The organism is Nocardia sp. NPDC003963 (assembly GCF_053605105.1).
Map to the genome: position 1 here is coordinate 1 of NZ_JBSGIP010000038.1, position 50,328 is coordinate 50,328.

At 66.1% G+C, this 50,328-nt stretch carries 84 protein-coding genes (1 of these 84 only partly in view); 82 read left to right on the forward strand and 2 right to left on the reverse strand.

Features of this window, described 5'->3' with window-relative positions:
• Window positions 1–185: 185 nt before the first annotated feature.
• Window positions 186–1,388: a tyrosine-type recombinase/integrase gene (locus ACWEWT_RS31345; protein ID WP_452564413.1), complete on the forward strand. Its 1,203-nt coding sequence runs from the start codon at window positions 186–188 to the stop codon at window positions 1,386–1,388.
• Between the two features lie 524 nt (window positions 1,389–1,912).
• On the opposite strand, the gene ACWEWT_RS31350 is transcribed toward ACWEWT_RS31345, so the two are convergent.
• Complete coding sequence (locus ACWEWT_RS31350) at window positions 1,913–2,479, reverse strand: helix-turn-helix domain-containing protein (protein ID WP_452564415.1); 567 nt, start codon at window positions 2,477–2,479, stop codon at window positions 1,913–1,915.
• Window positions 2,480–2,943: 464 nt separating this feature from the next.
• On the opposite strand from ACWEWT_RS31350, the gene ACWEWT_RS31355 reads away from it, so the two are divergent.
• The 51 genes from ACWEWT_RS31355 to ACWEWT_RS31605 all read left to right on the forward strand — a co-directional run bounded on the left by ACWEWT_RS31355 (window position 2,944) and on the right by ACWEWT_RS31605 (window position 26,351).
• Window positions 2,944–3,141, forward strand: coding sequence for a helix-turn-helix domain-containing protein (locus ACWEWT_RS31355; protein WP_452564417.1), 198 nt, complete (start codon window positions 2,944–2,946; stop codon window positions 3,139–3,141).
• Window positions 3,138–3,905 (forward strand): phage antirepressor, encoded by a 768-nt coding sequence (locus ACWEWT_RS31360; protein WP_452564418.1) that lies wholly within the window; start codon window positions 3,138–3,140, stop codon window positions 3,903–3,905. Before ACWEWT_RS31355 ends, ACWEWT_RS31360 begins: the two co-directional genes overlap by 4 nt.
• Window positions 3,902–4,366, forward strand: a complete 465-nt coding sequence (locus ACWEWT_RS31365; RefSeq protein WP_452564420.1) for a DUF7448 domain-containing protein — start codon at window positions 3,902–3,904, stop codon at window positions 4,364–4,366. Before ACWEWT_RS31360 ends, ACWEWT_RS31365 begins: the two co-directional genes overlap by 4 nt.
• 77 nt (window positions 4,367–4,443) lie before the next feature.
• The gene (locus ACWEWT_RS31370; protein ID WP_452564421.1) at window positions 4,444–4,641 is read left to right on the forward strand and encodes a hypothetical protein; all 198 of its coding nucleotides are present in this window, start codon (window positions 4,444–4,446) and stop codon (window positions 4,639–4,641) included.
• Window positions 4,642–4,876: 235 nt separating this feature from the next.
• Window positions 4,877–5,413: a hypothetical protein gene (locus ACWEWT_RS31375; protein WP_452564423.1), complete on the forward strand. Its 537-nt coding sequence runs from the start codon at window positions 4,877–4,879 to the stop codon at window positions 5,411–5,413.
• The gene (locus tag ACWEWT_RS31380; protein WP_452564425.1) at window positions 5,410–6,018 is read left to right on the forward strand and encodes a hypothetical protein; all 609 of its coding nucleotides are present in this window, start codon (window positions 5,410–5,412) and stop codon (window positions 6,016–6,018) included. Before ACWEWT_RS31375 ends, ACWEWT_RS31380 begins: the two co-directional genes overlap by 4 nt.
• Complete coding sequence (locus tag ACWEWT_RS31385; protein WP_452564427.1) at window positions 6,015–6,200, forward strand: hypothetical protein; 186 nt, start codon at window positions 6,015–6,017, stop codon at window positions 6,198–6,200. The genes ACWEWT_RS31380 and ACWEWT_RS31385 overlap by 4 nt, the downstream gene beginning before the upstream one ends.
• Window positions 6,193–6,549, forward strand: a complete 357-nt coding sequence (locus ACWEWT_RS31390) for a hypothetical protein (RefSeq protein WP_452564428.1) — start codon at window positions 6,193–6,195, stop codon at window positions 6,547–6,549. Before ACWEWT_RS31385 ends, ACWEWT_RS31390 begins: the two co-directional genes overlap by 8 nt.
• Complete coding sequence (locus ACWEWT_RS31395) at window positions 6,546–6,962, forward strand: hypothetical protein (protein WP_452564429.1); 417 nt, start codon at window positions 6,546–6,548, stop codon at window positions 6,960–6,962. Before ACWEWT_RS31390 ends, ACWEWT_RS31395 begins: the two co-directional genes overlap by 4 nt.
• The gene (locus ACWEWT_RS31400; protein WP_452564430.1) at window positions 6,959–7,201 is read left to right on the forward strand and encodes a hypothetical protein; all 243 of its coding nucleotides are present in this window, start codon (window positions 6,959–6,961) and stop codon (window positions 7,199–7,201) included. The genes ACWEWT_RS31395 and ACWEWT_RS31400 overlap by 4 nt, the downstream gene beginning before the upstream one ends.
• On the forward strand, window positions 7,198–7,398 hold the full coding sequence (locus tag ACWEWT_RS31405; protein WP_452564431.1) for a hypothetical protein: 201 nt from the start codon (window positions 7,198–7,200) through the stop codon (window positions 7,396–7,398). The genes ACWEWT_RS31400 and ACWEWT_RS31405 overlap by 4 nt, the downstream gene beginning before the upstream one ends.
• Window positions 7,395–7,694 (forward strand): hypothetical protein, encoded by a 300-nt coding sequence (locus ACWEWT_RS31410; protein ID WP_452564432.1) that lies wholly within the window; start codon window positions 7,395–7,397, stop codon window positions 7,692–7,694. The genes ACWEWT_RS31405 and ACWEWT_RS31410 overlap by 4 nt, the downstream gene beginning before the upstream one ends.
• Window positions 7,681–8,046 carry a DUF4326 domain-containing protein gene (locus ACWEWT_RS31415; protein WP_452564433.1) on the forward strand — a complete coding sequence of 122 codons (366 nt, stop codon included), beginning with the start codon at window positions 7,681–7,683 and terminating at the stop codon, window positions 8,044–8,046. Before ACWEWT_RS31410 ends, ACWEWT_RS31415 begins: the two co-directional genes overlap by 14 nt.
• Window positions 8,043–8,210, forward strand: a complete 168-nt coding sequence (locus ACWEWT_RS31420; protein WP_452564435.1) for a hypothetical protein — start codon at window positions 8,043–8,045, stop codon at window positions 8,208–8,210. The genes ACWEWT_RS31415 and ACWEWT_RS31420 overlap by 4 nt, the downstream gene beginning before the upstream one ends.
• On the forward strand, window positions 8,207–8,770 hold the full coding sequence (locus tag ACWEWT_RS31425; protein WP_452564436.1) for a hypothetical protein: 564 nt from the start codon (window positions 8,207–8,209) through the stop codon (window positions 8,768–8,770). Before ACWEWT_RS31420 ends, ACWEWT_RS31425 begins: the two co-directional genes overlap by 4 nt.
• Entirely contained in the window at window positions 8,767–8,976 is a 210-nt protein-coding gene (locus tag ACWEWT_RS31430) for a hypothetical protein (RefSeq protein WP_452564437.1), read from the forward strand. The genes ACWEWT_RS31425 and ACWEWT_RS31430 overlap by 4 nt, the downstream gene beginning before the upstream one ends.
• On the forward strand, window positions 8,973–9,878 hold the full coding sequence (locus tag ACWEWT_RS31435) for a PD-(D/E)XK nuclease-like domain-containing protein (protein ID WP_452564438.1): 906 nt from the start codon (window positions 8,973–8,975) through the stop codon (window positions 9,876–9,878). The genes ACWEWT_RS31430 and ACWEWT_RS31435 overlap by 4 nt, the downstream gene beginning before the upstream one ends.
• Before the next feature lie 2 nt (window positions 9,879–9,880).
• Window positions 9,881–10,465, forward strand: coding sequence for a hypothetical protein (locus ACWEWT_RS31440; RefSeq protein ID WP_452564440.1), 585 nt, complete (start codon window positions 9,881–9,883; stop codon window positions 10,463–10,465).
• Window positions 10,462–10,956, forward strand: coding sequence for a hypothetical protein (locus ACWEWT_RS31445; protein ID WP_452564441.1), 495 nt, complete (start codon window positions 10,462–10,464; stop codon window positions 10,954–10,956). The genes ACWEWT_RS31440 and ACWEWT_RS31445 overlap by 4 nt, the downstream gene beginning before the upstream one ends.
• The gene (locus ACWEWT_RS31450) at window positions 10,953–11,309 is read left to right on the forward strand and encodes a hypothetical protein (protein WP_452564442.1); all 357 of its coding nucleotides are present in this window, start codon (window positions 10,953–10,955) and stop codon (window positions 11,307–11,309) included. Before ACWEWT_RS31445 ends, ACWEWT_RS31450 begins: the two co-directional genes overlap by 4 nt.
• Window positions 11,310–11,706: 397 nt before the next feature.
• Window positions 11,707–12,132: a hypothetical protein gene (locus ACWEWT_RS31455; RefSeq protein WP_452564444.1), complete on the forward strand. Its 426-nt coding sequence runs from the start codon at window positions 11,707–11,709 to the stop codon at window positions 12,130–12,132.
• Between the two features lie 160 nt (window positions 12,133–12,292).
• Window positions 12,293–13,048: a PE-PPE domain-containing protein gene (locus ACWEWT_RS31460; protein ID WP_452564446.1), complete on the forward strand. Its 756-nt coding sequence runs from the start codon at window positions 12,293–12,295 to the stop codon at window positions 13,046–13,048.
• An 85-nt stretch (window positions 13,049–13,133) separates the two neighbouring features.
• Entirely contained in the window at window positions 13,134–13,781 is a 648-nt protein-coding gene (locus ACWEWT_RS31465) for a hypothetical protein (RefSeq protein WP_452564448.1), read from the forward strand.
• Window positions 13,782–14,666 carry a hypothetical protein gene (locus tag ACWEWT_RS31470; protein ID WP_452564450.1) on the forward strand — a complete coding sequence of 295 codons (885 nt, stop codon included), beginning with the start codon at window positions 13,782–13,784 and terminating at the stop codon, window positions 14,664–14,666. It abuts the gene before it with no gap.
• Entirely contained in the window at window positions 14,666–15,010 is a 345-nt protein-coding gene (locus tag ACWEWT_RS31475) for a hypothetical protein (protein WP_452564451.1), read from the forward strand. Before ACWEWT_RS31470 ends, ACWEWT_RS31475 begins: the two co-directional genes overlap by 1 nt.
• 147 nt (window positions 15,011–15,157) lie before the next feature.
• Entirely contained in the window at window positions 15,158–16,111 is a 954-nt protein-coding gene (locus ACWEWT_RS31480; protein WP_452564452.1) for a DnaB-like helicase N-terminal domain-containing protein, read from the forward strand.
• Window positions 16,112–16,460: 349 nt separating this feature from the next.
• Window positions 16,461–16,853, forward strand: coding sequence for a hypothetical protein (locus ACWEWT_RS31485; RefSeq protein WP_452564453.1), 393 nt, complete (start codon window positions 16,461–16,463; stop codon window positions 16,851–16,853).
• A gap of 137 nt (window positions 16,854–16,990) precedes the next feature.
• Window positions 16,991–17,323: a hypothetical protein gene (locus tag ACWEWT_RS31490; protein ID WP_452564454.1), complete on the forward strand. Its 333-nt coding sequence runs from the start codon at window positions 16,991–16,993 to the stop codon at window positions 17,321–17,323.
• Window positions 17,323–17,700, forward strand: coding sequence for a hypothetical protein (locus tag ACWEWT_RS31495; RefSeq protein ID WP_452564455.1), 378 nt, complete (start codon window positions 17,323–17,325; stop codon window positions 17,698–17,700). The genes ACWEWT_RS31490 and ACWEWT_RS31495 overlap by 1 nt, the downstream gene beginning before the upstream one ends.
• Window positions 17,697–17,882: a hypothetical protein gene (locus tag ACWEWT_RS31500; RefSeq protein ID WP_452564456.1), complete on the forward strand. Its 186-nt coding sequence runs from the start codon at window positions 17,697–17,699 to the stop codon at window positions 17,880–17,882. Before ACWEWT_RS31495 ends, ACWEWT_RS31500 begins: the two co-directional genes overlap by 4 nt.
• Window positions 17,879–18,088, forward strand: coding sequence for a hypothetical protein (locus ACWEWT_RS31505; RefSeq protein ID WP_452564458.1), 210 nt, complete (start codon window positions 17,879–17,881; stop codon window positions 18,086–18,088). Before ACWEWT_RS31500 ends, ACWEWT_RS31505 begins: the two co-directional genes overlap by 4 nt.
• Window positions 18,085–18,432: a hypothetical protein gene (locus ACWEWT_RS31510; protein WP_452564459.1), complete on the forward strand. Its 348-nt coding sequence runs from the start codon at window positions 18,085–18,087 to the stop codon at window positions 18,430–18,432. The genes ACWEWT_RS31505 and ACWEWT_RS31510 overlap by 4 nt, the downstream gene beginning before the upstream one ends.
• A complete protein-coding gene (locus tag ACWEWT_RS31515; RefSeq protein ID WP_452564460.1) occupies window positions 18,429–18,644 on the forward strand; it encodes a zinc finger domain-containing protein in 216 nt (71 codons plus the stop codon). Before ACWEWT_RS31510 ends, ACWEWT_RS31515 begins: the two co-directional genes overlap by 4 nt.
• Complete coding sequence (locus tag ACWEWT_RS31520) at window positions 18,637–18,831, forward strand: hypothetical protein (protein WP_452564461.1); 195 nt, start codon at window positions 18,637–18,639, stop codon at window positions 18,829–18,831. The genes ACWEWT_RS31515 and ACWEWT_RS31520 overlap by 8 nt, the downstream gene beginning before the upstream one ends.
• Window positions 18,818–19,087, forward strand: a complete 270-nt coding sequence (locus ACWEWT_RS31525; RefSeq protein WP_452564462.1) for a hypothetical protein — start codon at window positions 18,818–18,820, stop codon at window positions 19,085–19,087. Before ACWEWT_RS31520 ends, ACWEWT_RS31525 begins: the two co-directional genes overlap by 14 nt.
• Window positions 19,084–19,638 (forward strand): hypothetical protein, encoded by a 555-nt coding sequence (locus ACWEWT_RS31530; RefSeq protein ID WP_452564464.1) that lies wholly within the window; start codon window positions 19,084–19,086, stop codon window positions 19,636–19,638. The genes ACWEWT_RS31525 and ACWEWT_RS31530 overlap by 4 nt, the downstream gene beginning before the upstream one ends.
• The gene (locus ACWEWT_RS31535; protein WP_452564466.1) at window positions 19,635–20,096 is read left to right on the forward strand and encodes a hypothetical protein; all 462 of its coding nucleotides are present in this window, start codon (window positions 19,635–19,637) and stop codon (window positions 20,094–20,096) included. The genes ACWEWT_RS31530 and ACWEWT_RS31535 overlap by 4 nt, the downstream gene beginning before the upstream one ends.
• Before the next feature lie 84 nt (window positions 20,097–20,180).
• Window positions 20,181–20,393, forward strand: a complete 213-nt coding sequence (locus ACWEWT_RS31540; protein ID WP_452564467.1) for a hypothetical protein — start codon at window positions 20,181–20,183, stop codon at window positions 20,391–20,393.
• Window positions 20,390–20,938: a hypothetical protein gene (locus tag ACWEWT_RS31545; protein ID WP_452564469.1), complete on the forward strand. Its 549-nt coding sequence runs from the start codon at window positions 20,390–20,392 to the stop codon at window positions 20,936–20,938. The genes ACWEWT_RS31540 and ACWEWT_RS31545 overlap by 4 nt, the downstream gene beginning before the upstream one ends.
• Entirely contained in the window at window positions 20,935–21,381 is a 447-nt protein-coding gene (locus ACWEWT_RS31550) for a DUF6221 family protein (RefSeq protein ID WP_452564471.1), read from the forward strand. The genes ACWEWT_RS31545 and ACWEWT_RS31550 overlap by 4 nt, the downstream gene beginning before the upstream one ends.
• Window positions 21,378–21,668, forward strand: a complete 291-nt coding sequence (locus ACWEWT_RS31555; protein WP_452564472.1) for a hypothetical protein — start codon at window positions 21,378–21,380, stop codon at window positions 21,666–21,668. The genes ACWEWT_RS31550 and ACWEWT_RS31555 overlap by 4 nt, the downstream gene beginning before the upstream one ends.
• Window positions 21,665–21,868, forward strand: coding sequence for a hypothetical protein (locus ACWEWT_RS31560; protein ID WP_452564473.1), 204 nt, complete (start codon window positions 21,665–21,667; stop codon window positions 21,866–21,868). The genes ACWEWT_RS31555 and ACWEWT_RS31560 overlap by 4 nt, the downstream gene beginning before the upstream one ends.
• Window positions 21,865–22,047 (forward strand): hypothetical protein, encoded by a 183-nt coding sequence (locus ACWEWT_RS31565; RefSeq protein WP_452564474.1) that lies wholly within the window; start codon window positions 21,865–21,867, stop codon window positions 22,045–22,047. Before ACWEWT_RS31560 ends, ACWEWT_RS31565 begins: the two co-directional genes overlap by 4 nt.
• Before the next feature lie 193 nt (window positions 22,048–22,240).
• The gene (locus ACWEWT_RS31570; protein WP_452564476.1) at window positions 22,241–22,531 is read left to right on the forward strand and encodes a hypothetical protein; all 291 of its coding nucleotides are present in this window, start codon (window positions 22,241–22,243) and stop codon (window positions 22,529–22,531) included.
• Window positions 22,532–22,702: 171 nt separating this feature from the next.
• The gene (locus ACWEWT_RS31575) at window positions 22,703–23,407 is read left to right on the forward strand and encodes a hypothetical protein (RefSeq protein WP_452564478.1); all 705 of its coding nucleotides are present in this window, start codon (window positions 22,703–22,705) and stop codon (window positions 23,405–23,407) included.
• Between the two features lie 161 nt (window positions 23,408–23,568).
• Window positions 23,569–24,090, forward strand: coding sequence for a GIY-YIG nuclease family protein (locus tag ACWEWT_RS31580; RefSeq protein ID WP_452564480.1), 522 nt, complete (start codon window positions 23,569–23,571; stop codon window positions 24,088–24,090).
• A gap of 512 nt (window positions 24,091–24,602) precedes the next feature.
• On the forward strand, window positions 24,603–24,824 hold the full coding sequence (locus ACWEWT_RS31585) for a hypothetical protein (RefSeq protein ID WP_452564481.1): 222 nt from the start codon (window positions 24,603–24,605) through the stop codon (window positions 24,822–24,824).
• Window positions 24,824–25,069 carry a hypothetical protein gene (locus ACWEWT_RS31590; RefSeq protein ID WP_452564483.1) on the forward strand — a complete coding sequence of 82 codons (246 nt, stop codon included), beginning with the start codon at window positions 24,824–24,826 and terminating at the stop codon, window positions 25,067–25,069. The genes ACWEWT_RS31585 and ACWEWT_RS31590 overlap by 1 nt, the downstream gene beginning before the upstream one ends.
• A 101-nt stretch (window positions 25,070–25,170) precedes the next feature.
• Window positions 25,171–25,443, forward strand: coding sequence for a hypothetical protein (locus ACWEWT_RS31595; RefSeq protein WP_452564485.1), 273 nt, complete (start codon window positions 25,171–25,173; stop codon window positions 25,441–25,443).
• 84 nt (window positions 25,444–25,527) lie between these two features.
• Window positions 25,528–25,713 (forward strand): hypothetical protein, encoded by a 186-nt coding sequence (locus ACWEWT_RS31600; protein WP_452564486.1) that lies wholly within the window; start codon window positions 25,528–25,530, stop codon window positions 25,711–25,713.
• 317 nt (window positions 25,714–26,030) lie between these two features.
• The gene (locus tag ACWEWT_RS31605) at window positions 26,031–26,351 is read left to right on the forward strand and encodes a hypothetical protein (protein WP_452564488.1); all 321 of its coding nucleotides are present in this window, start codon (window positions 26,031–26,033) and stop codon (window positions 26,349–26,351) included.
• A gap of 721 nt (window positions 26,352–27,072) precedes the next feature.
• On the opposite strand, the gene ACWEWT_RS31610 is transcribed toward ACWEWT_RS31605, so the two are convergent.
• The gene (locus ACWEWT_RS31610; protein WP_452564489.1) at window positions 27,073–27,345 is read right to left on the reverse strand and encodes a hypothetical protein; all 273 of its coding nucleotides are present in this window, start codon (window positions 27,343–27,345) and stop codon (window positions 27,073–27,075) included.
• 219 nt (window positions 27,346–27,564) lie between these two features.
• Here ACWEWT_RS31610 and ACWEWT_RS31615 point away from each other — a divergent pair, with 219 nt between their 5' ends.
• From ACWEWT_RS31615 to ACWEWT_RS31760, 30 genes are all read left to right on the forward strand, one after another.
• Window positions 27,565–27,990 (forward strand): hypothetical protein, encoded by a 426-nt coding sequence (locus tag ACWEWT_RS31615; protein WP_452564491.1) that lies wholly within the window; start codon window positions 27,565–27,567, stop codon window positions 27,988–27,990.
• A complete protein-coding gene (locus tag ACWEWT_RS31620) occupies window positions 27,977–29,041 on the forward strand; it encodes a terminase (protein ID WP_452564493.1) in 1,065 nt (354 codons plus the stop codon). Before ACWEWT_RS31615 ends, ACWEWT_RS31620 begins: the two co-directional genes overlap by 14 nt.
• Entirely contained in the window at window positions 29,019–29,621 is a 603-nt protein-coding gene (locus ACWEWT_RS31625; protein WP_452564495.1) for a terminase, read from the forward strand. The genes ACWEWT_RS31620 and ACWEWT_RS31625 overlap by 23 nt, the downstream gene beginning before the upstream one ends.
• A 10-nt stretch (window positions 29,622–29,631) precedes the next feature.
• Window positions 29,632–31,074, forward strand: a complete 1,443-nt coding sequence (locus ACWEWT_RS31630; RefSeq protein WP_452564496.1) for a phage portal protein — start codon at window positions 29,632–29,634, stop codon at window positions 31,072–31,074.
• A complete protein-coding gene (locus ACWEWT_RS31635) occupies window positions 31,074–32,063 on the forward strand; it encodes a VG15 protein (RefSeq protein WP_452564497.1) in 990 nt (329 codons plus the stop codon). Before ACWEWT_RS31630 ends, ACWEWT_RS31635 begins: the two co-directional genes overlap by 1 nt.
• 64 nt (window positions 32,064–32,127) lie before the next feature.
• On the forward strand, window positions 32,128–32,673 hold the full coding sequence (locus ACWEWT_RS31640; protein ID WP_452564499.1) for a hypothetical protein: 546 nt from the start codon (window positions 32,128–32,130) through the stop codon (window positions 32,671–32,673).
• A 26-nt stretch (window positions 32,674–32,699) separates the two neighbouring features.
• Window positions 32,700–33,077: a potassium transporter gene (locus ACWEWT_RS31645; RefSeq protein ID WP_452564500.1), complete on the forward strand. Its 378-nt coding sequence runs from the start codon at window positions 32,700–32,702 to the stop codon at window positions 33,075–33,077.
• A gap of 15 nt (window positions 33,078–33,092) precedes the next feature.
• Window positions 33,093–34,121 carry a major capsid protein gene (locus tag ACWEWT_RS31650; protein WP_452564502.1) on the forward strand — a complete coding sequence of 343 codons (1,029 nt, stop codon included), beginning with the start codon at window positions 33,093–33,095 and terminating at the stop codon, window positions 34,119–34,121.
• Window positions 34,121–34,414 (forward strand): hypothetical protein, encoded by a 294-nt coding sequence (locus ACWEWT_RS31655; RefSeq protein ID WP_452564504.1) that lies wholly within the window; start codon window positions 34,121–34,123, stop codon window positions 34,412–34,414. The genes ACWEWT_RS31650 and ACWEWT_RS31655 overlap by 1 nt, the downstream gene beginning before the upstream one ends.
• Window positions 34,401–34,793, forward strand: a complete 393-nt coding sequence (locus ACWEWT_RS31660) for a hypothetical protein (RefSeq protein WP_452564506.1) — start codon at window positions 34,401–34,403, stop codon at window positions 34,791–34,793. Before ACWEWT_RS31655 ends, ACWEWT_RS31660 begins: the two co-directional genes overlap by 14 nt.
• Entirely contained in the window at window positions 34,790–35,185 is a 396-nt protein-coding gene (locus ACWEWT_RS31665; protein WP_452564508.1) for a hypothetical protein, read from the forward strand. The genes ACWEWT_RS31660 and ACWEWT_RS31665 overlap by 4 nt, the downstream gene beginning before the upstream one ends.
• Window positions 35,182–35,328 carry a hypothetical protein gene (locus ACWEWT_RS31670; protein WP_452564510.1) on the forward strand — a complete coding sequence of 49 codons (147 nt, stop codon included), beginning with the start codon at window positions 35,182–35,184 and terminating at the stop codon, window positions 35,326–35,328. The genes ACWEWT_RS31665 and ACWEWT_RS31670 overlap by 4 nt, the downstream gene beginning before the upstream one ends.
• A 6-nt stretch (window positions 35,329–35,334) precedes the next feature.
• Window positions 35,335–35,682: an HK97 gp10 family phage protein gene (locus tag ACWEWT_RS31675; RefSeq protein WP_452564512.1), complete on the forward strand. Its 348-nt coding sequence runs from the start codon at window positions 35,335–35,337 to the stop codon at window positions 35,680–35,682.
• Window positions 35,683–35,720: 38 nt separating this feature from the next.
• Entirely contained in the window at window positions 35,721–36,122 is a 402-nt protein-coding gene (locus ACWEWT_RS31680) for a hypothetical protein (protein ID WP_452564513.1), read from the forward strand.
• Window positions 36,123–36,165: 43 nt separating this feature from the next.
• Window positions 36,166–36,981, forward strand: coding sequence for a hypothetical protein (locus ACWEWT_RS31685; RefSeq protein ID WP_452564515.1), 816 nt, complete (start codon window positions 36,166–36,168; stop codon window positions 36,979–36,981).
• Window positions 36,981–37,421 (forward strand): hypothetical protein, encoded by a 441-nt coding sequence (locus ACWEWT_RS31690; protein ID WP_452564517.1) that lies wholly within the window; start codon window positions 36,981–36,983, stop codon window positions 37,419–37,421. Before ACWEWT_RS31685 ends, ACWEWT_RS31690 begins: the two co-directional genes overlap by 1 nt.
• A gap of 23 nt (window positions 37,422–37,444) precedes the next feature.
• Complete coding sequence (locus ACWEWT_RS31695; RefSeq protein WP_452564519.1) at window positions 37,445–37,816, forward strand: hypothetical protein; 372 nt, start codon at window positions 37,445–37,447, stop codon at window positions 37,814–37,816.
• Between the two features lie 3 nt (window positions 37,817–37,819).
• A complete protein-coding gene (locus tag ACWEWT_RS31700) occupies window positions 37,820–42,298 on the forward strand; it encodes a phage tail tape measure protein (RefSeq protein ID WP_452564521.1) in 4,479 nt (1,492 codons plus the stop codon).
• On the forward strand, window positions 42,295–43,233 hold the full coding sequence (locus ACWEWT_RS31705; RefSeq protein ID WP_452564523.1) for a hypothetical protein: 939 nt from the start codon (window positions 42,295–42,297) through the stop codon (window positions 43,231–43,233). Before ACWEWT_RS31700 ends, ACWEWT_RS31705 begins: the two co-directional genes overlap by 4 nt.
• A gap of 3 nt (window positions 43,234–43,236) precedes the next feature.
• Window positions 43,237–44,892: a Gp37-like protein gene (locus ACWEWT_RS31710; RefSeq protein WP_452564524.1), complete on the forward strand. Its 1,656-nt coding sequence runs from the start codon at window positions 43,237–43,239 to the stop codon at window positions 44,890–44,892.
• Window positions 44,893–44,900: 8 nt separating this feature from the next.
• On the forward strand, window positions 44,901–45,485 hold the full coding sequence (locus ACWEWT_RS31715; protein ID WP_452564525.1) for a phage gene 29 protein family protein: 585 nt from the start codon (window positions 44,901–44,903) through the stop codon (window positions 45,483–45,485).
• On the forward strand, window positions 45,485–45,835 hold the full coding sequence (locus tag ACWEWT_RS31720; protein ID WP_452564526.1) for a hypothetical protein: 351 nt from the start codon (window positions 45,485–45,487) through the stop codon (window positions 45,833–45,835). The genes ACWEWT_RS31715 and ACWEWT_RS31720 overlap by 1 nt, the downstream gene beginning before the upstream one ends.
• The gene (locus tag ACWEWT_RS31725) at window positions 45,832–46,365 is read left to right on the forward strand and encodes a M15 family metallopeptidase (RefSeq protein ID WP_452564527.1); all 534 of its coding nucleotides are present in this window, start codon (window positions 45,832–45,834) and stop codon (window positions 46,363–46,365) included. The genes ACWEWT_RS31720 and ACWEWT_RS31725 overlap by 4 nt, the downstream gene beginning before the upstream one ends.
• Window positions 46,356–47,309, forward strand: a complete 954-nt coding sequence (locus ACWEWT_RS31730) for a hypothetical protein (RefSeq protein ID WP_452564528.1) — start codon at window positions 46,356–46,358, stop codon at window positions 47,307–47,309. The genes ACWEWT_RS31725 and ACWEWT_RS31730 overlap by 10 nt, the downstream gene beginning before the upstream one ends.
• Complete coding sequence (locus ACWEWT_RS31735) at window positions 47,306–47,524, forward strand: hypothetical protein (protein ID WP_452564529.1); 219 nt, start codon at window positions 47,306–47,308, stop codon at window positions 47,522–47,524. Before ACWEWT_RS31730 ends, ACWEWT_RS31735 begins: the two co-directional genes overlap by 4 nt.
• 62 nt (window positions 47,525–47,586) lie before the next feature.
• Window positions 47,587–47,814 carry a hypothetical protein gene (locus ACWEWT_RS31740; RefSeq protein ID WP_452564530.1) on the forward strand — a complete coding sequence of 76 codons (228 nt, stop codon included), beginning with the start codon at window positions 47,587–47,589 and terminating at the stop codon, window positions 47,812–47,814.
• On the forward strand, window positions 47,807–48,262 hold the full coding sequence (locus ACWEWT_RS31745) for a hypothetical protein (RefSeq protein ID WP_452564531.1): 456 nt from the start codon (window positions 47,807–47,809) through the stop codon (window positions 48,260–48,262). Before ACWEWT_RS31740 ends, ACWEWT_RS31745 begins: the two co-directional genes overlap by 8 nt.
• An 88-nt stretch (window positions 48,263–48,350) precedes the next feature.
• Complete coding sequence (locus ACWEWT_RS31750; RefSeq protein ID WP_452564532.1) at window positions 48,351–48,929, forward strand: hypothetical protein; 579 nt, start codon at window positions 48,351–48,353, stop codon at window positions 48,927–48,929.
• An 8-nt stretch (window positions 48,930–48,937) separates the two neighbouring features.
• Complete coding sequence (locus tag ACWEWT_RS31755; RefSeq protein ID WP_452564533.1) at window positions 48,938–49,294, forward strand: hypothetical protein; 357 nt, start codon at window positions 48,938–48,940, stop codon at window positions 49,292–49,294.
• Window positions 49,291–50,328 carry the 5' portion of a hypothetical protein gene (locus ACWEWT_RS31760; RefSeq protein WP_452564534.1) on the forward strand. Its footprint extends 195 nt past the window's final position, so 1,038 of the gene's 1,233 nt are visible here — the first part of the coding sequence; the start codon lies at window positions 49,291–49,293; its stop codon lies beyond the right edge, outside the window. Before ACWEWT_RS31755 ends, ACWEWT_RS31760 begins: the two co-directional genes overlap by 4 nt.

Below are 50,328 nucleotides of genomic sequence, written 5' to 3' on the forward strand. Positions count from 1 at the left end.
GTGCGCCCGAAGGGATTCGAACCCCTAACCTTCTGATCCGTAGTCAGATGCGCTGGGCGTTTTGACCTGCCACTTGCTCCGAAAAGTGCTGGTAGGTGTGGTTTCTGTCTAGCCATGGCTAGCCGTGACTAGCCTCACGTATGCTACAGATAAGCTACAGTGACGGCAAGGGCGGAGGATGCCGAATGCCAACCAAGAAACGCCGGCGGCCGCGCGGGACCGGTGCGCTCTACCAACGCAAGTCCGATGGCATGTGGATCGGAGCCATTCCCTACGAAGATGAGTACGGCGAGAAGAAGCGAGCGACCGTCTCCTCGTCGGACAAGGTGCTCGCGGGCCAGAAGATGCGGGACCTGCGGACCAAGATCGACAACGGGAGCTACCGGCCGCGCTCGAAAATGACCGTCGAGCAATGGCTGACCTACTGGCTCGACAACATCATCAAGAAGACCAAGGACCCGAAAACCTATGTCTCATACAGGGGGACATCGAACAACCAGATCATCCCCCTCATCGGGGATCGACGGTTGCCGATCACGCCGGCCACGGTACGCGGACTGCTGAAGAAGGTGGGCGAGACCGACGGCTGGGGAGAGCGCACGGTTCAGCTGACATACGTGGTGCTGAACATCGCGATGAACGCCGCGGTCGCCGAGACGATCATCAGCAAGAATCCCTGTGACGTGGTGGCGAAGCCGAAGGTGACACCCAAGTCCGGCGACAAGTCTCACACCTCCGCGCAGGCACGCAAAGTCCTACTGGCCGCGATGCAGGCGGAGGACCCCTACGTCACCCGGTGGGCTGCGGCATATCTCCTCGGCGCCCGCCAGGGTGAGCTGCTTGGTCTTGAGCGCGACCGCGTGGACGTCGAGAACATGACGGTCGAGCTGTCCTGGAAGCTGGAGTCTCTGGAGACCTACGATGGCGCATCGCTGACCGACCCGGACCGCTTCGTCATCCCGGATGGTTTCGAGGTGCGCCCGCTCTACCGGAAGTTCGCGCTCACCCGACCGAAGTCCGAGCGCTCGAAGCGGCTCACGCCGCTGCCGGTTCCGCTCGCGGCGATCTTCAAGGCGTACCTCGAGACGGCGGAAAGCAATGAGTACAACCTTATGTGGGTGACACAGCGTGGCCGGCCGATCCCGGGGAAGTACGACAACACGGACTGGCATACGGCCTTGAAGCGGGCGAAGGTACCAGACCTCCCGCTGCATGCGGCCCGGCACACGACAGCGACCCTCCTCCAGGAGATGGGTGTCGAGGAGTCTGTACGGATGCAAATCATGGGGCACTCGTCGGCGGCGGCGCAGCGGCTTTATGCACACGTGGATCTGTCACTGGCGCGCAAGGCTCTGGGTAATCTGGATGGCCTGCTTGAGATTTCATGATCTGGAATATGGACGCTTAAGATATGCGCTCCGATGAATAGCTAGAAATCTGCCTGTAACAGACTGGTCGTCAGTTGATAACGAATTGGATAAGGAGGAAATAACTCCGAGAATCGCTCGATCATCTGTTCGGATGCCGATAGGATCGGTTACTTAAGTTGCGTGGTGGCAATGCATTTGACCGTCGGGGAGTGATAACGAGGAGTTTTCCAAGTGCGCACCGATGCTGCCGACGCTGGCGATTCGTCGGCCCCAACGTATACCGAACGTCTCATGCATGACACCTTCGGTATACGAATCGCTGAGCCATACGGAGCGATCCGGCCTCGAAATGGTTGGGCGGTAATCGGTTCACTGATTGTCTCGACTGCTGGAATTGAAATTGTGCCGCGGTACAGAACGACTGCCACGCAACGTCGCTGCTTGGTCACCATGGCTGGCCGAGTCTGGATGCGCGGCCTGGGCGACGGGCCGGCGTGGAAGTATCACCCCGATCTCGGATGGGTCGCCGGCGTCGCCGCGTCCTACCCCTTCTTCGACCGGCCCTTCCTGGCGGCCATTCCCTCGATGTGTTCATCCTCTTCCGGCTCGACGCGAGGCGCGCTGGTGCGATCAGCGGCGGAGCCGTAGCCAGGTCCGCTGCGCCGGGCGGGCATGCCCGCCCCGGTCAGCTCATTGAGCGATGCGTTCGCTGCGAATCCGGCGAGCTCGTCCACCTGTGCCGCGATCTCGTGGAGCGCGGGGTCCTTCCGTGCCAGCGCGTTGATATCCGCCGATAGTTGCGTGATCCGCGCTGTCAGGAACGCGAGGTTGTCGATGCGTCCCCCAGCTGTTTGATATTCGGTCGGCTCATCGAGGGCGGCCGGGGCTCCCCCATCCATTACGGTTTTGGCGCTTCCTGGCTGCCAGCGCAGAGCCATGTCCAACTTGCGGAGGGTGGCGGCGCTGACGCCGGTCGCGGTGCCTAGTTCGATTCCGGTCTGAGTGGTGTCCGATGGTCCGCCGGCGCGGGCTACGTCCTGCTGTGTGTAGCCCATCTGGAGGCGCCGGTCTTTCACGGCGGCACCCAAGCGGGTGATCCTGTCGTCCATACAGACAAGTCTTACCTAAAAGTTGGGCAAACCATAGCCCCTGGTGGGAAGAAGTTTCCCGAGGTCAGACTGCGGGAAGTTAGCGGACCCTGCGTCTGACCTGATCACAAAGTTTGCCCAGGGTTGCTTGCGCTAGGGCAAACTTTGGCCTACATTCAAGTTGTGACCGAAGAATCTGCCCAGACTTTGGGCAAAACTCGCCCCCGGCGGGGGAAGGTTCCGCCGCACGTCTCCCTCAGGTACCTCCGTAGCGTCACTGGGCTGACCATCGACGCTCTGATCGGACGCATCGAGCAGGAGACGGGTCATCGATACACCCGCGGCGCGCTCTCGGCGGTAGAGAACGGTCACCGCGGAGCCAGCGCCGAAATGCTTCAGTCTCTGGAGGTTGTCTACGGGCTGCCGACCGGTGCGATCGACACCGATTACACGCCTCGTCACGAGGCCGGTCGTCGGAGTGAGCCATGACCGTCTCCTCGATTCCGCGGATTCGCTACACGAAAGCTGAAGCGGCCCGGGCCCTCTCGATTTCGCCAAGGTCCCTGGATCGGTTGCGTGAGCTGGGCAAGATCACCGCCCGTGTCGACGGCGGCCGGGTCTATTTCGACCACTCCGAGCTGGAGTCCTACGCCAAGTCCTGCCCAGCAGAGGGGGAAGCGTGAGCGCCCTGTTGATGCCATTCACGTATGCCGACACGACAGTCCGCACTGTGGTGATCGACGGCGAGCCGTGGTTCGTGCTGGCCGATCTCTGCCAGGTCCTCGGGCTGACGACTCCGGCACGCGTCGCCGAGCGGATCGACCCGGCTGCTGTGAGCCAGACTCACATCAGCTCCGGCGGCCAGCAGCGAGCGGTGTCCATCGTCTCCGAGCCCGGCATGTACGAGGTCGTCATCCGGTCCGACAAGCCGGAGGCTGTGGCGTTCCGCCGCTGGATCACCTCCGAGGTTCTGCCCACCATCCGCAAGACCGGAGGTGCCTACATCGCGCCCGGTTCCCAGGCGGAGCTGGATCTCACGAACCCGGACACCGCACTGGACAAGCTCATCGAGGTGGCCCAGGTCGCGAAGGCTGAGCGAGCGAAGCGGATGGAGCTGGAGGCGAAGGTCGAGGCCGACGCTCCCAAGGTCGAAGCCTACGAGCAGTTCATGGAAGCCGACGGAACCTACCTGGTCGGCACTGTCGCCCGGATGCTGGGCACCTCACAGAACAAGCTGTTCGCCGAGCTGCGCAACCGGGGCGTGTTCATCCCGAAGGGGTCGATGAAGAACACCCCGTATCAGCGGTTCATGCAGCACTTCACGGTGAAGGCCACGCACTTCGAGCGGTCGGACGGCAGCGAGGGTGTCTCGTACACGACGCGGGTGAAGCCGTCGGGTGTGGATTTCATCCGCCGTCGCCTGAACATGCAGGTGGTGGCGTCATGACCAGCCAGAATCCGTACCCGCCGGACACTCTCGGCGAATGGGATGAGGACGACGGCACGATGCCGGGCAACGTCGCCACCCTCGGCGAGCACGTGATCGGGCACCGTATCGTCGCCGCCGAGAAGCGGGACTTCAACGGCAGGGCGACGTACTGGGGAACCGACCACGGGTTGGTACTGACCCTGGACAACGGGACCCGCGTCTGCCTGGCCGACACCAGCGACTGCTGCGCCTACACCGATCTCAAGGAGTTCCTGCTCCATCCCGAGCGGGTCGACCACGTCATAACCGGCGTCGCGACCACCGAGGGCTTCACGAAGTGGCACATATTCGCGGACCTCGGGGATGTGCTGGAGCTGACCGTGGGATGGAGCTGCGGCAACCCCTTCTACTACGGCTACGGCTTCGACATTTTCGTCGAGCCGGATTCCGCTGGCGGCACATCGTGCCCGCCTCACTGACCTTCCCCAATATGCGAGCCCGCCGAGGGCCAACTCGGCGGGACTCAGAACAGCCCATCACACAAAGGAGAAATGGGATGTCCGATTCACAGAGTAACGGCACGGCGAGATACCGGGGCCCGCGGTACGCAAACGGTGACCCGGTCCCGGTGGACGAGCTGGACATGCTCGCGGTCGCGTTCGGGTTCTCCAGCGCTCAGAAGATGGATGCCGTTTGCGCCGAAGCGGATCGCCGGCGTGCGGCCCGCAAGAACTTCGGGCGGCTGGCGTCATGACCACCCCGGCCGAGCGTGACTTCCGCATGTACCTGCTGGCTGTCGCCGTGGGTGTGACCGCGGTCCTGATCTGGCTGACCCACGTGTCCCCATCACCGGTGTCGAGCCCTGGTGATGGGGGTGTCCCGGCGGCGCCCGTCACCGCCGGGACCTCCAGCCCCTGACATGACGCGGGCGCCGGAACCAACCACAGCCCGGCGCCCGCGAAAGAACACACGAGAAAGAACGATACCAAATGAACCGCATCATCCATTCCCCAGCGTGCGACAACCTGATGCGCGAGTGGAACCACGAGCCCCACGATTCCGTCGAGTACCGGCTGGCCGGCTACGTGTACGACCACACCGACATCGAGATCCGGGACGAGCTGCTCACGATCTTCGACGAGGACCCGCCGGAGTGCGCGGCGGTGGCGGCAGCCCGGAAATTGTGGCCACTGCTCGTGTTCGGCGATCCCATCCATGAGCCTGTGGATCTGCTCGACGAGCTGGACGAGTTGATCCGGGACTTCGGGCGTTTGCACCTGCGCGCGGCGGCGTTGGCGGCGAAGTACCGGGCGCTGGAGCCGTGGTCGAACCGGTGGAATCGGTTCCCGCATCCCGATCCGACGTTCGGTCACCTGAATATCGACTGGTCGGCCCGTGAACTAGAGGGCTTCGCGACGGGTGCGTCCGATTCGTATCTGCGAGATCGGCTGACGGACGCCCGCGGGCACGCCGTGCAGATCCGCGACTACAGCGCGGAGCTGCTCACCCCGGAGGTGAAGCAGTGACCGACAACCTCCACACAGGTTCACACCGAGACTTCCTCGGCTACGCGAAGCATCTCGACGGCGTGACCGTCCTGCACGAGGACGGCCTGTACCGGCACATCCAGTTCGGTGCCCGTGGCGCGGTCGGCTGGTTCGAGCTGGCCACCTGGCCGAGTCGCCTTGCTATCACCGGCGATATCGGCGGGTGGGTGTTCGGTAAGTCCGCCGAGGACATGTTCGAACTCTTCTCCAGGCGGGACGGCGATATCAGCCCCGACTACTGGCAGGAGAAGGTCGTCGCCGGCGCCCCGGTCAAGGAGTTCTGCGAGGACGGATTCACCCGGCAGGTGGTCGATGACTTCTGGCAGCGGCGCCACGAATTTGCCGGGGAACGGCGCGCACTGTTCCGGGAGATCCGCGAGGACGTCCTGGAGTTCGTAGAGCACGAACATGAAGCGCGCTCGAACCTGGAGTCGTTCCGCTACACCCCGAAGAACGGGGGCCGCGCCTTCATCTACCGCGACGCCTGGGAGTGGAACCTCACCGACTGGTCTCCTCACTATCTGCGCGCTTGTCACGCGATCGTCTGGGGCATCAACCGCTACCGGCAGGCGGTGAAGTCGTGACCCGCCTGCATCTCCCTCACCCGCATATCGCGGACCAGTTCGTCGAGGTGTTCTCTCACGCCCTTCATCGCGGGCTGACCACCGATGACCTGACCACCCCCGCTGCCCAGGAGTCGTGGGCTCAGTGGGATCCCGACCGATGGATGGCCGAGCACGGCCGCAAGGAGAAGACCGATGCCTGAACGAATCAAGGTCCCCGAGCCCGCCGTCACCGTCACCCGGTACGAGGTGTCGTGCATGCCGCTCGACAGCATCAACGCCCTGGGCCTGACGGTCACAGTCGAGCACCGAGGTAACGATCGCTGGGCGGTCAAACGCCTGTCGTCCTGCTATGACATCGACGGGAATCCGTCCTACGAGTCGATCCCGAGCGAGCGGGAAGAGGAGTGGCTCGAGCGGTATCGGCACGACCTCGACACCGCGCTCGAACTGGCGAAGCGGATCGCGCCGACCTTGAAGGTCAACGGCCACTCCATCGCCGACGTGCTGCTGTGGGAGTCCCGCAACGCCGCCGAGGGCGGTGCGCGATGAGCCTGGAGTCACGACGTGAGCGGGCCGAGCAGGCGATCCTCGACGCCGCGAAAGTTATCCCGCTGCCCATGCACAAGCTGATCATGCGGCACAACGCTGGCGTCGCCGCTGTCCGTGCCCTGTGGATCTCGCGGCGTAAGTGGCGGACGGTTGCCGAGCAGCAGGCCGCCCGGATCGCCGAACTGGAGTTGCGCAGTGAGAAGCGGCGCATCCGCCTGGCTCTCGCCGAACAGAACCTCCTCGACGTCCGGGGCGTGCTGTCCCCGCAGGGATACCCGCGCCGCGTGCCTGCCTCGGTGGACCTCTCCCGGAGTGTGGTGCCTGCGGTGGAGTGGCTGGTTTCCCGGGTCGCCGAACTGGAGGAGGACTACGCCCACCTCCGCAACGCCCAGCTGAACGGCGGTGCCCAGTGAGCGGCCCGACCACACCCGAATCCATCCGCGACGCTGCCGCCCTGATCGTGGCCGTAGTCCGCATGGATAAGCCAGGACAGCAGGCCATCGTCAGCAACTGCGACAAACCCGAGACGCTGCTGTGCCTGGCAGGCATGTTCGCGATGGTCTTGCAGGAGTCGACGGGCGTCGACGACGCGGGGCTGATCGACGTGGTGCAGGGCTTCGCCACGAACATCAGCAAGGGGGTGCAGGGATGACCCTCTACGGCTACCGCTACAAGCCCGGCGGCGCGGTGCTTCCACTGGCCGACCTGGACTACGAGGCGGCCGTCAACACGGTCTTCGACCGCCGCCGCCTGCAAGGCGAGAACGGCAACACCCCTACCGCTGAGCTCGTCGAGCGTGACGGTGACGACTGGCGGGGCGTGCCACTGCCGGGCGGGGGTGTCCAGTGACCAAGTCCGCGTACAAAACCGACCTGATCCCGACGACCGAGTTCGGCGCATTCGCCCACGAAGGCGCGGTCGTGTTCGAACTGAGCCCTCCGCACATCCATGACGAGGGCGTGACCTCGTTCGTGATCGCCGCGGTGAATCACCGGGCCAAGCTCGTGGACCTGTTCCCGGCCTACGACAACGGCCTACTGGCGGAGTGGTGTCCGTTGAACCCGGACTGCTGGGGCCATACCGATCCGGCGCTGGCGTTGCGGGAGCTGGGCTACGAGGTGGTGAGCGTCGATGGCCGCGCCTAAGCGAATCCAGCGCCGCCGCACCAGGGGCTGGCGGATGCCCGAGGGCGCCGTCTACGTCGGGCGTCCGTCGAAGTGGGGCAACCCATTCCGTCCCGTCCAGCGGCCATCCGGTCTCTGGATCCCGACCGATGACAACGACGTGACCTACGAGGGCCCCTTCCATAGCTACGCGGCGGCGCTCGGGGCCTGTGTCCGCCTGTTTGTCGAGGTCGAAGTGGATCTGGGTCTACTCGCCGACCGCGCCGACGTCACCGAGTTGCGCGGCAAGGACCTCTGCTGCTGGTGCCCGCTCGATTCCCCCTGTCACGCAGACGTGCTGTTGGCCATCGCCAACGGAAAGGAGCAGCTGTGAATCTCATCCACCTCGCCAGCGTTGCTGTGGTGTACGTGTACGTCGGCGCTGTTGTCCTGGTCGGCCCGGTGTCCGTGGCCCTCGCGGCCCGGGATGTCCGGCAGCACCCTTACCTCCCTGTTCCCCAGGAAGTGGAATCGCTCGAGCTGGAGCGTGCGGTATGAGCGGACCGCACTACCTGACCACCGAGATCGAGAACACCGAGAACACCCCCGAGCAGCGCGCCGCGGCCGCCCGCACGGTAGCCCGCCACACCTCCGATGCGGGGGACTGCCGGGAACTGCTGGAGATGTTGGGGCTCCTGTCCGCGCCCGCCCCGGCGCGGGGCCCCGAACCGGCGCCGCCGGTCCAGGAGTTCAAGTCGAATACGGGCCGGTGCGGATCCTGCCGCTGTGCCACCTACTCGGACAAGGAGTGGGCGGCGTTCGGCAAGGACAAACCCGCGGGCGCCCGGGCGTACGGCGGCCGCGGGCTGTGCAACTCGTGCCATCGGGCAGCCCTGCGGGAGGAGCAGCCGCGGACCGACCTGATCGACGCCGCGGAGACGATCGAGCACATCCTGGCCTTGCGTGCGGCGAAGGTTCCGTGGAAGCAGATCGACGCCGCGGCGGAGGTGCTGGAGGGGACGGCGCATCGGCTGGCCTACCGGCGGCAGGTTCGGGTCAAGGCCGGGATCGCGGCCGCCATCATGGCTGTCCCTGTGCCACAGGTGGTGGCCGCGTGACCGAATGTCTGACCCTCCCGGACGGCTACGGCCGCACCAAGTTCATCCCCATCCTCGACGGCTTCACCGGTCGTGAACGTCTGGCGATCCTCGGGCTGGGCGTGACCGACAAGGTGCTCCATCAGTCCACGCATGACCTCGATGACGCTCGGCGTGCCCGGGACTTCATCGATGCGTGGATCTCCCGGATGGAGGAGCAGCAGTGACCGAATGGAATGACATCTGCCCGGTCTCGGATCTGGACCGGGAGATCTGCGACCACTGCCGCAGCAAGTCCGACGTGATGACCACAGCCCCCACCACTCCGGGCCTCTACCCGAACGTTCCGGAGTCCGTCTACCACGGCGACCCGAACAGCCTGTCCTCCACTGGAGTGCGTCTCCTGGTGCAGCCCGGCGGTCCGGCGAAGTTCCAAGGCGAGGTCCGGGAGGACAACGACGACTTCGACCTGGGGTCCGCGGCCCACACGCTGCTGCTCGGTGCCGGGGCTGGCCTCGAAGTGGTGGACGCCAAGACGTGGCAGTCCAACGCCGCCAAGGAAGCGAAGGCGAAAGCCCGCAGGGAGGGCAAGGTCCCGCTGCTGACCAAGCAATACGAGACCGTGCGGGCGATGGTCGATGCTGCCCTGTCTCGGCCGGAGGTGGCCGCCCTGTTCCCCCGCGGGGAGAACTGCGCGGCGGAGATGTCGGCGTACGCGATGGACGTGTCGACGTGGGTGATGATGCGAGCCCGCTTCGACTACATCATCTTCCTTCCCGACCGCCGAGTCCTGGTCCGGGATTACAAGACGTCGAAAGACGCTGCCCCGAAACCATTCGAGAAGGGCGCGATCAACCTCGGCTATCACGTCCAGGTCGCGCACTACATCCGCGTCCTGGAAGCGCTCGGCTACACGGTCGAGGAGTTCAAGCTCCTCGCCCAGGAGAAGACCGAGCCGTATCTGACGAGCATCCACGAGTTCGACGCCGAGGCAATCGCCGCCGGGGACCGCATCGTCACCGCCGGAGCCCAGATGTTCGACCAGTGCCGCGAGACCGGCGAATGGCCCGGCTATGGCGACAAGACCAATTCGATCAGCCTGCCCTACTGGGCGAGCAGGGAGTGGTGAGCATGACCGAGAACAGCGAGAAGAAGACTGAGAAGAAAGTCGACCTCGGGGGGTACGTCGAGGTCGCGCACCGTATCGCCGAAGTGCGGGAGAAGCTGTTCCCGAATGGCTCGTTCCAGCCGGCCGATCCCGCCCGCCCGTATTCGATCGAGGTGATCGACGGACAGACCTACCTGATCGTGGTGGCCGCGTTCTACCGGACGGCCGAGGACACGATGCCCGGCATCGGGATGGCGTGGGAACCGGTGCCCGGGAAGACGCCCTACACCAAGGGCAGCGAGTTGCAGAACGCCGAGACCTCCGCGTGGGGACGCGCTCTCGTCGCGGCGCTGGCCGCCGACACGAAGCGGGGTGTCGCCTCGGCGGACGAGATCCGCAACCGGGCGATCTTCGCCGCGAAGGAACTGGACCCCGCGGACCTGGCACGTGCCGAGCTCTTGGGCATGTTCAACCGCGCCGGCAAGGACGTGGTCGAGGCCGCTACCTGGCTGGCCCAGCATTACCCGGCGGCCGGGAACATCCGCACGACGATGGACGTCACCGCATTGCGGAAGGCCATCGAGCACTTCTCCGGTGATGCCGCATGAGCATCGAAACCTACGAGGCCGAGCTGGATCACCCGTGGGCTACCCGCTGGCGGATCCCTCGCGTCCATTCCCCATACCCGCGGTGGAAGTTCGAGGTCGCCCTCTGCGTCCCGGAACCCGAGGTGCCCAACGATCGCCAGTTGTGGGGCGCGACCGAACCGAGCGAGGAAGAGGCCCGGATCGTCGCGTGGTTCATCAACTGGCGGCGCACGTACTACCGGGAGCACTGGCAGAAGAAGATGCTGGAGCGCCCGTTCGATATCGACTCGGGCACCAACACGGTGATCCTGGTCCGCACCGAGGGTGGCTGGCAGTACCGGCGGGCAACGTTCGAGTCGGGGCCGTGGCCGTACTGGAACGACGAGCGGCGCAGTGACTTCCCGGCCACGCCTGAGGGGCTGATGGCTCTGCTCGACCACATCGACTGGTCGCACACCTGGAAGAAGTGGCGGGCGGAGAACCCGCAGCCGGCCGAGGGGGTGGGGGCGTGAGCACCGACTACAACCCCGTCACCATCGAGGCGGCTATCCGGGAGTGCGCCAACCAAATCGCACGAAGTGTGACCGTCTGCAATGACGCTTACATCGCGTACCGGAAGGCCGACCACGAGTACGACGTGGCCTATGCCCGCGCCTACGTGAGCATCGAGGGCCCGGCTCATAAGCGGGAGCAGCTCGCGGAGCTGGCCACGATCGACGAGCGCCGCGCCCGAGACGTCGCCGACGCCGCGTACAAGCACGCCGACCGCCGGGCGAAGGCGCTCGACGCAGAGCTCCGTGCCTGGCAGTCCGTGGGCGCCAGCGTGCGGTCCATGTACGGCGTGGCCGGTCGGGGTGAGTCATGAGCATCCAGGAACGCCGGGTGCACCCGAAGACCCAGCCCCGCCGGCCGAAGCCGAACCGCGGTGGGTTCTCTGCCGCGGTGAAGGAGACCGTGCTCCGCCGCTCGGGCGGGGTATGTGAGCTCGATGCTTGCGGCCCTCTGGAGCACTATCACCACCGGGCGCCCAGGGGCCGCGGGGGAACCAGCCTGGACTGGATCAATAGGGCAGCAAACTGCTTGGCGCTCAGTGCACGGTGTCATGACCGTGTCGAGCGCAACCGGACCTCGGCGTACGAGAACGGCTGGCTGATCCCGCGGAACCAGCGGAACGTGGCTGTGGAGATCCCGGTCCTGTACCGGGGTCGGTGGGTGCATCTGACCGATCACGGGTTGGCCATCCCGACCGGGGACGGTGCGGCATGAGCGCGCCTGAAGAGTATCTCGGCACAGCAGTGCCCGCCCGGATCCGACTGACGTGGCGGACATGGGCAGGCGTGGAGTGGCGCATCGCCCGCCACGCCGACCACGGCAACCTCCAGCCACCCGACCAACGGTTCGGGGTCGACATCCCGGACGGCATGTGTTCGGTGCATCGACGGCAGTGGCGACGCTGGCGGGACAAACGGTTCCGGGGTCTCGTCTGGCCCGGCCCGTTCCCGAATGGCGGTTTCCGCAGCGCTGACGGCTTCCGTGCCGGCCGGCACTCACTCGATGTGGAGTGGGAGCAGCACCGGTGCTGGTGGGACGAGCAGTCCATCACGCAGATGCGGCTGACCGAGGCCGTTTGCCTGTCGGGGTCTCGTCAGTGCGATGGCGTCCGCTACGTCCGGGCGGTGGCGGCATGACGACTCAGCCCATCTGCGAGCTCTGCTACCGCCGCGCTGGTGGCCCTGCCTGGCTCTCCGCTACCCATCCCCGCTGCTGCTGCCGCTGCGGCGCTGCGACTTCCGCGGGGATCTGCATCCGTATCGATCCGGCCTCTGTGCCGTACCCCTCGGAGGACTGATGACCAAGTACACGGCCCTGATACTTCCGGGCACCGGATTCCCTGAGGGCGGAGACGGGATCTGCGAGCGCTTCCTCTCCCACCTGGATGAGCGGTTCTTCCCGCAGATCGTCCACTACCCGGCCGCCGGATTCGGTACAGGCGGGATGAGTTGGGCGCAGTCCCGCGCGGCGGGCAAGGTCGCGTTGAAAGATGCCGCCCGCTCCAGCAGCCGCCCTGTGGTTCTCGCGGGCTACAGCCAGGGCAGCGGCCCGGCCGGCGACCTGGCCGCGGACATCGCTGCCGGGAAGTACCCGGACCTTGCGGGGAAGGTGGTCGGCTGCGCGTTGATCGCCGACCCGAAACGCCCTGTCGGTGCCGGGCTCCCGGGTGAGCGCCCGGCGTCGGGGTACGGGATCGCCGGCAACCGGCCGATCTCGAAGATCCCCACCTGGTGGGCGGCCGTCGAGGGTGATCCGATCACCAGTCTTCCGGCCGGCTCCCCGCTTCGGACCATCGCTGACACTGCGGACTACTTCTCCCTGTCCTCTCCGCAGGACGCCCTGCGCTGGGGTCTGGACCTGTGCACGAAGGCGGCGAACCGGAACTTCCAGCCGTGGTGGTCGATCGAGTACTGGCGTGGTTGGGGTGGGGCGACGCAGGCGGCACGGAACTATCTGCCGCGGCCGATCGGTGGGGGCTTGCACACCACCGCGCTGGTGGAGCAGGGGCTGCTGGTTCGTCTGGCCGAGGCCGTGAATCGGGGTGTGCGGTGACGGATGTGGAGGAGGCGCGGGCCGACCCGGAGACCGTGCCGACGGAGTGCGGAGACCAGTACGTGATCGAGATGGAGGAAGCGCGGTGAGTACGGACCTGAAGGCGATCATGGACCGCGACAAGCGGCGCCGCCGAATGCTGAACGATCCCGACCTGAACGGTGATCGGTTGCTGTTCGCCTTGGCGCTCGACGAGGTGATCGTCACCCGTCAGGAGCAAGGTCGACGCACCCTGAAGAACTGGGTGCGCGAGGTCACTGCTCTGGTGTACGGCGCCGACGAGAACCTGGCTCGGTACTGGGGCAAGCAGGTAGTGGCCAACGACTTTCCGCGCTACGAAGCCGTCGGACTCAGGTCGATGGTGCGGTGCGTGGCCCCGATGATCCGCCGTGATGGACCGTGCGGGAAGCGAACCCAGGTGTCGTTCGTGGCCGTCGATCCCGGCACTGGCGCCGGTGAGTACATCGGCCTGTGCTCGCGCCATCGTGCGGAGCATCAGCCCCGCTACGACCAGCAGCGTAAGGACTGGATCGCCAACGGTAAGCCGCGTCCGCCGGCGAACACGGGCGGGGTGCTGCGGCGCTACTTCGAGGCGGATTGGGACGCGATCTATCAGTGGGCGCGGCCGGGTCAGCAGGTGATGGAGGGCGGACGTGAAGCGACTCCTCCGCGGCCGACGCTGCGCCTGATCCCGGGCGGCGTGGATTCCAGCGAGATTCAGGAGGTGCCATAGATGGTGTGGTTCAAGGTGGACGACGGATTCCCCACCTCCAAGGCCGTCTTGCGGATCCCGCGGAAGCAGCGGTGCCAGGCGGTCGGCCTATGGACTCTCGCCGGCACCTGGTCCTCGAAGGAACTCACCGATGGATTCATCCCGGAGTACATCCTCGACGACCTCGGCGCGACGAAGGCTACCGCGGCCAAGCTCGTCATGGCCGGACTGTGGGAGATCGTCGAAGAGGGCTGGCAGTTCGTCGGTTGGGATCGCTACAACCCGACTCGCGCGCAAGTTCTCGAAGAAAGGGAGCGAGAGGCCGAACGGAAACGGAAGTGGCGCGAGGCGAAAAGGAACGCTCAATCCAAACGGTCGCCGCAGGTAGATGCTGATGCGTCCGACGAGTGTCCCACCGGGACACCTCCGTCCGTCCCTGGGTCGTCACAGGCGGAGTCCGCTCTTCCCGACCCGACCCGTCCCGACCCGTCCCGACCACTCCCTAAAGGGAGTAGTGAGGGAGAGGCGCGTAAACGCGCTCCCGCCCGCGATCGCGGCCACCGGCTGCCCGAGAACTGGGAGCCGCCGGCCGATGTGATCCGGCAGATGCGGGACGAGTGCCCGAACGTCGACCTCCGTGCTGAGCACCTGAAGTTCACCGACCACTGGAACGACCAGCCCGGAGCCAAGGGGCGCAAGGTCGATTGGGTCGGGACGTGGCGCAACTGGATGCGCCGGGAGGCCAAAGATCAGCGCCCCGGGCGAGGGCATCAGCAGCAGATGACACCGCGGGAGTCCGAGTTCCTGAAGGCCGAACTGCTGAAAGACAACCCCAGCCCCGAAGCCCTGCGCATGGCCGGCATCCAGTCGACCGGCCACCTGATCGCTCTCCCGGGAGGTTTGTGATGACCCGCGATGAAGTCATCGACCTGCTCCAGGCGGCTCATGCCTACGACAACCGGAAGGTCGATCGGATCATGTTGGCGGCCTGGTCGGAGTCCGCGGCCCGCGCGCGGTGGTCGTTCGCCGCGGCGCTGGACGCGGTGCATGAGCACTTCGCGCACACTCCGGGCACGTACCTGATGCCCGGCCATGTGACCGAGCGGATCCGGCAGACCCGCCGCCAGCCCGCGCCGATCGACGAACTCCGCGCACTGGATCCGCCCCCTCCGGCATCGGCAGAGAAGCGCGCCGAGGTGATGCGGCTGGTACGCGAACTGGCCGACCGGAAGTCGGTGGACCGTGCCTAACCCGATCGCGGACGCGTACGCGGACTGCATCCACCTGCCGTGTCCCTGCTGCCGGGCGCCGGCGGACGACTACTGCACCAACCCGATCACCAAGACATTCCGCGGAGTCCCGTGTGTGGCCCGCATTCAGGAAAGCGAGAACGACCGATGACCACCACGCCCTTGATCCAGGACTGGAGCGCCTTCAATTCCGACCCCCGAATCTCCGAACAGGCGAGTCTCGGTTCAATACTGGCCAACCCGGCGACCGTGGAGATGTCAGTCAAGTTGCTGACGGTCGAAGACTTCTCCATCCCGGCCCACCGCGCGATCTACAGCACGATCGTCGACCTTCACCGATTGGGCGAGGTGATCGACCCCGTCACCGTCGCCGCCGGTTTGGACCGCCGCGGTGAACTCGCCGACGTCGGCGGCGCGGACTGCCTGGTGGAGATGACCAACCGGAGTGTGGCCGCGAAGAAAGCGGCGCAACGCCACCTACAGAACATCATCGACGCCAGCGTGGCAGGCGGGCGTGTGCACCGCGCTGGCGCCGCTCCCATGAAGGCGATCGAGACCGAGTACGCCGGCCACCGGTTCCGCTCCCGCATCGAAGCGCGGTGGGCAGTCTTCTTCGACACGCTCGAGATCGAATGGGAATACGAGGCGCAAGGGTTCGACCTGCCCTCCGGCCGGTACCTGCCGGACTTCTGGCTGCCCGGGATCCGGAACGGGATCTGGTACGAGGTGAAAGGCAAGGAGCCCACGGACGAGGAGCGGAACCTCGCGTGGGAGTTGGCGGCCGCTACCGGTTCCGAGGTGGTCATCGCCTCGGGCGGCATCCCCTGGCCGAATGGGAAGTATCGGGAGCTCGGCGGGGCCCGTCGGATCTTCTTCCCTGCCGACGAGTCCGGCGAGCGTCGCATGGACGAGGGCTACGAGTGGTGCATCGGTCCTCGGTGGGGGCGTGTGGGCATCGAGTTCGGCGGATATGGCTATCGGCTTCCCGGCGAAGTCGGCGGCCGCCAGCGCACCGCGGACCATCCCCGTCTGATCGAAGCATTCGGCGCCGGCCGTGGCGCCCGCTTCGAGCACGGCGAGACCCCGGAGATGAATCGATGAGCCAGCAGCCCCACAGGGACTCGCAGCCGTCCGAGATCACCCGGATACCCGTGAACAACCCGTTCCGTCCGTCTCCGGCCCGTTCAGGCGGCAGCAATCCACGTCCTGTACCGGAGGGCTGCCCCCGCTGCGGCTGCTACATCTCGGACCGGATCGTCCACGCCGGCTTCCATGCGGAGTTGGACAAGCTGTCCCGCTGGGCTCAGGTGGTGCACAAGTGGTCTCAGTCGGTGCAGCAGTTGCTGGCCCTTTTGACCCGTGGCCGCCCAGATCTGGGAGCAGTCCCCACCTTTGACGACACCCCCACTGCTGGGGAAACACCCACCACGGACGGGAAGTGACATTCCAAATGCCTGATCAGACATATCGTGCCGAGCTCGCCGCCATCGTCGAGCGCGCCTACATGGAGGCGATCGACGCTCGCCCGCCCCGGGTTCCGTGGGAGTCGGTTGCCGACGCGCTTCTCACTGCTGGAGTGCGTCCACCCCGCCGCACCACTGGCCCGAAGCATGGCTGCGCCCCCGGCTTCGGCCGCACCGTCACCCCGGCGGAGGGCTACTTCGTCGGCTTCATCTCCGAGCTCCCCGACGACAGCGACGGCGAACAGCTCATGGAGTACTCCGGCACCGTCTTCCCGACCGAGGCGGAGGGGCGCGCGGAGTTGGTCGAAGCGAACGAGTGGCGGCCGAAGTGGCGCCTGTACCAGATGACCGACATCACCGAAGGAGCCGGCCGTGCCTGACCAGTCGCAACGCGAACCCGGTGTGCACGCCTACACGTCCACGGCATGCCATCACAACCTCCACACCCGATGCCGCCGTGTCTGCAAGTTCTGTAGCGCCCCGTGCGCTTGCCCCTGCCACGAGAACGGAAACCCGAATGCCTGACCCCCGAGCCGACCTCGCCGAGTACTGCACGAACCTCATCGAGGGCATCGCATTCGCCGATACGGGCGAGGAGGCGGCCGAGCACATCGCCACCACGCTGCGCTGGCGTCCACCTGCCCGCGTCATCGAGCACGCCGCCGAACTCGACGCGCTGCCCGCGGGGTCGGTCGTGATGATGACGACCTGGATGCGCAGGGCGTTCGTCCACGCGGGCGGTGGCCGGTGGTGGGTCGCGGGCCCGATCCGCTCCGAGATCAGTGCCGCCGACGTCCTCGATGGCTGCGCAGTCGAAGTCCTTCACACACCCGAGAACGGAGACACCTGATGGCCCGCCGCGAGTACCACGTCAACCTCCCGTGCGCGTACGAAGGCTGCCGTGAACGCAGCTTCTTCGTGGTCACATCTCGCCGGGAGGAGCAGCGCACCCGGTCCGATTACGCGGATCGGGGCTGGCGCTGCACACGCCACAGGCGGCCCGAAGAGGTTCTGTCCGTCGACAACCTGGAGCGGGTGACCGTGCTGACTGCGGGTCCGAGTGAACGTTACTCGGACCTGGATGGGCGGTACTGGAACGGAGAGGGAGGCGGCAGCGGCTTCGAGTACGGCCCGGGGTTCAAGGCCTACGCGGGCGACTTCCTGCCCGGCACTCGCCTGGTGGTCACTGCTCGTATCGAACTCCCCGAGAACGGAGACACCCAGTGACCGAGCCGCATTGTCAGCGCACCGAGATCGACGGACAGCCGGTAATCGCCTGCGGTCCACGTATCACCGAGGGGGACATGGAGGTGATCCGGGAGTTCGGCGAGTTCCTGAAGGGGCGTGGGAAGTGGTGGCACGAGATGGCCAACCCCCGGACCAGACGCGAGAACGGAGACACCCAGTGACCGAGACCGACGCTGACGACATCCGATCCGTCTGCGATACATGCCACACCGGCATCCACTGGATCGACTGCCCGACCGGCGGATGGTGGGCGCACGACATCCACCCCGCCGACCATCACGACGCCGTGACGGTGATGGAGGTCGAGGAGGACGAAACCATCGACGGCCGCCTGTACACCATCGGAATCCGAGGAGGCGCCCAGTGAGCATCTTGCCCCGTGAATACCTGGAGACCTTCGTACGTGACCCGCACGCTGCGGACCGCAACGAGGTTCGGGAGATGGCCCGCGAGCTGTTGAAGGAGCGGGACCGTGTGGCCGAGGCGTTGGAGCAGCGTGCCGTGGCCCGCGCCCGTATCGCCGAGTTGGAGGCGGCGCAGCGTCCCCCACTCGGGTACGTCGCCATCGCCGACCATGCGGACGACTTCATCGCCCCCGCGAGTGTGGTGTACCCGTCGGCCGCCGAGTGCCGTGCGTCGTGGGAGTCGATTCCCATGCTCGCCGAGGCGGCCGGGTATCGGGTCGCCGAGCTGCGGGAGGCGCAGTCATGAGCGAGGTTGACAACGTTGTCACCCTCGACGCCTTCCGGGATCGTCGTACCGCCCGTCTCGCTCTGTCCGTGTCCTGCCCGTGGTGTGGTCAGCCTCCGGGGCAGAGGTGCCTACTTCTCGATATCGACGACGACCCGGTTGGTTATCTGCCGGAGGAATTCGTGGCGCACTGGTTGCGCCGCCAAGCAGCCCGAGGAGGGCCGAATGCCTGAGCAGAACGAAACCGCCGGCGTCTGGGTGGTCGCCGGAACCAGCTGGGGATACGAGGGCCCGGGTTGGGTGACTCCGTACCCGTCCGAGCTCGAAGCATTACATGCCGCGAACCAGGAAGAGTTCGTGCGCGCCTACTTCGTGCCGTTCGGGAAAGATCTTCGGGAGGTCATGAATGAGCGCCGATGAGATCCGGGCCGAGGCCATCGAGGTGATCGCCCGCGCCGAGTTCGCGCGGTTCTGCAAGACCGCGACATGGGATGAGGTCGACGAGTCCGATCGCGCAACGTGGATCCCGAACGCAGAGGCTCTGGTCGACGCTCTCGCCGCGGCCGGGCTACTGCCCGTCGAGGCGGTGCGGCGGGCCGCCTACGCGGTCCTGGACACCAGCGACGAGCATTTGGTGGAGCAGTTGGTCACTGACTGGCGGGCGGTGGCCGAGTGACCCGCCCTGTGGTCGGCCTCGACCTTTCCCTCACCTCCACCGGCATCGCCGTCCACGGCGCCGGCATCCCGGACTGGTGCGCCACCATCGAATCGGCCGGCAAGGACAACGACGACTGGCCCACTCGGTACCGGCGGCTCGGCGATCTCGTGAACCGCATCCTCCCGCCGATCCCGGATCATTCCCTGGTCGTCATGGAGGCGCCTGCTTACTCCCGCAGCACCGGGAAGGCTCACGACCGTGCCGGCTTGTGGTGGATGCTGTACGACCTGCTCGTCTGCACCAACCGATCCTTGGTGGTTCCGGTGCTGCCGAATGCGCGGGCGAAGTACGCCACGGGCAAAGGCAATGCTGGGAAGGATGCCGTGCTCGCCGCGGCGGTGCGGCGGTATCCGTCCATCGACATCACCGGTAACGACACTGCGGATGCGGTGGTGTTGATGGCGATCGGCTGCCGTCTGTTGGGTGAGCCGATCGACGACCCGATGCCCGCGACTCATCTGGCAGCACTGGACAAACTCCCGGCACTCGAACTCAAGGAGACAGCATGATCCGCCGTCTACCGGCCGCAAGTCTTGTCCTGGCGCGGTTCGGTTGGCAGTGTCTGACCGCCGGGGCTTGGTACTTCGGCCGGTTCGGTGCCGTCATGTTCTCCGCCATGATCGTGGTTGTCACGGTCGGCGGGGTGGTGGACGGGTATCCCGTAATCGGTCCCGTGATCGCGGTGTTCGTACTCGCCGTCTACGCCGTAGTGGGTGCTCTGTCGCTGGAGTACCGGGAGCGTTACGAGGCTTCGGTGGGCCGGGCCCGACAACTCGCGGCGGTGATGGTGGTCGATTCCGTGCGGCCCGCGCATGCGCTGGCGCATGAGGCCGGCGTGAATGTCGGCGCCGCAGTGGCTCTGCTGTGGAGGATGGAGGCGCGCGGCTGGGCGGTCGGCTCGGACGGTGGCTACAGGCTGACGGCCCGTGGTGCGCGGGCATTCGAGAAGCCGCGAGTGAGTCTCTGAAATGTGCTCTGACCTGCTAAAATTGATGGTGGCCGGGGGCTGCACACCACCCGGCCACCGACCGAATCGAGTGGAGATTCAGCCATGACAAATCGTACGTTCCTCAGCCCGGAGGATGCCGCGCGGATCCAGGCGGGCATCCGGGATCTGAACGCCCGGATGGACCAGTTCCGGGAAGCCGCCATCCGGTTCAACCCCGCCGCCCAGCCGATCATGCGGAAGATGGCCCGGGATGTGGAGGAAGCATTCGCCCCGGCGGTCGAGGCCCTGCGGAAGACGGGCGGGCCGAAGGCGTGAGCAGTCTGGAACGCATCGGCCAGTTCGGTGAGTACGAGGTCTGGGAATCGACCGAACTGGCCGAGACCGAATGGCACATCACCAACGAGGCGGGAGACATCATCCTCCCCGGCGATGACGATCTGCTCAATGCTCTGATGTTGATCAGCGCCCGCCGGAGCGACGCCGCCGCTGCCGTAGTCGAGGACCCTTCCAATCCCCGGATCATCGGGACGCTCTACGACGCCGACCGCCGCACCGCATGGCTCGGCGCGAACGACTTCGTATACCGCTGGTGGTCCAAGGAAGGCTGGGGACACCCTCAGGCGGAAGGGCTGTGGTCCGGCATCCACAAGTCCAACATCGCGGCTCATGATGCCGGGGAGGTGGTCATGTCCTACAGCCTGATCCACCGCCTGAACTCGCCGTACGACTTCGAGCATCAGGGCCCGTACATCTCGATCGCCGACCTCGACAATCCGCCGGACCGGGCGGCGTTGCTGGATGAGCCGCCGATGGACGAGAGGGACCGTCGGTTCGGTCTGGGCGGGATGCCGCGCCCATGAGCGAATCCAACACTGCCCTCTCCCGTCTCCGTGCCGGTCTCGACCGAGACGAGGCCATCGCCCGAGCAGCCATCGAATCCTTGCGCACCAGCAGCATGGAACCCGGGATCCGTTACGAGGGTGACGTGGGCACCTGGGTTGCTGAACCTGATGAGACCGGTGCGGGTGTCCGTTCGGTGGACGGTGAGATCCGTGAGATCGGGGAGCCCGAGTCGTGGCGTGGCCCCCGCCGGGTCATCTTCTCCGGGGATGGTCAGCCGCCCACGGCTGCGGCTCAGCACATCGCCGAGCAAGGCCCCTCCCGTGTCCTACGCCAGGTCGCCGCGATCCGGGAGTTGCTGGACTCCTTCTCGCATCCCGGCTGCCGTGAATGCCCGGAGGCCGTGATCGAGGCCCTGGCCTCCATCTACCCCGAGGACACCACCGAGACGGAGAAGCCGTGACCGCACTGGAGAAGATCGCTCGGGGTGAACTGTGGCGGGCATGGGATCCAGCTGACAGCTGGCAGCAGGTCGGGGAATGGGAAACCGAACCACCACTGAGTGAACTGCGCGAGGGGTGGACCGTGACGGTGGACTACGGCAACGGCGGCCGAGTCTCGTTCAGGGTCGTCGGTGGGGAATTGGAGCGGGAATACGAGCATTCCGCCACCGTGGGCACCGACGCGATCATCGCCGCCCTGGCCCGTATCGAATCCGAGGACACCACCGAGACAGGAGACGCCCAGTGAGCGACCGCCGCATCGAGATCGACAACGGCAACCCGTACCTGGTCGGTGAACACTTCACCCTCGGAGACCGACACGACGTCGACCCGGCCGAGCACGGCATCGTCCTACCGCCTGTCCCGGAGGGTATTCGGGAGCGGTGGTCGAGCGAGCCCGCGCCGCGGTGGGAGATCACCATCGGCGAGGCGGGAGGGAAGCCATGAGCGATCGATTCGCTGGACGCCCCATCCGGGAAGTGATCAACAAGCTCGAGGAGATGGCGTCCGAACACGGAGACGAGGTGCCGGTGAGTGTGGCCGACATCCAAGGTGAGCACGCCGAGTTTCTGGTTGGCGCTCGGAGTGTCGGCTTTTTCGATGGAGAGGTGGTGATCAGCTGGTGAGGTACCCGATGAGCGCCGAACGCTACTGGGCAGCCTCGGTGATCGATGAGGATCATGTTTGGACGCACGAGGAACTTCGGGAGTCCCGGCTACAGCCACTCGAGCCCATCTACGACCCCGCACTGACCTTGTCGCCGATCCGGCGTGTATGGCTGAACCGATGGCTGCGGGCATCGCCCAGGGAGGGCAGGCCATGAGCGCATCGGAGTACTGGAGCAAGGCCGAATCCCTCATGGCCGAGTATCAGTTCCTCTCTGCCGCCGAGCTCGCTGACGAGCTGACCGAGGCGGGCTTCATCCTCGCCACCGACCAGGACACGGTCGCCAAGGAGATCACCGCCCACGACACCGTCTACTCCCGCGAGGACGACGACGCGGACTGTAAGTGCGGCAAGTGGCTGGAGCACAACTACTACGAGTGGCCCGACCATCTGGGTTCGGTGCTCGACCAGTGGCTCACCGAAGCGGGCAAGGCAGACCGATAGCATCAACACCGCACCCCGTCAAAAGTGCATCGTCAACGTCGCAGAGCTACGGCCCCTCGCATCCCCTTCGTGAGGGGCCGTAGCTGTGCCCGGCGACATGGCCGATATCACCCCTGACCGCCCCGGATGGTGGCTCGAGTTTGCGAGTCCGTCGGCGTAGGCTGCGCGCATATGGGAAACCGGGCGGCAGTCGTAGAGATCAACCCGAACCACATGTTCATCCCGCGGCACGAGCTGAAGAAGCTCAGGGAGATCCTCGAGGAGATCCCCGGCATCGCACTCGAATTACCCACCACCATCACCAAGCAGGCCAGACTCGGCGAGGTAGGGCGTGGACGGAAGCCCCGCCGGCCATCGGAACAGCCGCTCCCGTTCCACATCGACGCCGCCCGGGTGGCCGACGAACTCCACAACGCTCTCGTCGGCTGGGTGCGCTTGGTCTGCGAGCAACGCGCAATGGAGTACAAGGGCCCCAAATCCACGGCAGGGCTCGCGCGCTGGCTGGAGCGCCATCTGATTGCCCTGGGAATGACGGAGGGCGCAGAGGGCGCCCTGGACGAACTGGGGGAGCTCAAGGACCGGGCCGCGAAGATGGTGTGCCCGCCCGCCATGAGGATCGTGGTCGACGAGGCGAAACTCCAGCGGGCCCGAGCGCTACTCCTCAACGTCTCCGGGATCGCCACCCTCGCCAAGGAGTTGGGCGAGGAGTACCGGCACCTCACCCAACGGCGGGTGCGGTTCCTCAATGAGTCCAAACGTATCGATCCGGCACCGGGGCCGTGGCATCCGGAGATCCCGCAGCTGTTCAAGGTGGGCGATGTGCTGGATGCGCACCTGTCCGTGCCGATCCGGGAGCGGCACGCCGAGGCGTCATAGCGGCGTGTCGGCTTGACATCTCTTACGGACACCTGAATCCTTAAGCTATCGCCGTAATGTGTGTAGAAATCCGCTGAGGCGAGTCCCTTAACCCTCCACGAAATGACCCCCGCGCCTGCTGCGAACAGGCCGGGGGCATGGCCGACTGTTTAGGAGTCGACATGGCAGATCATAGGACATTCCGTCCTGCCCGGAACACAGCGAACTACTCGGAGGCCGCGCGCCGCGCGCCGATACCGAGGCCTGACAGCATGCTGGACACGTGCGTACACCCGAGATGCCATGGAGCGCCTCAAAAGCGCTATAGGTTTCCGCTTCCGCTGTGCTCGGAGCATCTGATCAAGACCCTGGCCGCCGCCGTTGAAGTGACCAGGGCTGCCAAGTTGGACTATTCGAAAGCCAACCCAGGCAAGTCCATGCCGTTCCCCGTCAAAGCGCGCATCCCGCACGGCGAGGTCGTCTACTACATCCGATTCGGCGACCGCATCAAGATCGGCACGACCAGCAACCTGTCTGCGCGGCTATCCACCTTGCCGTTCGACGAGGTCCTCGCCACCGAGCCCGGCGGGGTGGAGGTCGAGCGGCAGCGGCATACGGAATTCGCCGCCAGCCGGATCTCCGGCCGCGAGTGGTTCACGGCGTCGGAAGCGCTCCTGGCGCATATCGCCTCGCTGAAGGCGTAGCCCCTGATCCCCGCAGCGCTACAACGCCACCAGGCGACCCCCTGTGCAGCGCTGCGGCCCCTCGTAGCAGTCTCGGCAAGGTAAGACCGGACGGTTAACGGACCCGACCAACACCTTTCGAAGGTCACCGGCGCTGCTTCAACTCGTAACTCTCGATTTACCGTTCGACAGCGGCACATAGGAGCCCTCGATGGCCGGAATGATGCGCTGGTCCTGCTCCCGGGGTTGTTGTACTCGCGGTGAGCGAGCCTGCGAGAAGCGTGAGTGGCAGCGCCGCGAAGCGAACGAGGTGGCCCCGTGGAGCCTTTGGCCGCGGTCCACGTCCCGGTTCGCTGAGGTGGACATGATCCAGTTCGGCTACTGGTCGGTGGTTCGAGAAGACGACTGGTTCCTCAACGAGCAGGCTCGCCCGTACCTGACCCGAACGGAGTCCCGTTGTCCGCTGTAGATCGCATCCTGGCGCCCCTGTGCCCGGATATCGCGCTCGCCTACCGGCACTACGAGGAGTCCTGATGGCCGCACCAGCTGCTATCGATGTTCGGCCGTTGGTGGACTTCACCGAACTGACCGCACGCTGGATGCTGGCCTTGCTGAGGCTCCCGGAGGCGCCCGATTCCTTCTGGGACGAGTTCTCCGCCAAGACCGAAGAAGCGTTGGACGAGTACGCGCTGTTGTGCGCGAACGCCTGCGCCGTGATGGCCGACGCCACCTACCCGATCGGAATGGAGTCCTGATGGCCACTACGTCACTCGAAATCGACCTCGGGCAGCTCGCTGAAGCCGTGGCTGGTCAGATCCAGGTGGGCGATGGCGACCGGGTCATGGTGGACCGCCGGGATATCGAGCATATCGCTCTGTCGATGGACGACTGCTTCTCGGACGCCGAGGCGGCCATCCTGAACCGCCTGCGCGGCGCGCTGGGGCTCGGCCCCGTAGAGAAGGTCGGCACAGGCCGAAACCGCCACTGGAGGACGAAGTGACCTGTCTGGCCGCCCTTGTGCACTCCCTGTGCCATCCCACCCCGAAGCCTCTGGTGTACACGGAGCCCACCCTCTCGTGGCCGGTGTGGTGGTGAGCAGCAATGGCTGAACCGCACGTCGACAAAAGCGAGCACGGCCACGTCCGCTGGTTCAAGGGCTACGGTCCCGCGAACCACGGCCCCTTCACCGGCCACTGCCCGCACCAGATCGGCGCGGACTGCTGGCTGGTCCCCATCGCCTGGGGCTGGGATTTCCGGCACTACACCCTCGACGAGTGCCAGAAGTGCGGGGCGCGTGCATGGCACAACGAGCGATGCCTGCCCACCACCGAGTGGATCGCCAGCCGACCGCAGTTGGTAGACGTCGATGCGTAAGTGGCTGGCCGGCTGGCTGTCCCGGGCTGCTGATCGGCTGTACCCGCACTATTCCGAACGGATGCGCCGCGGAATGGCCGACTGATGACCCCCGGCGAACGCATCACCTTCGACGACCGCCAGGCCTTCTCCTGCGCGTTCTCGGCGTTCCTGATCGGTGGTTGGGCTGTAGCGGTCGGGTCTCTGTGGCTCACCGCGGCCAGTCTGCTGGCTGTGCTGGTGTCGGTGGGGTTCATGGTCGACTGCTGGCTGACCCGCCGCCGTGGCTGACCGACTCGACGCTCTGCTTCTTCCGGTGGTCCGCTTCCTGCTGCGGATCGTCGGCGTACACCTCTGACCGACTCGATGGTCACACCATCCGGTAACGACCAGGGCCAGCGCGCTGAGGATGGATCGGGCGCGAAGTTGCTCAGTTGGCCCTGGTGACCATCGAGCCGTAATTCCGTTCTATCGACTCGGAAGCTCGCAACAGAATCTACGGCCAACCTCTGGCCCGACAGGAGAATCATCGTGGGAAGCGTCGATCTCGACACCATCCTCATCGTCGCCAAGGTCCTCGTGGCCGTCCTCAGCATCCTGGTCTGACCGTGACCATGGAGCCGAAGCTCGCCATCCCCAACGCCACGGTCAGACTGTGGGATAGCAACTGGCAGCCACGCCGCCAGTTCGAGACCCAGGTGTCCTGCGAGAACGGCGAGCCCCGCACATTCGCTCTGCCGATCGACCACCCCGCCGCTGAATGGCTGATGAGCGATGACAGCGCCGTGTTGGTATACGCGACCGTCGAGGACCAGGGCACCCGCTGGTGTGGAGTACTCACCCGGATCGTCAACCGCCCCGCCGGCCCGTGCCCTCGGTGTGAGCATTGCCAGGCGCGCGAGCTGCTGGCCGTGTTCCGCCCGATGTGATGGCCCGTACCAAGCTGCGCATCTGCTCCCAGCCTGGTTGCCCCAACGCCCAACCCGAGTCTCGCTGCGACGAGCACAGGGCAGAGAACGAGCGGTACAGGCGAGCCACCACCCCGACCAAGGTGACACGTACTCATGCCGAGAGGCAGCGCAGAGCGGCCGCTGTGAGGGCGCACAGGGCCCAGCACGGCGACTGGTGCCCCGGCTGGCAGGTCCCTCCGCATCCGGCATCGGACCTCACCGCCGATCACGTCCGCGCGGTCGCCTCGAACGGGCCGGCCGACGGACCACTCCAGGTGCTGTGCCGGGCATGCAACTCGTCCAAGGGCAGTCGCTAATTCGTTGAAGTCCGACTTCGCCTCATTAGCGCCGGCTCGAAGACGGGACTTGACAACACGATTCGAGTGTGAGTCACCCCGGCGCGGGGTAGCCGAAAGGTAACCACTAATCAGGCAAAGTCCATGGATGCCTCATTAGCGATCGCGCCACTAATTGGTCAAAGTCCACAGATGCCTCGCTAAGCCCACCCCCAGGGGGGTGCCCCCTCGGCGGGCCGGCCGCTCCACCTTCGGGGAGGGCGCTAAGCTGCGCGGAGGGTCCAGAAGTTGAGGCAACCGCGGACTTCGACCAATTAGGACCGGCCGGCCTTGATGAGCCGAAGTCGGACTTCACCTGATTAGTGGAGCCCCTCCGAACCCAGCAAACCCGCAGTTCATCCCAGCTATCGGGGTGCGCGGCGGGGCGTGAGCGCGGCCCACATGATGAACGTGCACACGACGATCGTGAGCCCGAGGCCGGCGAGGTACAGGCCGCGGAGGTCGGGGTCGCCGTCGCGGCAGCGGGTGCCCTCGATCTCGCCGGAGTACCCGATGTGCGGGGTGCAGACCTGGGGCAGGTTGTTCAGGTCGATCACCGCGACTACGAGCCCGACGATGAGCGCGGCCGCTCCGAGGATGGTGCCGGCGCGGCAGGCCATGAGTTGGGTGCGGGTCATAGCTTCCTCATTCCATGCGGATGGGGTGATTGTCCCTGGCCGGCGCGATGCCGGTGAGGGGTTCCGTCCAGGGCGGCGCGATGCCGTCAGGAGGTGATGGTGATGCCGCGTGGTGGTGCACGGAATCGTTCCGGGCCGTCGGTGGATCCGAAGTCCGGTCGGTCTGATCGTCGTGGTCTGACCTGGGTTTCGTTACCGGCCGAGGGTTTCGATGGTGAGGTGCCGGAGTTTCCGCTGCTCGCTCGGCGTGTGATGCGCTGGGAGCACGGGGAGAAAGGTGCGCGCTGGCAGGTTCTCGACGTGGAGTCGACGGAGCTGGTGCGTGAGCGTGAGGAACAGCTGTGGGAGTGGGCGTGGCGTACTCCGCAGGCCGCGGCATGGGCAAAGGAGCCCTGGCGGTGGCAGGCGGTGGCGCAGTGGGTTCGGACGTCGGTGATCTGTGAGTCGGACGAGGCGACGGCTTCCGATCGTGGGAGCCTGCACCGGTTCGCCGACCAGGTCGGTTTGACGCCGGCCGGGTTGAAGGAGAACGGCTGGGAGATCGCCGCCGATGAGATGGCAGAAGCCCGGCGTGATCGTGCCGCGACGACACCGTCCGAGAAGCCGGTGCGCCGTATGAGAGCGGTGCCGGGTGGAGGCAGCTGAGGGCTTCCTCGTCGACTTCCCGACGCTCGCCGATGTCGGCGAGGCGTGGGTCAAGCGACACTGCGTCATTCCGGACAAGCAGCACCGCGGTGAACCGTTCGAATGGTCGGACTGGCAGTTCTGGTGCGGCGCGAACTACTACCGGATTCGCCCGGGGCTGGAATGGTCCGGGGATCCGCTGTTCAATCAGGCGTTCGTGTATCGGCGCGCGCAGATCGTGGCCCCGCAGAAGACCGGCAAGGGCCCGTGGAGCGCGTCCGTGGCCTGCCTGGAGGCGGCTGGACCGTCGCAGTTCGCCGGCTGGGCCGGTAAGGGCGATGGTTGGGCGTGCGCGGAGCACGGTTGCAGCTGCGGATGGGAGTACGAATACCTCCCGGGCGAGCCGATGGCCGAACGCCATCCGTCGCCGGTGCTTCAGCTGACGGCCACGAACGAAGACCAGGTCGGCAACGTGTACCGACCTCTGGCGGCCATGATCAAGCTCGGCCTGCTGAGCGATTTGATGGCGGTGCGGGAGAACTTCATCCGCATCCTCGGCTCCGACGGTGGTGAGGACTTCGACCGCATCGACGCGGTGACCTCCTCAGCCCGGGGCCGTGTCGGTAACCCGATCTCGTGGGCGCTACAGGACGAGACCGGCCTGTACACGAAGCAGAACAAGATGGTGTCGATCGCCGAGACCCAGCGCCGCGGCGCGGCGGGCATGAACGGCCGGACGATGGAGACCTCGAACGCCTGGGATCCCGCGGAGAACAGCACAGCTCAGCGGACCTACGAGTCGCAGGCGCCGGACATCTTCAAGTTCTTCCGGATGCCGCCGGCGAGTCTGTCGTGGGGCAACAAGCGGGATCGGCGCAAGATCCTGCGCTACGTCTACGACGGCAGTCCGTGGGTGAACCTCGACTCGATCGAGGCGGAGGCGGTTGAGCTGAACGAGACCGACCCGGCGCAGGCGGAGAGGTTCTTCGGTAACCGTCTCGTGGCCCGGGCGGGATCGTGGTTGCCGCAGGGGTTGTGGGAGAGCCGGTATGCCGAAACTGTGGCTGCCTAACCCGCCGGCGGGGACGCCGATCTGCGCGGGTTTTGACGGGTCGGAGAACAACGACTGGACGGCGCTGCGGTGCGAGACCCGGGACGGCTTCCAGTTCACGCCCAGGTACGGCCCCGACAACCGCCCCACGATCTGGGATCCCGCGGCGTTCGGCGGCCAGATTCCCCGCGGGGAAGTGCATGCGGCCGTGGATCACGTGTTCTCCACCTACAACGTGGCCCGGTTCTACTTCGACCCGCACGATTGGCGCACCGAGGGCGGGGAATGGGCCCTCGAGTACGGGGATGAGCACGTATTCGAGTGGGCCACCAACCGGCCGCGGCAGATGTACGAGTCGATCCGGCGGTTCGAGAACGACCTGAAGTCACGGATCACCCACGACGGTTGCCCGATCGCCCAGACCCATATGGACAACTGCCGCAAAGTCCCGAAACCCGGGGATATCTACGTCCTCGGGAAACCCAACGACCACCAGAAGATCGACGTCACGATGGCGTCCATCCTCGCCCATGAGGCCGCTGCGGATGCGCGGGCCGCGGGCTGGGAGGACGTGGACGGGCGGATGTTCTGCTTCAACTGAGGAGGTGAGCGTGGCGGTCGCACTACGCACCAAGCTCTCCAAAGACGAGCAGGACATGGTCAACAAGCTCAACGGTCAGCTCGGCAATCTTCGCCGGAACGACAAGTTGAACGATGCCTACTACGAAGGCGCCCAGAGGCTCACGCACATCGGCCTGGCCGTGCCCGAGGCATTCCGGATCTTCGAGCTGGTAGCCAACTGGCCACGCATGTACGTGGATGAGGTGGCACGTCGGCAGAAGCCGAAGGGCATCTATCGCCCCGGGGCGAGCAAGGCGGACCCGCAGCTACACGAGGCATTCACCGCCAACAACTTGGACGCCGAGATCCCGATCCTGGCCAAAGAGAACATGATCTTCGGCAGGATGTTTGCCGCAGTGGGTACGAACGAGGACGACCCGGAGCACCCACTCATCACGGTCGAGTCCCCGCGCCAGATGTCATGCCTGGTGAACCAGCGGCGCCGGCGCATGGACGCCGCGTTGCGGAAATACCAGGAGCAGGACGGCACCCAGGTCGCGACCCTGTTCCTGCCGAACAAGACGATCCAGTTGGTGCAGTCGAGCAACGGCTGGGATATCGACGAGGTCGGCGGGGACGACGGCATCGACGAGCACGGCCTCGGCCGGGTGCCGGTGGTGTTGTTCCTCAACCGCCGACGTCTCGGGAAGTGGCATGGGACGACGGAGATGGCCGACGTCATCCCGATCACCGATGCATGTGCCCGGGCGCTGACGGACCTGCAGTACGGCGTCGAGACGGTTGCTGTTCGCAAGCTGGTGGCAATGGGCGTGAAGAGAAGCGACTTCGTCGACAAGGACGGCAATCCGATCCCGGCTTGGGAGTCTTACCTCGATGCCATGTGGGCGACTGAGAAATCGCCGAAGGACGTGTCGATTTCTCAGATTCCCGGCGCTGACCTGTCAGCCTTCCATAACACCGTGAAGATGTACGCCGAGCTCGCCTCCAGTGTGTCCGGTCTTCCGTTCCGGTACTTCGGCGCCAACACCGCCAATCCCGCCGCCGAAGGGGCGATCCGCGCGGACGAGTCGCGGGTGGTATCCAACGCGGAGGAGAAGAATGCCCACCTGGGCGTCGGCCTCGGTTGGACGCTCGCGATCTACGAACGCTTCCGTACCGGCAAATGGCCGGAAGCTGGAGAGCCGTTCGCGGTGGAGTGGAGAAACCCTGCGACCCCGACCCGCGCGGAAGAAGCCGATGCCATCCAGAAACTGAACGGCGGCAACCCGGTCCTGTCCCGCGAGGGCTCGTGGGACGAGATGGGCTGGAACGAAGCTCGGAAGGCTCGGGAGCGTGCGTACTTCGAGGATGAAGGACTGGATCCCGAGGTCTCGCGAGCGATCCGTGAGCAGGCCGATGTGGCGGCGACCCGCGCGCAGGTAGAGGACCAGCTGGTCGCTGACCGATCTGAGCCGGCCGATATCGGCGCCTGATGGCCCTCCAGTTCCGCCTGTCCTCCCTGGAATCGGCGGCAGTGTTCGACCAAATCCAGCGGCAGGCATCGGTGGACGCGATCGAGGAGATCGCCAAGCAGTGGGCGACCACTCCACCGAACGACTTCGGGGTCTGGTTCGACCGTAACGCCGAGCGTCTGGTGCGCGCCGTCGAGCTGGGTCAGGGCGCCGCGGTGCGCGACGCGGATCGCTACGTCGGGGATGCGCTGGACGAGCAGAACACCCCGGCCGCCCGAGTGGCTACGCCCACGCCTGGTCGCCTGGTCGGAGTCACCGCGGATGGACGCACCATCGAGGGGCTGCTGGCGCAGTCGGTGATCGGCGCCCGGGCCCGCATGGCCGAAGGCGTCCCCGCCTACCAGGCATGGCAGGACGCAGGCTACGAGGCTCGGCGGGTCATCTCGAATGAGATCGCTGATGCCGGCCGGGCTGCGACCGGTGTGGCGATCGTGTCCCGCCTCGGTGTGGGGTACGTGCGGATGCTGGTCCCGCCGTCCTGTTCACGGTGCGTCGTTCTGGCCGGGCGGTACTACCACTGGTCGCGCGGATTTCGTAGGCATCCGAACTGCAACTGCCGGCACATACCGTGCCGGGAAGACCGATCCGACGAGGTCACAACCGAACCGGGCGCATACTTCCGGTCCCTGCCCGAGGCGGAGCAGAACCGGACGTTCGGTCGCGCGGCAGCCCAGGCCATCCGGGACGGCGCCAACATCAGCCAGGTGGTCAATGCCCGGCGCGGGCTGACCATCATCGGCGGCCGCGCGCAACGCAGTGAGGTGTACGGGCGCCGACTACTGACCACCACCGAGGGTGTCACCCGCCGAGGCGTCGCCGGTGCAGCGCTACGCCGCCGCGGCCGGAACGCCCGCACCACGCCCCGCCTGATGCCCGAGGCGATCTACGAGATCGCCGAGAACCGTGCGGAAGCCATCGAGCTGCTCCGCCGAAACGGCTACATCCAGTAGCCCCTACGACTTCCCGCCGGCGCGAGGCCGGACGGGTCTATCCCCCGCGATGGAGGAGCAAGTAATGACGGCACCTGCTACCGGATCGCCCGCGACCGCGGAACCCGGCACGACAGAGCCCACCGCGCCGCAGGCGCCAACACCGGCAGCAGATCCCGCGACGGGTGACGCGAACGGTGATCTCGGCGACGCCGGGAAAGAAGCTCTCCGCAAGGAGCGCGAAGCCCGCAAGGCCGCCGACAAGGAGCTGCGCGAACTCCGGACCAAGGTCCAGCAGTTCGAGGACGCAAAGCTGACCGACGAGCAGAGAAACACGGCTCGGATCGAGGCACTCGAAAAGGATGCCGCGAAGGCTATCCGGTACGAGGCCGCGGACCAGGCGGGACTGCCATTGCGATTGGCGCCCAGACTCGTCGGCTCGACCCTTGACGAGCTGCTCGCCGATGCCCAGCAGTTGAAGGCGGAGATGGGTGAATCCACCCCCGCCGCTCCACCGGCTCCGTCCACCCCGAAGCCCGACCCCCGTCAAGGCGGAGGCCAGACGGACGCGGGTGGATCCATGGCCGCAGGCAAGGCCCTGTACGCCTCGCGCAAACCCGCGCATAAATGACCAACCCCCAGTAAAGGAGGGGAGACATGGACATCTCGCTGACAACCGAAACCTTCGGTGTCGACAACCAGGACTGGTTGGCGAGTGGTGAGGGCACCGACCGGTGCAGGTCGATCACGATCGATCTGACCACCTTCACCGCGAATACCCACTACCCGGACGGCTACCTGAAGTCCGGGTATGCGCTCAAGAAGCTCGGATCCGGCCGGTACGGACTGTTCTCCGTCGGCGACGACGAGACCGCTGTCATCGCCGGGCATTCGTTCACCGCGCTGAAGATCAAGCCCGGTGCGACGAAGGTCGCCGGCGCCCTGTACTGGCACGGCGCCGTCAAGGTCGCGAAGCTCCCGCACACCGTCGATGCAGATGGGCAGGCCACGGCCAAGCTCATCAGCTACGTCTGAGAGGAGGTGTAACCCATGGCACTCGTAGTGAATTCGGATTACATCGCCCCCGCCGAGCTCACCGGCTATGTCCGGGAGGCGCTGGCCGACAACCCGATCAACGATCTGACACTGGTCGATGACCTGCTGCCGGACTCGTTGATCGACGATGTCGAATTCCGGGCGAATATCACCCAGCGCGGTTTGCGCCGGGCTGCGCAGTTCCGGGCGTGGGATACCGAGGCTCCGCTGTCCGGCCGTAAGGGCGTCACCCGCATCTCGGGTGAGCTGCCCCCTCTGTCGGAGAAGCGGCTGCTCGGTGAATACGACCGGCTCCGTCTGCGGAAAGCGGAGACCGCGATCCGCGATCTCATCCTGAACGACGCCGTCGAGCTCGCTCAGGCGATCCGGACCCGCATCATCATGGCCAAAGCTCAGGCCCTGATGACCGGCAAGGTCACCTTGGCGGAGAACGGCCTCGAGCTGGAGGCGGACTTCCAGCGGCTGTCCGGCCACAGCGTGACCGCATCCACCCTGTGGAGCGTCACCGGCTCCGGTGCGGCGGATCCGATCGTCGACCAGGAGTCCTGGTTCTCCACCTTCCGGGCCACCCAGTCGGGCAACCCGGTTCGGGCGATCACCTCCCAGCGGGTGATGTCGGCGCTGATGCGTAACGACAAGATCCGCGCGGCCGCCGTCCCCGTCGGCACCGTCCCGGGCATCGTCACCAAGGACGCGGTCAACGCGCTGTTCACCGCTTTCGGCCACCCGCCGTTCGAGGTGTTCGACGCGCAGGTCGAGGACTTCGCCGGCAACGCCACCCGGTTGTTCCCGGACAACAAGATCCTGTACGTAGGCGCGGCGAAGGTGGGCGAGACCCAGTGGGGTACCACCGCCGAAGCGCTGGAGCCCCTGTACGGGATCGACGCCAACGAAGCCCCAGGTGTCGTGGTCGGCAGCTTCATCACCCCGGATGCGCTGCAGCGGTGGACCAAGGCCAGCGGTATCGCGCTCCCGCAGCTGCTCAACGCGAACGCGACCATGGTCGCGACGGTGCTGTCCTGATGGCCGGCCGGAAGCTCGCCGCGTACGTGCACGTCCACGACGCGGAGGGCACCTCGCGTGTGTTCGGTCCGGACGATGTGGTCCCGGATCGGTTCGCGAAGCTGATCACGAACCCGGCCGCCTGGGCCGCCGAGCCGGAACCGGAACTCGACCTCGACGGGGAACCGTCGGAGTCGTGGACGGTCCCGCAGTTGCGGGCCTACGCCGACCATCACGATATCGACCTCGGCGAGGCGACGAAGAAGGCCGACATCCTGGCGGCCATCATCGGATCGGGCGATGACAACGCCTGACCCGCTGTTCACCATCGGCGATGTGCAGGCGATCTCCGGCGAGGTGTACACCGAACCGCAGATCACCCAGGTGAATCGGTTCATCACGCTCGCTTCGGCGAAGCTGCGCAACAAGGTGTCCAAGCTCGACGAACGCATCTCCACCGGTGCTCTCGATCCCGAACTGGTCAAGGGCATCGGTGCGGAGATCGTCCTGCGGGCTATGGACACCTTGGGGCGCGGCCGCGGTGTGAAACGTACCGAGTATCCGGAGTGGTCGGAGGAGTACGAGTCCAGCAAGCGCGACCAGCTGATCTACGTCACCGATGACGATGTCGCCGATCTCGTCGACAACGATTCCACCGGTGACTCGTTCACGATCCGGACGGCCTTGCGATGAGGCTGCCCGAACGGTGGACGCTCCTGCGTCCCGGAGAGCCGATCCGGGATCTGCTGACCGGCAACATGCGCCCATCGGAACCCACCCCAGTGCCGTGGTGGGGCCTTCTGCAGCAGCGCATCATCACCGATCCGCAGATCGAGGAGTTCGAGGACGGGCGAGTGAGTCAGCGATTGACTCTGCTCCTGATGCCCGGGCTCCCCGGCGGCACCGATCGCCGGGATGTGTGGCGCTTCGAGGGCCCTGCCGATGTGGCGGATCTGGTGAAGGTCGGCGACACCGTCACCGTTCAAGGGACTCCCCGCGTCCGGCGTCCCGCTATCGGGTCCCGGCGGCCCGCCTACATCGCCGCGATCGTGCGGCATTCCAGTGACATGAGGGAGCAATCATGATCAAGACCTGGACCGACTCCAAGGGTCTCAAGCAGTACGCCGACGAGCATTCGAAGGCGTACCGCAACCGGGACGAAGCCAAGCCGGCGGCCCCGAAACCGGTCGAGGCCAAGACGGTTGCGCAGAAGCCCGAGGGCAAGTAGGCCGTCATGGCCAGCAGTAACTTCGCCTCGGGCGGGCGGGCACGGCTGGAGATCTTCGAGGGGCAGACGTACCGAGGCGCGCGCAGCGGCTCCACCCCCGAACGGATCCGGATGGCGCACGAAGCGGCCGCGAAGGCTCGCCAGATCGCCCCGGTAGTCTCCGGCGCCTACCGCGACGGCGTGGACGTAGAGGTCGACGGCGACAAGGTGTTCCTGGTCGACAACGATCCCTTGGCGTTCATCAAGGAGTTCGGCACTGTCGACACTCCGGCGCACGCCATCCTCACCGACGCGGCCCGCACTCTCGCCCGCTACAACCAGCGTGGCGCGTTCCGGCGGAATCTCGGCCTGTGACGACCGCCCCGATTCCATACGCCCCGGGCGCGGTGCGAGTGTTCCTGATCGCCCAACCGGATTTCACCGCCATGGTGCCTGCCGAATCGGTGACGACGCGCGATGCGCCGGACCCGATCACCGGCCCGTTCGTCACCATCCGGGCTCCGGGAAACGTCGGCGAGGACCCGCTACTTCGATCGCCGCTGATCCAGATCGATGCCTGGGTGCCGATGCTCGTTGCTGCCGATAAGGACCCCGATGAGATCGCCTGGGACATCGCCGGCATGGCAGGTCAGCTTCTCGGCCGTGCCCGCGCCCAGACGTTCCGCGGTGCGGCGTGGAAGGCCCGATGGACCGACGGCCCCATCAACAGCGTGGACAAGACCCGCGGCCCTGATCAGCCGCTGTTCCGGGCGACTGTGCGGGCCGAGATGAAGTTCCGCGCGTCCCGCACATAGACCAACACCCCCGCCCGTATGGGCAATCAATATTGGAGGAATCGTGAGCGATCACGCTGCACCCGAAAAGGCTTACGTGTGGCTGGACGGCGACGCCTACCGCGCCCCGGCCGGCACCGCACTTCCCACCGACCCGTTCTCGCCCAACCCGGTTACCGGCTCGCTGAGCTGGATGGCCTACGGCGGTATCGAGGCCGGGTTCGAGCTGACCCCCACCCGGGACATCACCCCGAAGCGGGTATGGAACCGCCGTCGGGCCCCGTACAAGGTGATCAAGTCCCCATCGGAGGAGCGGGTCAAGCTCCGGGCCGTGGACTTCTCGGCCGCGACCGCGTTGACCACGCTGCAGGGTGGTTCGATCACCCAGCTGAGTGCCGGAGTGTTCCAGTGGAACCCGGGCGATGACGAGGACTTCGCGCTGATGCTCGCCCTGCGCGATGAAGAAGCGAACCAGGTCTTCTACTCGTCGCGGGTCACGCTGACCACTCCGCCGCCGCGGACCTTCGGGCAGGAGGAACTGGACGGGTTCGAGTTCGAACTGCTCGCTCTGGACCCGTTCGTGCCGATCACCTCGTTCAACCCGCTGCAGGTGTCGTACACGGTCACCGTCCCGGCAGGTACCACCGCCGGTACGTTCCCGCTGACCTTCAACGGCCAGACGGCAGCCAGCATCGCGTTCGACGCCACCACCAGTGCTGTGCAGTCGGCGCTCGTGGCGCTGTCCACGATCGGCACCGGTAACGCGACCGTGACCGGCACGGCAGGTAACTACACCGTCACCATCGCGGTGCCGGGTGTCCTGTCCACCACCGGTGGTTCGCTGACCCCGACCGGCTCGGTGACGGTGGAGCCCGCCTGATGGCAGCTACCGCACCACGGAAGGCAGCCGCGCGGCGTACCTCGCCCGCGGCTGCCCGCCAGCCGAAACTCACGGCTGTGCCGGAGCCGATCGACATCTTCGCCGAGTTCAGCACCGAGGAAAAACCGCCGGTGCCGATCCGGGTCGGCAAGGTCGATGCCGATGTGCGGCGTGGATTCACCGGCGACGAGGTCACTCGGTTCCATGCCCTGCTCAACGCCAACGAGTTCGAGGCAGTGTTCGACCTCATCACCACGAATGGCGCGGGCATCTGGGCAGAGATCTCGCCCCTGCTACCCGATCTCGCATCCAAGGCGATCAACAAGATCGTGAAGGTGAGCGAGATTTACGAGGGGGAAGCTACCGCGCCCTTGTTGGGATACGTGAACAATCCCGCTGGGGCGCAGCCTTCGCCCGAGTCCAGCACCACCACGGAGTAAACCTCCGGGCCGCGCTGGCGACGATGCCGTACCCGGACGTCGCAGCCCTCATCGACGACGCCGACGCCCGGTCGGAGCAGCAGCGCATGGACTCCGAGAACCTGGCCCGGATCCTGGACCGCCTCGAGTTCCTAAACAACTTCGGCTACATCTCCGGCATCACCGATCCGGAAGACCCCGAGGTGAAGCGGGAGCAGGCCGAACGGGAAAGGCACGGCATCAAATCTCCGCCCATGCCGATCATCGCGCCGATCGCTCTGCGTCCGCCGGAGATCACCGCTGAGCTGATCGAGCGCTACCGGGAAGCGCAGAAGCCCTACCAAATCCCGGAGAAATCGAAGCCGAAATCCAAGCTCGACCTGCTTAACAGGTCACGCGCAGAAGCGGGGAGGTGATCCATGCCCGGCGGCCGTATCGACATCCTGGTAGCGCCCGACCTCCGCAACTTCGTCCCCGAAATGCGGCGAGGGCTCTCACCGGCGGTCGGTGTCGCCGGCGCGATCGGCGCCAGCCTCGGCCTCGCCTTCGGTGGGGCGGCAGTGGCGTTCGGTCAGGTCATCCAGATCGGCAACGACTTCACCACGTCGATGAACACGATGAAGGCCGTTGCCGGGGCGACCGCGGACCAGATGGCGGCCGTGTCCGAACGGGCGAAACAGCTCGGAAACGACGTAACTCTCCCGGGCACCTCGGCCAACGATGCTGCCGCGGCGATGACCGAACTCGCCAAGGGCGGGTTCTCTGTCCAGCAGGCCATGGATGCCGCGAAGGGGTCGCTGCAGCTGGCAGCTGCCGCGCAGATCGACGCGGCGCAGGCCGCGACTATCCAGTCACAGGCGCTGCAGGCATTCGGTCTCGGCGCGGCGGACGCCACCCGGGTCGCTGACGTACTCGCCAACACGGCGAACGCGTCCAGCGCTGAGATCACCGACGTCGCCTACGGGCTGCAGGCCGGCGCCGCAGTCGCCCACCAGTTCGGCCTGACGGTGGAAGACACCGCCACCGCTCTGGGTATGTTCGCCAACTCCGGCATCCAAGGCTCCGACGCAGGTACGCTGCTCAAGTCCGCGTTGCTGGCGTTGACCGACACCGGGAAACCCGCACAGGAGGCGATGCGAGAGCTCGGCCTCACGGTCTACGACTCCAAGGGCGAGTTCGTCGGCCTGCGGGCACTGTTCGAACAACTGGACGTCGCTGCTGCCCGGATGACACCGGAGATGTACCAGGCAGCCACGGCCACCCTGTTCGGCTCCGACGCGATGCGCCTGGCCTCCGTTGCGGCGGAGAAAGGCGTCGTCGGATTTGACGCCATGCACGCCGCGATGAGCAAGCAGGGTTCCGCTGCGGATGTTGCAGCCGCGAAGATGCAGGGCCTGCCCGGGGCGATGCAGACCGCCCAGAACGCCGCTGAGAACCTGGCATTGGAGGTCTACGACCTCGTCAAGGGGCCGATGGAAGATCTGGCCACCAAGGCAGCCGGCGGTATCGAGGCCGCGACCCCGGTGATCGTGGACGGACTGCACAACACGGCGGATGCCGCGGTATCGGTCGGTCAGGCCATCGGGCCGGTTGTCGGCACGATCGCCGATCTCCCCGCGCCGGTGCTCGCCGCGGCGGCGGCATTCGTGGTCTTCCGGACAACCGTGGCCGGTGCATGGCTGACCTCGGCTGTCGGTGGCATGCAGCGGTTCGGCACCGCGTCAGTCGCGGTTGCTACAGCGAGCAACCGTGTAGTTCAGGTTGCAGGCGTGGGAGCCACCACACTCGGCCGATTCGGGTCCGCCATCAACCAGTTGGGCCAATCGGCACCGGTGGTGAACCGGATGCAGACCTCCTTCCTCAATGCTGCGGCCGGCGCGAACACCTTCGCCCGCACCCAGGGCACAATCGCCGCCGCCGCGACCGGTGCGCGCGCGGCCGCCGGTGGTCTGGTGAGCATGCTCGGCGGTCCCTGGGTGGTCGCTGTGGTCGCTGCCGGTGCTGCCCTGTTCCAGCTGTGGAGCGAAATGAAGAAGGGCGAGGAACACGCGAAAGCGGTCCGCAACGCCCTGCGCGAGATCGGCCAGACCCGCTCCGAACTGTCGGAGATCTTCAGCCTGAACGACGGCGCATTCAACGATCAGGCCATCCAGAACGTGACTCGGCAGATCGGGATCATGAAGTCCTCGCTCGACGAGGCCGCCAAGTTCCGTCCCGGATTCCTGGAGAAGGGCTTCCAGCTCCCGTGGGCCAGCAACGCCTCCGACAAGGAGTGGCTGGCGGACCGGTGGGAGGGCGCGAAGAAGATCATCGACGACCTCAAGATGTCGGATCAGCAGCTCGCCGAAACTCTCGGTGACACCAGCAAGTTCAATGACTTGTCGGCGAAGCTGCTGGGGATGGGGCAGGACGGACGGTTCGCGCTGTCCGAGTTGAACGCCCTGCGCGACGAGATGGTGCGGTCGCAGGAGACCGCGAAGAACACCACGCCCGGTTTCGCCACCTTGTCGCAGGCCGTGAAGGTCCTGTCGGACGAATCCTCCTCGGCGGCCGACCGCATCGACGCGATGAAGACCGCCCTGGATGTGCTGTCCGGGAAGCCGATCGCCGCCCAGGACGCGCTCGCTCAGTACAACGAGCAGGTCCGTGCCACCACCGAGGCCACCACCGAAGTGTGGGACGCGGCCAAGGGCTGGGGCGACGCTCTCATCCAGCAGAACGGCCAGGTCAACACGACCACCGAGAACGGCGGCCGGCTCTACGACGAGCTGATGAAGATCCGCGACGCCACCGTGGTCGCTGCGGAAGCCGGCGTGGACATGGGCCCGGTGCTCGCCCAGAACCAGGCATCGTTCGCCGACCTCGCCCGGGCGACCGGGTTGACGGTTGGCCAGGTGGAGAACATGGCCACCCAGCTCGGCTACCTACCCAAGGATATCGAGATCCTCGCCCAGCTCCGCGGCGCCGACTCAGTGGAGCAGCAGCTCACCGTGATCCAGGGCCTGTTGCGGGTTAACGCCAACGGCATCGAGATCCCGGTCGACGCATTGACCGACGACGCCAAGGCGAAGCTGCAGGAAGCCGGCGGGCTGATCGAGCAGGTCAATGGGAAGCCGGGCATCGTCAAGGTGTCCGCGCCGAACCTGGCCACAGTGTTGACCGAGCTGCAGAAGCTCATCAACACCAGCCTGCCGGACAAGACGCAGAAAGTGAACCTCGAGTATCAGGAGGCCACCGCGTCGGGGGAGTGGCGGGCGCCGATGGTGCTGCCGAACGCGGCGCCGCGCGCCGATGGCGGTATCGACAATCTGCCCGGGCAAGCGACGATCTGGTCGCCGCGCACCCGCTACTACCAGGTGTCCGAGCCGGAAACTCTGGGCGAGGCGTTCATCCCGTTGGCTCCGTCGAAGCGGTCGCGGTCGACGGAGATCCTCGGTCAGGTCGCTGGCATGTTCGGCATGGGCCTGACGAAGATGGCCGACGGTGGCGTCGCCACCACGCGGGCGATGGACTTCCTGCGCGGCCAGTCCGGCAAGGAGTATCAGTACGGCGGTGTCGGCAATCCATCGTGGGACTGCTCCGGATTCATCTCCGCTGCCTACGCCCTGCTGAAGGGCCTGGACCCATACGTCCGCTGGTTCACCACCGAGAGTGACTTCTCCTCGCTGGGGTTCCTCCCGGGACTGGATCCGACCGGTCGCGGCCTGTCCATCGGCGTCTACCGCGGTGGCGGCGGCCAGTACTCACACATGGCCGGCTCGCTGGGCGGTATCGCGCTGGAGTCCGGAGCGAACGGCGTGCAGGTCGGTTCGGGTGCGCAGTCGGCGGCCAGCGGTCAGCTTCCCTTGAAGTTCTATCTCCCCGCGTCCGCATTCAATCCGCCCGATGCGGGCGGCCGGCGGCGGCGGAGCCGGGAGTCGGAGAAGACCTGGGACGAGAGCAACGACCTCGAACTCGAGTCGGCTCGCATCTCGGTGCGGCAGGCACAGGAATCCCGTGACCGGGACTTCGCCGACCCGAAGAAGACTCCGGATGACAAGCGCGAAGCGGAGATCCGCCTTCGGCAGGCGGAGCTCCGCGTCCAGAAGATGGAGCAGGAGAAGGCCGAAGCCACCGCCACCGGCGGTCCGGTCACCGAAGCTCCCGAGCTGACGGGGTCGATGACCGACGACGAGATCCGGCTGGCCGATCTCCAGGACTCGATCGAGTCCGCCAAGTTCGATCGCGACGACGTTTACTCCGATCCCGAGGCGACCGACGCTGAGCGCAAGGCCGCTGATCGCAAGGTGTACGCGGCGATGAACGCCCTGGCGGAGGAGCAGAAGAAGCAGCGGGAATCCTCGGCCGGCTCACTGGGCAGTGGCAGCGGCGGGGTGGTCGATCTGTTCGGCGATGCCGCGAAGGCATTCGTCACCGGACAACTCTCCGACGCTCTCAATGTCGTCGGACTGGGCGGGGATGTGCAGGGCGTGATCGGCGCCGGTATCGGGATCGCCGCGGAGCTGGAGAAGAAGCGCCGCGAGGACGCCTCGAAACCTTCCCCGGCGAACGCCAGCGCCGACGAGCTGGCGAAGCAGGGGCCTGTCGTGCCGGGCACAGCGAACTGGATGCAGGAGCTGATGAAGACACTCATGATCCCGGCGGTACTCCGCGACTCGGGCGGACCACTGCCGCACGGCATGGCCGCAGTCAACCTCTCCGGCGAGACCGAGTGGGTGTCCACCGGTGCGCAGATGCGGGCCGCGGCGGCGTCCCGGCCGTCGCCGGTGCAGAACATCGACAACCGCATGGTGATCGAGAATCTGAACACCGGAATGACTCAGGGTGAGTTCCGGCGCGAGTGGAAGATGATGCAGGTCAGCCAGCGTGACCGCTCCCGCGGGACGGTGCGCCGATGATCGACCCACCTGACGACACCCTCATCGAGCTCGAGGGCTGCGACGGACGCTGGTGGACACTCGCCGGCGAAGGCCAGTGGGATCACGGGCTGGCCCTCGCCGACGAGGACGACGGCACCGACTTCGACGGCATGTACGAGACGCCGATGTCGGCCATCTACAACTCCACCGCCTTCCAGTCCGGCGCCACCTTCGGGGGTGTCCGGGAGGAGAAGTACGACTTCATCCTCGCTCTGCATATCAAGGGCGAGAAGGGGCGGCCGTGGCGATACACGGACTCCGATCTGCGGAAGTCGGTGTCATTCAAGCGGGACTCCAAACTGTGGGCGACCACCTCCGATTCCCGCCGGCACCTGCCGATCCGGCTCGTCGACAAGGTGCGGATCAAGGCGGTCAACGACCCGAACAGCGAGCAATACGGACTGGCGCTACTGCCTCTCGTGGGCGCGCTTCCGCGGTGGATCGGCGCCCCGCACATCTCCAAGTTCGTCACCACCACCGACACCACCGGTGGAGGTGAGGAGACCGGGTACGTCACTATCTCCAATCCTCTGCCGATGGACTACGAGATCTTCGTGGTCTGGGAGGTCCAGGCGTCCGCTGCGGGGATGGTCGTCACACTCCCTGATTACTCGTGGGGCAGCGACGAGTACGAGCGCGCCGAAGAGGACGCACTCCGTCGGGTCGAGCTCGCGCCGCTGCTCCTGGGCGAACACCTGACGATCAACACCGACAAGATGGCGTTCGGCGCCCCGTTCGAGACGGCCCTGAATACCGAGTACGCGCAGCGGATGGGCGGCAAGCGCCTCGTCTACTCCATCCCCGGTGAGACTCCACCTACCCAGGTTCCCGTCACTGTGACAGGTGCTCCTGCTGGCACCGGCATTCGAGTCATCTGCCCGCGCCCTTGGCCGCGGCCCTGGGGATTGGAGTAGTCGGTGACGTCCGTCGAAACGATCGACTTCGACCAGGTATTCGGTGAAATCGCCGAACGGCTCCGCAAGGACCAAGACCGCCGGATCAAGCCCCCGCTCACGCGGATCTTCGACGCGGATGGCGTGTTCATCGGCGAGGTCCACAACGAGATCTCCGCGAGCTTCCGCCAGCCGGAGAACGAGACCGGCATCGGCGTCATCGAACTGCCGGCCCGCTACTACCTGTCGAAGTGGCTGACCAACCACGACGACCGCTCCACCGACAACGTCATCATCACCGTCGACAAGGACGGCGCTCGCTGGTCGGGGATGCTCGACGACCTCGAGCAGTACAAGGACGAAGACGGGCAACGGGTCGTCAAGGCAACGTTCAAGTCCGACTTCGAACATCTCAAGCACATCCTCTGCTACTCGAACCCGTTCCTGCCGCCCGAGATCCAGTTCCCGCGGCTGTGGATCCTGTTCGGTCCGGCGAAATGGGCACTGAAGGTAACCCTGTTCGTTAACCTGCTGCGCCTGCAGGGATTGGACGGGCTGTGGACTCTTCCCGACGACCCGACGAACCCGGATGGTTGGCTGGACCTGGACCAGTCGAACTGGGCCCACGTCGTTGCACCGCTGGCGATCGAGAACGACAACTCGCAGTTCGCGATCGTGCACTCCCGGTGGAAGTACATGTTCGACGTGCAGAAGCGGATCACCGCCGACGCACAGCTGACCTGGGAACCTAGGCGGTTCTTGGAAGGCGATCCGCCGCCGTGGCCGGGGGCCACCCTCCGCCCGGGCACGATCGTGTGGGACCTCGTCGACAACAGCGGCTGGGATACCGAAACCAGCTTCGGCGGCAACCTATTCACCGGCCTGGTGCGGGCGTTCACCAACATCGGCTCGGATGGCATGGCCGAGGGCATCGACGTCATCGACGACCCCACATTCCCGGCCGAGTACTCGATCCCCGGCTGGAAGGGCACCATCCCCCGGGCACCGGGCATCATCCTCCGCGACGGCGACCGGACCGGCATCCAGTCCAACAGCTTCCACTGGAAGCCGGCTACCGACACCGAGTTCGCTACCGGCGGCCACTCGATGCCGGGCGTGAACGAGCTGATCTCCGCGACGATCAACATGGTCGGCGACCTGATCGCGATGGCGCTGTTCATTCCGCCGGTCGGTGGCATGGCGGATGCCCTGCTGAAACCGCTGTACACCGACGTGTTCCTGGCCTTCATGAAGTGGCAGGACATCGGTCGCGCTCAGAAGCTCGGCTGGCAGCACTACTTCGAAACCTGGTGCGAGGGCAGCGACCGCGCCTACACCCTCTCTGCTCTCATCGCCCTCCGCACGGGCATGTGGCGGACCCGGGAGCAAACCACTCACTCGGTCACTGTCGCCGATGGGGTCGAGGGACTGCTCATCGGGCAGAACGGATTCGGCAACGCCTGGCTCGGCACCCGCATCGGCACCACCGTCAAGGACTGGGGCAAGCCCGGCCGGGTATACGTCGACCGCATCACCGAACTCGTCTTGGCCTGGGACCGCGAAACCACTCCCGCCTGGACGATCACGGTCGGCCACCGCGAACCGGAAGACCCGGTGCAGGAAGCCCTGGAAATGCTGCAGGAGATCTCATCTATCGCCCGTGACCTGGGCGTCGCATAGGAGGACGAGTGGGGAAGATCTGGCGGCTGGAAGATATCGACTCCGAGAATCCGGAGGAGCGGTTCCTTCCCGTGCTGCAGTTCATCCCGATCGGGTGGGGTGGGGATTCGAACAGCCGGCAGCGGATCGTGTGGCCGGAGGCTATCGCTCGAGCGATCTCCAAGCACCTCACCGAGGCGGGGTGTCCGCCGATCGATCCGGCTCTGGCGACGAAGAAACTCCGGCCGCCGTACCGCGGGGAACAGCATCCGCTCAACGGCATGGGCGGCTGGGTCCCGCTGGACGAGGAAGATCCAGAGCCGGTCGTCATCCAGGACCCGATGACGATGACGAAGCGGGAACGCCAGGCTGTGGTGGAGCGGCTGCGGTACGGCGGGTACCGGATCAACGAGCCGCCGCCGGAGCAGCCGGTCGCGAAGGTGGTCGACACCATCGACGGCCCGCCCCGGTTCGACCCGGGCGCGCACACGGTCACCGAAACCAACGCCTACCTCCGCGAACTCGGCGATACCGACGAGGTGGAGAAGCGGCGGGTTCTGTACACCGAGCGCCACGGCCAGGCCCGTAACGGCATCCTGAAGCGCTGGTCGTGATGGGTTACCTCGACGACGTCGACACCGTGCTCACCGCGTGGATGGGCTGGTACGGCCGCCACGTCGAAACGGTCGACCAGGTAGCGCATCCGTCGGTGTCGGAGCTGGAGATCAACCGCGACCGCCACCCGAAGTGGAAGCGGACCATGCCGGCCGAGCAGACCGCGGAGATCCGGCGCGGCGTGCAGTTGTTCGAGGGCTCGATCGCGTGGGGCGGGGACAAGGTCCGCGCTGACGAGGCGCATTTCTGGATTGCCCGATTGCAGGAGGATCCGCTGCTCGCGCTCTTCGCTGAGCGGCTGCGGTCCGGATATCTCGACGAGTCTGAGAGGAGGGCAGGCGAGGAATGAGCTTTCGGACCTACCTCAATTACACCCACTCGGAGAACGGGTGGCGAATGTGCAACCGGGACGAATGCGTCCTCATCAACCGGGATTGGATGGACACCGCGCCGATCCGGTCCGGTGCTCCGGCCGTGATCCTGGGGGACTTCGCCCGGCGCTACAACGCCGAGGTTGCGCCCCTCGTGTCCCCGGTGTGGGGGTGGTCGCCGACGAACTTCGTCGCGAACAGTAACCACCTCTCCGGGACCGCGCTGGATATCAACGCCCCGCAGTGGCCGTGGGGCTACTACCGGATGCCGCGCGATCTGATCGGCCGCGTCGAGGCGCTGGTCGGCTGGTATGAGGGCGCCGTGTTCTGGGGTCGGAACTGGGACAAGCCCGACGAAATGCACTTCCAGATGGGCTGGCCCGAAGGCGATCCCCGCAACGACCGCATCGTGCAGAAGATCCAGGGACCACCCCCATACAACCCGCTCACCGACTCGTATGTCCGGGACGGGTTCCTGCAACTCGTCCCTCCGAGTAGGTGGCCCTGATGCCGACGACATGGGCTGACGTCAGCCAGTACCAGGGGATCCCGGTCGACGACTCGTACCCGCACCCAGTGCTGTGCTTCCGCACCAACTCCGGGGACAAGCTGGACACCCTCGCGCACGAGAACGCGCGCCGGGCCGCGGACATGCTGCGCCGCGGCCGGCTGCAGGCGGTGATCGCCTACTACTTCTTCCGGCCGGGACAGGCGAACTGCGACCTGCATCGCCAGGTGCTCGTCGAGTCCGGGCTGTGGGGGAACGCCCGGCTGGTCTCGATGGTCGATGTCGAGTCCGCCGCCGGCGCGATCCGCGGCGACCAGAGCGTCGAGGTGAACGACGAATCCGAGCGTATGTCCGGCTGGTACGGAGATCCGAAGCGGGTGATCGGCTACTGGAACCCGATCGCCGACACGGATCTCTGGCCGATACGGCCGTCGTGGATGCGGCTGGTGGTGCCGTCCTACGGCCGGGCGCCGGGCCAGCCGTCACGTAAACCGCCGGGCTACTTCGCCCACCAGTACACCGACTCCGGCAGCTGCAAGCCGTGGCCCTCCGGGGTCGATCTGAATTACGCCGACCTCGACCTGCCGGAGCTTCTGGCGTCGTGGGGAATCGAAGGAGGAACCGTGGCCGATCCCATCGCCCAGGGGGCGGGGCAGCTGCACCCGTTCGCGGGCAAGCTGCGCCAGATCAAGAACCCGAAGAACGTCAACAGCTCCACCCGGTCGCCGAAGGAGCCGTGGCCCTACGACATGTGGGCGGACGTGTGGAACGAGCAGGTCTGGGACGGCTTCGAGCTTCCAGGGGCCGTCAGCGACGACCCGAAGTCCGCGATCGGCTGGGCGCTCGACAACGCCGTCCTGCTGCGCGAACTGCGGAAACAGAACGCCGAGATCATCGGCCAGAACGCCCGCATTATCGAACTCCTGGAAGGCGGCTCGAAGTGACCAAGCTGAAGAACCTGCTGAAGAACGAGCCTGTGGCCGCCGCAGTCGGTGCCATCGTGACCGCTGTCTTCGCCTACCTGGTGACCAGCGGTGCGATGACCGCCGACTCCGCGGACTTCATCGCTGCGGTGCTCACTGTCGTGCTGGGCGTGCCGATCGCCGCGGGCGTCCGGTCGAAGGTAACTCCTGTCGCCCGGCCTCGTGTGGAGGAGTGAGGCCCTGTTCGCTGCCGGTGCTCCGGCTGGATGTCGGGGTGTGGTGGATGAGGAGGGTGTAGATGGCCGGCCAAGACTACGGGGTGTCGACGCGGACACTCACTGTGCTGGTTTACGTAGTGACGATCTGCTGGGCGGGGAACATCTTCGCGCCACTGGTCATCGATTCATACACCGGGAATACCGGGGTGAACGGAATCATGGGCGCGATCATCGGCTTGCTCGGGGCCGCGAGATTCCAGGCGTCACGAAATCGAGACCGGGAAGCCCAAGGTGATTCTGATGAGTGACGTCGTCCTGCAGCTGTTGTTCGGGGGATCGTGCATCGCGATCGGATTCTTCGCTGGCCTTTCGCTGAGCTGGCGTGAATACAAGCGTGGCGGGAAGCGGATCACGGTACCGACCCTGCCGAAAACTGATCGGCAGCAAGCGTATTACCTGGTCACGGTGGCCGTGCTGGCCGTTGCCAGCACGGTCTTCGCGGCCATGCAGTCCACTCAACAGCAGGACTGCAACCAGGAGTTCCGGGAGACGTTGATCGCCCGGTCGGCCATCACCGCGGAGAATCAGCGGCACCTCGACGACATGGTCGGCGTGATCGCGGATGCTGCCGCGCGGCCGGACCCCGGTAGCCGGGACCGGATTCAGCAGGCGCTGATCGACTATCGGGCTTGGTCTGTCGAGGCCGACCAGCGGCGGGCCGATAACCCGCTCGCGGATCCGAAGTGCGGCCAGTGACGTGACTACTCCGCACCTACCCGAAGCGCCGGATGATGCCTTCGTTGTCGGCTCCGACTATGGGTCGAATCTCAACGAGACGTCGATCATGGCGATCGCCACCGGTGGAGCGAAAGGCAGCTTCACCGGGGTGCAGGGTGCGGTCGGGTCCCAGCTGCGCACCCCTATCGCGGACGCCGCCTACCTCGCGGCCAATGCCCAGGGGTCCGCGGACGTGGCGGTCACCACCGCACAGGCTGCGGCCAACGCTGCCGCTGCTGCTGGCGAGAAAGCCGACATCGCCTACGAGAACGCCCACTACTGGTCCGTCGAGTGCGTGGTAGCCAGCGCCGCTGTAGTGCTGGGCGTGAACGAGCTACTGCTGGGCCCGGTGCTGAACGTCCCGGACGGCCTGGAAGCCCGGCTGACCGACGCGCACTTCGCCTTCATCACCCAGCCGGCCGGCTGCACGATCGACATCAAGCGGTGGAACGCCGCGGGAACGGTTGCGGACGTCATCCACACGCAGGTGCTGGGTGCGAACGTCACCCGGTATAACGCCCCGGCGCTCGACATTCCGGTGTTCGACAAGGAGCGGTTCTTCTACGACGTCACCAACGTTGTCGGATCCGTCGCGCCGACCGTGCTCCAGATCAACGTCTCCGGCGTCTACTTCCCCGAACCCTGAGAGGCATCGTGAAGGTATTCCATGCCGTCGCCGAGGCGACGAACTACGAATCGTCTTGGTCGATCCAGCCCTACCGGGAAGCGCTGTGGTGCGCGGCGCTGCAGGTCGAAAGCCTGGACGGCTACTTCGACATGGCTCCCGCCGCGTCGGCTGCCGGGATACTCACCGCGGCGATCGACCGGTTCGATACGCACACCGAGGAACTGCGCCCGCTGGTGGCCGCCGAGGACTTCGCCGGCCTGTACGGCAACAAACGGATCTTCCAGGGGATGCGGAAGTTCCTGAACGTCAACGGCGGCCACATCACCGGCGCGATCGACCAGTCCGCGCTGGACGCCCCCGACGGAGGCGACGAGACGCCGTGAGCTTCCTGATCCGCAGGAACCTCCCTCTGGCGTGGGCCGGCTGGTACGACTCCTTCGACACCTACGGAGTCGGCGCCCTGAAGCGGCCATGGCGGCACCTCGGCGATGGAACCCCCGCGGACTTCAACGCCCTGGGCGAGCTCCACATCCCGACGAACTACAACCACACCAATGGCGGTGGCGAATCGTATGAGTGGATGCCGTTCACTCCGCACTGGGGTTTCGAGTGCGAGATCTGGTTCCCGGTGGAAGGGCTCCTGGCCCAGAGGTTCTCGGTGTATTTCACCGACTCGTGGTCGCGGATCGGCGCCGCCTTCCAGAACGTCGTGGGCGTCAGCCTGAGCCACGCTCCCGGCGGTACGGGCGAGACCGTGCAAGTGGCCGAATTCGCCTCGATTTGGTCGGCCGCGGCCAACGCTCAAATGTGGAACAGCCCCATCGGCGCCTACTACGGGCAGTACGTCACCCTGCGGGTCTGGGTCGAGAACGACGAGTACATCCGCGTCTGGCTGAACGGAAGCTACGCGGGAAGTGCGATGGTCGCCCCGGGCTTCAAGTTCGGCCCGAGGCGCCGGTGCGCCCGCTTCCTCAATGCGGCTCTCTGCGATGTGTGGATGCGCTGGATCCAGCACTACGACAAGCCCTCGTCGGTGCCGGCCGTGAACGTGTGGGTGCCGCAGTTCAGCGACAACTTCACCGGGACGATCGGCAGTGGGTGGACGCAGATCGGCACCGGCGCCGGTGTGCTGTCCGACTCGTGGGCGGTCACCGGAACCACTGATGGATCGCGCGGGCTTCTCCGGAACACCGGCGTCAGCACCGGCCGGGTCCGGATCGAGGCAACGGTGGGCGGCGCGGTCGGGCCGAACAATACAGCGAGTTCCGGCCTGGTCCTGTGCTCCAATGCAGCCGGCACCTCGGGTCTGATAGCGAACGTCATCGCGGGACAGCTGGGCATCGGCTACTTCTCGGACTCCCTCTCGGGAAACCCGCCGACCTTCACTTACTACCGGACCCTGACCACGGGAGTGACC

Excerpts from the sequence above, each read along its gene's own strand:
- ACWEWT_RS31345 (WP_452564413.1), top strand. The coding sequence starts at position 186 with ATGCCAACCAAGAAACGCCGGCGGCCGCGCGGGACCGGTGCGCTCTAC.
- ACWEWT_RS31350 (WP_452564415.1), bottom strand. The coding sequence starts at position 2,479 with ATGGACGACAGGATCACCCGCTTGGGTGCCGCCGTGAAAGACCGGCGC.
- ACWEWT_RS31355 (WP_452564417.1), top strand. The coding sequence starts at position 2,944 with ATGACCGTCTCCTCGATTCCGCGGATTCGCTACACGAAAGCTGAAGCG.
- ACWEWT_RS31365 (WP_452564420.1), top strand. The coding sequence starts at position 3,902 with ATGACCAGCCAGAATCCGTACCCGCCGGACACTCTCGGCGAATGGGAT.
- ACWEWT_RS31370 (WP_452564421.1), top strand. The coding sequence starts at position 4,444 with ATGTCCGATTCACAGAGTAACGGCACGGCGAGATACCGGGGCCCGCGG.
- ACWEWT_RS31375 (WP_452564423.1), top strand. The coding sequence starts at position 4,877 with ATGAACCGCATCATCCATTCCCCAGCGTGCGACAACCTGATGCGCGAG.
- ACWEWT_RS31390 (WP_452564428.1), top strand. The coding sequence starts at position 6,193 with ATGCCTGAACGAATCAAGGTCCCCGAGCCCGCCGTCACCGTCACCCGG.
- ACWEWT_RS31395 (WP_452564429.1), top strand. The coding sequence starts at position 6,546 with ATGAGCCTGGAGTCACGACGTGAGCGGGCCGAGCAGGCGATCCTCGAC.
- ACWEWT_RS31405 (WP_452564431.1), top strand. The coding sequence starts at position 7,198 with ATGACCCTCTACGGCTACCGCTACAAGCCCGGCGGCGCGGTGCTTCCA.
- ACWEWT_RS31415 (WP_452564433.1), top strand. The coding sequence starts at position 7,681 with ATGGCCGCGCCTAAGCGAATCCAGCGCCGCCGCACCAGGGGCTGGCGG.
- ACWEWT_RS31425 (WP_452564436.1), top strand. The coding sequence starts at position 8,207 with ATGAGCGGACCGCACTACCTGACCACCGAGATCGAGAACACCGAGAAC.
- ACWEWT_RS31440 (WP_452564440.1), top strand. The coding sequence starts at position 9,881 with ATGACCGAGAACAGCGAGAAGAAGACTGAGAAGAAAGTCGACCTCGGG.
- ACWEWT_RS31445 (WP_452564441.1), top strand. The coding sequence starts at position 10,462 with ATGAGCATCGAAACCTACGAGGCCGAGCTGGATCACCCGTGGGCTACC.
- ACWEWT_RS31455 (WP_452564444.1), top strand. The coding sequence starts at position 11,707 with ATGAGCGCGCCTGAAGAGTATCTCGGCACAGCAGTGCCCGCCCGGATC.
- ACWEWT_RS31460 (WP_452564446.1), top strand. The coding sequence starts at position 12,293 with ATGACCAAGTACACGGCCCTGATACTTCCGGGCACCGGATTCCCTGAG.
- ACWEWT_RS31470 (WP_452564450.1), top strand. The coding sequence starts at position 13,782 with ATGGTGTGGTTCAAGGTGGACGACGGATTCCCCACCTCCAAGGCCGTC.
- ACWEWT_RS31475 (WP_452564451.1), top strand. The coding sequence starts at position 14,666 with ATGACCCGCGATGAAGTCATCGACCTGCTCCAGGCGGCTCATGCCTAC.
- ACWEWT_RS31480 (WP_452564452.1), top strand. The coding sequence starts at position 15,158 with ATGACCACCACGCCCTTGATCCAGGACTGGAGCGCCTTCAATTCCGAC.
- ACWEWT_RS31485 (WP_452564453.1), top strand. The coding sequence starts at position 16,461 with ATGCCTGATCAGACATATCGTGCCGAGCTCGCCGCCATCGTCGAGCGC.
- ACWEWT_RS31490 (WP_452564454.1), top strand. The coding sequence starts at position 16,991 with ATGCCTGACCCCCGAGCCGACCTCGCCGAGTACTGCACGAACCTCATC.
- ACWEWT_RS31495 (WP_452564455.1), top strand. The coding sequence starts at position 17,323 with ATGGCCCGCCGCGAGTACCACGTCAACCTCCCGTGCGCGTACGAAGGC.
- ACWEWT_RS31515 (WP_452564460.1), top strand. The coding sequence starts at position 18,429 with ATGAGCGAGGTTGACAACGTTGTCACCCTCGACGCCTTCCGGGATCGT.
- ACWEWT_RS31520 (WP_452564461.1), top strand. The coding sequence starts at position 18,637 with ATGCCTGAGCAGAACGAAACCGCCGGCGTCTGGGTGGTCGCCGGAACC.
- ACWEWT_RS31525 (WP_452564462.1), top strand. The coding sequence starts at position 18,818 with ATGAGCGCCGATGAGATCCGGGCCGAGGCCATCGAGGTGATCGCCCGC.
- ACWEWT_RS31535 (WP_452564466.1), top strand. The coding sequence starts at position 19,635 with ATGATCCGCCGTCTACCGGCCGCAAGTCTTGTCCTGGCGCGGTTCGGT.
- ACWEWT_RS31540 (WP_452564467.1), top strand. The coding sequence starts at position 20,181 with ATGACAAATCGTACGTTCCTCAGCCCGGAGGATGCCGCGCGGATCCAG.
- ACWEWT_RS31550 (WP_452564471.1), top strand. The coding sequence starts at position 20,935 with ATGAGCGAATCCAACACTGCCCTCTCCCGTCTCCGTGCCGGTCTCGAC.
- ACWEWT_RS31565 (WP_452564474.1), top strand. The coding sequence starts at position 21,865 with ATGAGCGATCGATTCGCTGGACGCCCCATCCGGGAAGTGATCAACAAG.
- ACWEWT_RS31570 (WP_452564476.1), top strand. The coding sequence starts at position 22,241 with ATGAGCGCATCGGAGTACTGGAGCAAGGCCGAATCCCTCATGGCCGAG.
- ACWEWT_RS31575 (WP_452564478.1), top strand. The coding sequence starts at position 22,703 with ATGGGAAACCGGGCGGCAGTCGTAGAGATCAACCCGAACCACATGTTC.
- ACWEWT_RS31580 (WP_452564480.1), top strand. The coding sequence starts at position 23,569 with ATGGCAGATCATAGGACATTCCGTCCTGCCCGGAACACAGCGAACTAC.
- ACWEWT_RS31585 (WP_452564481.1), top strand. The coding sequence starts at position 24,603 with ATGGCCGCACCAGCTGCTATCGATGTTCGGCCGTTGGTGGACTTCACC.
- ACWEWT_RS31590 (WP_452564483.1), top strand. The coding sequence starts at position 24,824 with ATGGCCACTACGTCACTCGAAATCGACCTCGGGCAGCTCGCTGAAGCC.
- ACWEWT_RS31595 (WP_452564485.1), top strand. The coding sequence starts at position 25,171 with ATGGCTGAACCGCACGTCGACAAAAGCGAGCACGGCCACGTCCGCTGG.
- ACWEWT_RS31600 (WP_452564486.1), top strand. The coding sequence starts at position 25,528 with ATGACCCCCGGCGAACGCATCACCTTCGACGACCGCCAGGCCTTCTCC.
- ACWEWT_RS31610 (WP_452564489.1), bottom strand. The coding sequence starts at position 27,345 with ATGACCCGCACCCAACTCATGGCCTGCCGCGCCGGCACCATCCTCGGA.
- ACWEWT_RS31625 (WP_452564495.1), top strand. The coding sequence starts at position 29,019 with ATGCCGAAACTGTGGCTGCCTAACCCGCCGGCGGGGACGCCGATCTGC.
- ACWEWT_RS31635 (WP_452564497.1), top strand. The coding sequence starts at position 31,074 with ATGGCCCTCCAGTTCCGCCTGTCCTCCCTGGAATCGGCGGCAGTGTTC.
- ACWEWT_RS31640 (WP_452564499.1), top strand. The coding sequence starts at position 32,128 with ATGACGGCACCTGCTACCGGATCGCCCGCGACCGCGGAACCCGGCACG.
- ACWEWT_RS31645 (WP_452564500.1), top strand. The coding sequence starts at position 32,700 with ATGGACATCTCGCTGACAACCGAAACCTTCGGTGTCGACAACCAGGAC.
- ACWEWT_RS31650 (WP_452564502.1), top strand. The coding sequence starts at position 33,093 with ATGGCACTCGTAGTGAATTCGGATTACATCGCCCCCGCCGAGCTCACC.
- ACWEWT_RS31655 (WP_452564504.1), top strand. The coding sequence starts at position 34,121 with ATGGCCGGCCGGAAGCTCGCCGCGTACGTGCACGTCCACGACGCGGAG.
- ACWEWT_RS31660 (WP_452564506.1), top strand. The coding sequence starts at position 34,401 with ATGACAACGCCTGACCCGCTGTTCACCATCGGCGATGTGCAGGCGATC.
- ACWEWT_RS31665 (WP_452564508.1), top strand. The coding sequence starts at position 34,790 with ATGAGGCTGCCCGAACGGTGGACGCTCCTGCGTCCCGGAGAGCCGATC.
- ACWEWT_RS31670 (WP_452564510.1), top strand. The coding sequence starts at position 35,182 with ATGATCAAGACCTGGACCGACTCCAAGGGTCTCAAGCAGTACGCCGAC.
- ACWEWT_RS31675 (WP_452564512.1), top strand. The coding sequence starts at position 35,335 with ATGGCCAGCAGTAACTTCGCCTCGGGCGGGCGGGCACGGCTGGAGATC.
- ACWEWT_RS31690 (WP_452564517.1), top strand. The coding sequence starts at position 36,981 with ATGGCAGCTACCGCACCACGGAAGGCAGCCGCGCGGCGTACCTCGCCC.
- ACWEWT_RS31695 (WP_452564519.1), top strand. The coding sequence starts at position 37,445 with ATGCCGTACCCGGACGTCGCAGCCCTCATCGACGACGCCGACGCCCGG.
- ACWEWT_RS31700 (WP_452564521.1), top strand. The coding sequence starts at position 37,820 with ATGCCCGGCGGCCGTATCGACATCCTGGTAGCGCCCGACCTCCGCAAC.
- ACWEWT_RS31705 (WP_452564523.1), top strand. The coding sequence starts at position 42,295 with ATGATCGACCCACCTGACGACACCCTCATCGAGCTCGAGGGCTGCGAC.
- ACWEWT_RS31720 (WP_452564526.1), top strand. The coding sequence starts at position 45,485 with ATGGGTTACCTCGACGACGTCGACACCGTGCTCACCGCGTGGATGGGC.
- ACWEWT_RS31725 (WP_452564527.1), top strand. The coding sequence starts at position 45,832 with ATGAGCTTTCGGACCTACCTCAATTACACCCACTCGGAGAACGGGTGG.
- ACWEWT_RS31740 (WP_452564530.1), top strand. The coding sequence starts at position 47,587 with ATGGCCGGCCAAGACTACGGGGTGTCGACGCGGACACTCACTGTGCTG.
- ACWEWT_RS31745 (WP_452564531.1), top strand. The coding sequence starts at position 47,807 with ATGAGTGACGTCGTCCTGCAGCTGTTGTTCGGGGGATCGTGCATCGCG.
- ACWEWT_RS31750 (WP_452564532.1), top strand. The coding sequence starts at position 48,351 with ATGGCGATCGCCACCGGTGGAGCGAAAGGCAGCTTCACCGGGGTGCAG.